The organism is Jiangella aurantiaca, assembly GCF_004349105.1.
GTDB lineage: Bacteria > Actinomycetota > Actinomycetes > Jiangellales > Jiangellaceae > Jiangella > Jiangella aurantiaca.
This window is the reverse complement of record NZ_SMLB01000048.1, coordinates 1-48,795: the sequence shown is the minus strand read 5'-3', so window position 1 is coordinate 48,795 and position 48,795 is coordinate 1. Positions and strand designations below refer to the sequence as shown.

Annotated in this window: 43 protein-coding genes; 19 read left to right on the top strand and 24 right to left on the bottom strand. The window is 72.1% G+C overall.

Annotated features, from left to right (window positions below):
* Positions 1–244 precede the first annotated feature (244 nt).
* The 4 genes from E1262_RS24520 to E1262_RS24505 all read right to left on the bottom strand — a co-directional run bounded on the left by E1262_RS24520 (position 245) and on the right by E1262_RS24505 (position 4,312).
* On the bottom strand, positions 245–1,912 hold the full coding sequence (locus tag E1262_RS24520) for a substrate-binding domain-containing protein (protein ID WP_162606059.1): 1,668 nt from the start codon (positions 1,910–1,912) through the stop codon (positions 245–247).
* Between the two features lie 182 nt (positions 1,913–2,094).
* Complete coding sequence (locus E1262_RS24515; RefSeq protein WP_132106569.1) at positions 2,095–2,292, bottom strand: DUF1918 domain-containing protein; 198 nt, start codon at positions 2,290–2,292, stop codon at positions 2,095–2,097.
* A 74-nt stretch (positions 2,293–2,366) separates the two neighbouring features.
* Positions 2,367–3,122 (bottom strand): ABC transporter permease, encoded by a 756-nt coding sequence (locus E1262_RS24510; protein WP_132106581.1) that lies wholly within the window; start codon positions 3,120–3,122, stop codon positions 2,367–2,369.
* Between the two features lie 116 nt (positions 3,123–3,238).
* Positions 3,239–4,312 carry an ATP-binding cassette domain-containing protein gene (locus E1262_RS24505; protein ID WP_132106567.1) on the bottom strand — a complete coding sequence of 358 codons (1,074 nt, stop codon included), beginning with the start codon at positions 4,310–4,312 and terminating at the stop codon, positions 3,239–3,241.
* Between the two features lie 221 nt (positions 4,313–4,533).
* On the opposite strand from E1262_RS24505, the gene E1262_RS24500 reads away from it, so the two are divergent.
* From E1262_RS24500 to gndA, 4 genes are all read left to right on the top strand, one after another.
* The gene (locus tag E1262_RS24500; protein WP_132106565.1) at positions 4,534–5,316 is read left to right on the top strand and encodes a TetR/AcrR family transcriptional regulator; all 783 of its coding nucleotides are present in this window, start codon (positions 4,534–4,536) and stop codon (positions 5,314–5,316) included.
* Positions 5,317–5,423: 107 nt separating this feature from the next.
* A complete protein-coding gene (locus tag E1262_RS24495) occupies positions 5,424–6,851 on the top strand; it encodes a basic amino acid/polyamine antiporter (RefSeq protein WP_132106563.1) in 1,428 nt (475 codons plus the stop codon).
* A 28-nt stretch (positions 6,852–6,879) separates the two neighbouring features.
* Positions 6,880–8,133: an arginine deiminase gene (locus E1262_RS24490; RefSeq protein WP_132106561.1), complete on the top strand. Its 1,254-nt coding sequence runs from the start codon at positions 6,880–6,882 to the stop codon at positions 8,131–8,133.
* A gap of 79 nt (positions 8,134–8,212) precedes the next feature.
* The gene (gene gndA / locus E1262_RS24485; protein ID WP_132106559.1) at positions 8,213–9,655 is read left to right on the top strand and encodes an NADP-dependent phosphogluconate dehydrogenase; all 1,443 of its coding nucleotides are present in this window, start codon (positions 8,213–8,215) and stop codon (positions 9,653–9,655) included.
* Here the strand turns inward: gndA and E1262_RS24480 are convergent.
* A complete protein-coding gene (locus tag E1262_RS24480) occupies positions 9,652–10,530 on the bottom strand; it encodes an NAD(P)-dependent oxidoreductase (protein ID WP_132106558.1) in 879 nt (292 codons plus the stop codon). The genes gndA and E1262_RS24480 overlap by 4 nt on opposite strands.
* 87 nt (positions 10,531–10,617) lie before the next feature.
* Here E1262_RS24480 and E1262_RS24475 point away from each other — a divergent pair, with 87 nt between their 5' ends.
* Positions 10,618–10,959 (top strand): winged helix-turn-helix transcriptional regulator, encoded by a 342-nt coding sequence (locus tag E1262_RS24475; RefSeq protein ID WP_132106556.1) that lies wholly within the window; start codon positions 10,618–10,620, stop codon positions 10,957–10,959.
* A gap of 55 nt (positions 10,960–11,014) precedes the next feature.
* On the top strand, positions 11,015–12,391 hold the full coding sequence (locus E1262_RS24470) for an amidase (protein WP_132106554.1): 1,377 nt from the start codon (positions 11,015–11,017) through the stop codon (positions 12,389–12,391).
* Positions 12,392–12,672: 281 nt separating this feature from the next.
* Here the strand turns inward: E1262_RS24470 and E1262_RS24465 are convergent, their stop codons facing one another.
* From E1262_RS24465 to deoC, 6 genes are all read right to left on the bottom strand, one after another.
* Positions 12,673–13,065: a PIN domain-containing protein gene (locus E1262_RS24465; protein ID WP_132106552.1), complete on the bottom strand. Its 393-nt coding sequence runs from the start codon at positions 13,063–13,065 to the stop codon at positions 12,673–12,675.
* Positions 13,062–13,307, bottom strand: coding sequence for an AbrB/MazE/SpoVT family DNA-binding domain-containing protein (locus tag E1262_RS24460; protein WP_132106550.1), 246 nt, complete (start codon positions 13,305–13,307; stop codon positions 13,062–13,064). The genes E1262_RS24465 and E1262_RS24460 overlap by 4 nt, the downstream gene beginning before the upstream one ends.
* Positions 13,308–13,363: 56 nt before the next feature.
* Positions 13,364–13,750 (bottom strand): VOC family protein, encoded by a 387-nt coding sequence (locus E1262_RS24455; protein WP_132106548.1) that lies wholly within the window; start codon positions 13,748–13,750, stop codon positions 13,364–13,366.
* Positions 13,751–13,876: 126 nt separating this feature from the next.
* Positions 13,877–16,261, bottom strand: a complete 2,385-nt coding sequence (locus tag E1262_RS24450) for an ATP-binding cassette domain-containing protein (RefSeq protein ID WP_132106546.1) — start codon at positions 16,259–16,261, stop codon at positions 13,877–13,879.
* 28 nt (positions 16,262–16,289) lie between these two features.
* Positions 16,290–16,700, bottom strand: coding sequence for a VOC family protein (locus tag E1262_RS24445; RefSeq protein WP_132106544.1), 411 nt, complete (start codon positions 16,698–16,700; stop codon positions 16,290–16,292).
* Positions 16,701–16,758: 58 nt separating this feature from the next.
* Positions 16,759–17,484, bottom strand: a complete 726-nt coding sequence (gene deoC, locus E1262_RS24440) for a deoxyribose-phosphate aldolase (protein WP_203454353.1) — start codon at positions 17,482–17,484, stop codon at positions 16,759–16,761.
* Positions 17,485–17,532: 48 nt separating this feature from the next.
* On the opposite strand from deoC, the gene E1262_RS24435 reads away from it, so the two are divergent.
* The 5 genes from E1262_RS24435 (at position 17,533) to E1262_RS24415 (ending at position 23,209) form a co-directional block, all read left to right on the top strand.
* Complete coding sequence (locus E1262_RS24435) at positions 17,533–18,249, top strand: GntR family transcriptional regulator (protein ID WP_132106542.1); 717 nt, start codon at positions 17,533–17,535, stop codon at positions 18,247–18,249.
* A gap of 109 nt (positions 18,250–18,358) precedes the next feature.
* On the top strand, positions 18,359–20,908 hold the full coding sequence (locus tag E1262_RS24430) for an amidase (RefSeq protein ID WP_132106540.1): 2,550 nt from the start codon (positions 18,359–18,361) through the stop codon (positions 20,906–20,908).
* Between the two features lie 125 nt (positions 20,909–21,033).
* The gene (locus E1262_RS24425) at positions 21,034–21,549 is read left to right on the top strand and encodes a TetR/AcrR family transcriptional regulator (protein WP_132106577.1); all 516 of its coding nucleotides are present in this window, start codon (positions 21,034–21,036) and stop codon (positions 21,547–21,549) included.
* Between the two features lie 167 nt (positions 21,550–21,716).
* Entirely contained in the window at positions 21,717–22,388 is a 672-nt protein-coding gene (locus tag E1262_RS24420; protein ID WP_132106538.1) for a class I SAM-dependent methyltransferase, read from the top strand.
* On the top strand, positions 22,385–23,209 hold the full coding sequence (locus E1262_RS24415; RefSeq protein WP_132106536.1) for an oxygenase MpaB family protein: 825 nt from the start codon (positions 22,385–22,387) through the stop codon (positions 23,207–23,209). Before E1262_RS24420 ends, E1262_RS24415 begins: the two co-directional genes overlap by 4 nt.
* 3 nt (positions 23,210–23,212) lie before the next feature.
* Here E1262_RS24415 and E1262_RS24410 read toward each other — a convergent pair whose 3' ends face one another.
* The 4 genes from E1262_RS24410 to E1262_RS24395 form a co-directional block, all read right to left on the bottom strand.
* Positions 23,213–23,947: a cytochrome b/b6 domain-containing protein gene (locus E1262_RS24410; protein ID WP_162606058.1), complete on the bottom strand. Its 735-nt coding sequence runs from the start codon at positions 23,945–23,947 to the stop codon at positions 23,213–23,215.
* Positions 23,937–24,401: a DcrB/PsbP domain-containing protein gene (locus E1262_RS24405; RefSeq protein ID WP_132106534.1), complete on the bottom strand. Its 465-nt coding sequence runs from the start codon at positions 24,399–24,401 to the stop codon at positions 23,937–23,939. Before E1262_RS24405 ends, E1262_RS24410 begins: the two co-directional genes overlap by 11 nt.
* 166 nt (positions 24,402–24,567) lie before the next feature.
* Positions 24,568–26,139, bottom strand: a complete 1,572-nt coding sequence (locus E1262_RS24400; protein WP_132106532.1) for a phytoene desaturase family protein — start codon at positions 26,137–26,139, stop codon at positions 24,568–24,570.
* Positions 26,140–26,201: 62 nt separating this feature from the next.
* Complete coding sequence (locus E1262_RS24395; RefSeq protein WP_203454349.1) at positions 26,202–28,349, bottom strand: MMPL family transporter; 2,148 nt, start codon at positions 28,347–28,349, stop codon at positions 26,202–26,204.
* Positions 28,350–28,619: 270 nt separating this feature from the next.
* On the opposite strand from E1262_RS24395, the gene E1262_RS24390 reads away from it, so the two are divergent.
* On the top strand, positions 28,620–29,141 hold the full coding sequence (locus E1262_RS24390; RefSeq protein ID WP_132106528.1) for a SigE family RNA polymerase sigma factor: 522 nt from the start codon (positions 28,620–28,622) through the stop codon (positions 29,139–29,141).
* Positions 29,138–30,139, top strand: coding sequence for a hypothetical protein (locus tag E1262_RS24385; RefSeq protein WP_132106526.1), 1,002 nt, complete (start codon positions 29,138–29,140; stop codon positions 30,137–30,139). Before E1262_RS24390 ends, E1262_RS24385 begins: the two co-directional genes overlap by 4 nt.
* 127 nt (positions 30,140–30,266) lie before the next feature.
* On the opposite strand, the gene E1262_RS30520 is transcribed toward E1262_RS24385, so the two are convergent.
* A complete protein-coding gene (locus tag E1262_RS30520; protein ID WP_162606057.1) occupies positions 30,267–30,437 on the bottom strand; it encodes a hypothetical protein in 171 nt (56 codons plus the stop codon).
* Between the two features lie 361 nt (positions 30,438–30,798).
* Here E1262_RS30520 and E1262_RS24380 point away from each other — a divergent pair, with 361 nt between their 5' ends.
* Genes E1262_RS24380 through E1262_RS24365 form a run of 4 tightly spaced genes read left to right on the top strand, consistent with a single transcriptional unit; the run spans position 30,799 to position 32,918 of the window.
* Positions 30,799–31,272 carry a CHRD domain-containing protein gene (locus E1262_RS24380; protein WP_162606056.1) on the top strand — a complete coding sequence of 158 codons (474 nt, stop codon included), beginning with the start codon at positions 30,799–30,801 and terminating at the stop codon, positions 31,270–31,272.
* Between the two features lie 52 nt (positions 31,273–31,324).
* Entirely contained in the window at positions 31,325–31,636 is a 312-nt protein-coding gene (locus E1262_RS24375) for an ArsR/SmtB family transcription factor (RefSeq protein WP_132106522.1), read from the top strand.
* Entirely contained in the window at positions 31,633–32,136 is a 504-nt protein-coding gene (locus E1262_RS24370) for an SRPBCC family protein (RefSeq protein ID WP_132106520.1), read from the top strand. The genes E1262_RS24375 and E1262_RS24370 overlap by 4 nt, the downstream gene beginning before the upstream one ends.
* Positions 32,133–32,918, top strand: a complete 786-nt coding sequence (locus tag E1262_RS24365) for an SRPBCC family protein (protein ID WP_132106518.1) — start codon at positions 32,133–32,135, stop codon at positions 32,916–32,918. Before E1262_RS24370 ends, E1262_RS24365 begins: the two co-directional genes overlap by 4 nt.
* Before the next feature lie 159 nt (positions 32,919–33,077).
* On the opposite strand, the gene E1262_RS24360 is transcribed toward E1262_RS24365, so the two are convergent.
* The 7 genes from E1262_RS24360 to E1262_RS24330 form a co-directional block, all read right to left on the bottom strand.
* The gene (locus E1262_RS24360) at positions 33,078–35,009 is read right to left on the bottom strand and encodes an ABC transporter ATP-binding protein (RefSeq protein ID WP_132106516.1); all 1,932 of its coding nucleotides are present in this window, start codon (positions 35,007–35,009) and stop codon (positions 33,078–33,080) included.
* Entirely contained in the window at positions 35,006–36,589 is a 1,584-nt protein-coding gene (locus E1262_RS24355; RefSeq protein WP_132106514.1) for an MFS transporter, read from the bottom strand. The genes E1262_RS24360 and E1262_RS24355 overlap by 4 nt, the downstream gene beginning before the upstream one ends.
* 105 nt (positions 36,590–36,694) lie before the next feature.
* Positions 36,695–37,639 carry a carbohydrate ABC transporter permease gene (locus E1262_RS24350; protein WP_132106512.1) on the bottom strand — a complete coding sequence of 315 codons (945 nt, stop codon included), beginning with the start codon at positions 37,637–37,639 and terminating at the stop codon, positions 36,695–36,697.
* On the bottom strand, positions 37,636–38,559 hold the full coding sequence (locus tag E1262_RS24345) for a carbohydrate ABC transporter permease (protein ID WP_132106575.1): 924 nt from the start codon (positions 38,557–38,559) through the stop codon (positions 37,636–37,638). The genes E1262_RS24350 and E1262_RS24345 overlap by 4 nt, the downstream gene beginning before the upstream one ends.
* Positions 38,560–38,573: 14 nt before the next feature.
* The gene (ngcE, locus tag E1262_RS24340; protein ID WP_132106510.1) at positions 38,574–40,052 is read right to left on the bottom strand and encodes an N-acetylglucosamine/diacetylchitobiose ABC transporter substrate-binding protein; all 1,479 of its coding nucleotides are present in this window, start codon (positions 40,050–40,052) and stop codon (positions 38,574–38,576) included.
* 47 nt (positions 40,053–40,099) lie between these two features.
* Positions 40,100–40,855, bottom strand: coding sequence for a sugar isomerase domain-containing protein (locus E1262_RS24335; RefSeq protein WP_132106508.1), 756 nt, complete (start codon positions 40,853–40,855; stop codon positions 40,100–40,102).
* A complete protein-coding gene (locus tag E1262_RS24330; RefSeq protein ID WP_132106573.1) occupies positions 40,852–41,739 on the bottom strand; it encodes a MurR/RpiR family transcriptional regulator in 888 nt (295 codons plus the stop codon). Before E1262_RS24330 ends, E1262_RS24335 begins: the two co-directional genes overlap by 4 nt.
* Before the next feature lie 286 nt (positions 41,740–42,025).
* Between E1262_RS24330 and E1262_RS24325 the strand changes: the two genes are divergently transcribed.
* Positions 42,026–43,018, top strand: coding sequence for an N-acetylglucosamine kinase (locus E1262_RS24325; protein ID WP_132106506.1), 993 nt, complete (start codon positions 42,026–42,028; stop codon positions 43,016–43,018).
* A 177-nt stretch (positions 43,019–43,195) separates the two neighbouring features.
* On the opposite strand, the gene E1262_RS24320 is transcribed toward E1262_RS24325, so the two are convergent.
* Positions 43,196–47,605, bottom strand: a complete 4,410-nt coding sequence (locus tag E1262_RS24320) for a S8 family serine peptidase (RefSeq protein WP_132106505.1) — start codon at positions 47,603–47,605, stop codon at positions 43,196–43,198.
* Positions 47,606–47,802: 197 nt separating this feature from the next.
* On the opposite strand from E1262_RS24320, the gene E1262_RS24315 reads away from it, so the two are divergent.
* On the top strand, positions 47,803–48,636 hold the full coding sequence (locus E1262_RS24315; protein ID WP_162606055.1) for a TrmB family transcriptional regulator: 834 nt from the start codon (positions 47,803–47,805) through the stop codon (positions 48,634–48,636).
* Positions 48,637–48,795: the final 159 nt, after the last annotated feature.

Below are 48,795 nucleotides of genomic sequence, written 5' to 3'. Positions count from 1 at the left end.
GACCCGCCCCCGGACCCGTCCGAGCCGGGGGAGGCGGTCGGCGATTCGGACGGGCCGGCCGTCGGCTCGTCCTGCTCAGGGCCGCGGTTCTCAGCCGCGACGGCGACGAGGCCGAGCAGGATGCCGAGGAGGATGGTCGCCGGCCAGGACAGGTTGTTCACCGGTGCCACCTCCCTCTGGCGCTCGTCGACCCATGATCATAGAGTTCGGCGGGGCCGAAGAGGGACAGGCGCGCCAGGCGGCGTCAGCAGTTGGGACGGCACTGCCGTTCGATCATGGCCTGGATGAACACACTCTGGATGTCGCTGGGGTCCTCGGCGTGGTAGGCCGTCGTGCCGGTGGCGGCGGAGATCTGCTGCAGCGCCTCCATGTCCGCCTCGGGGCCCATGCCGATGGTGATGACCGGCACCGGCGCCGCGGGGTCGAACTGCGCGGTCAGCTGGGTCAGCAGCGTCTCGAGGTCGATGCCGTCGGGGTCGTCCTCGTTGCGGCCGTCGGTGAGCAGCACGACGGAGTTGACCATGCCGGCCTGGTAACTGCTGCGCATCTCCTGGAACGCGGCCAGCACGGTGTCGTAGAGGCCGGTACCGCCGTCGGCGATCGACGGCAGCGACTCGACGGCGGCGACCAGCGCCTCCTGCCGCGGCGTGCCGTCCTCGAGCGCCTCGTTCATCGGCCCGACATCGACGAGCTGGACGTAGTCGTTGGGCGGGTCCTGCAGGATCGAGAACGCCCAGAGCCCGACGGAGGCGTCCGGCGGGAACAGCTGCAGCGCCTCGAGCGCGGCGTCGCGGGTCAGCTCCATGCGGGTGGCGCCGCCGTCGACCTGCTCGTTCATCGACCCGGACACGTCGATGACGGCGAGCATGCGCATGTCCAGCGCGAGCGCCGCCCACTGCCGCGACAGCTCGGTGACCAGCGCCGGATCGGGCACGGGCAGCAGGTCCGGCACGGCCGGGCGGATACCGTCGACGACCCCCGCGTCGGCGTCGGCGGTGCCGTCGGGGCTGCGGAAGCCGGCCCGGCGGATCGTCTCCTGCGCGTCGGCCGACCCGAGGTAGGTGACGAACACGGTCGCCGCCGACCGCGCGGCCTCGTCCTCCTCGGCGCCGGACACCGCGAGCGCCGGGTAGTCGAACCCGAACGTGCCCTCGGCCGGGTAGAGAGCAGCCACCTGCGCGCCGGAGCTGTCCCGGTTGAACGCGACAACCGACTGCTCGGTGGCGGTGAACGCGGCCGGCGACTCGGCCGCGGCCGCGAACGCCTCCTCGACGGTGGGAACGGCGGCCTGTGACACCCGCGTCATCACCTGGACCAGTTCGTCGCGCTCGATTTCGTCGCCCAGCGCCGTGCGGACGGCGACCAGGCTGGCGATGCCCTCGTCGTTGGCGGACGGGTCGGCGATGACCGCGGCCGCCTCGCCCTGCACCAGCGCGGCCCACGAGATCTGCGCGTCCTCGCCGCCCGCGGCCGCCGCTGCCTCCGCCGGCATCACCACGACCAGCGGTGACAGCGCGACGTTGGCCAGCTGCTCGGTGAGCCCGTCGTCGACCGGCGGGCCGAACGCGCGGCTCTTGGGGATCCACAGGTCCGGCGCCTCGGCGTTGCCGAACGTGGGCACGGCCGACGCCGCGGTGCTGGCGACGACATCGACCTCGACGCACAGATCGCCCTGGCGGGGGTCGGTCTCGGCGTAGGTGCGGGCGAGGTCGGTGAGGACCGGCGCGATGGTCGGGTCGGCGGCGACGGTGACCGGGAGCGGCCCATCGCATTCGCCGTCACCGGCGTCCAGGACGGAGGCGACCCCGAGTCCCGCCGCCCCGATGAGCGCGACGGCCATGACGGACAGGCCGAGCCGGCGCAGCCAGGGCGACGGCGCGGCCGGCCGGTGCGAGGAGTGGCGTCCTGGCATGAATGGCGGCTCCGGGCGAGTCGTGGGATAGCAGACTAACCGGGAGCAATGCGACTCTGGTAATGACGCGTCGCTTGCGCCACGCATGACACCGTGGTCACAGACCGGGCGGCGCCGCGTTCGCCGCACGGTTGCACCACGCCGGCCGGCTGGCCGGCGGGCCTACGCGCCCGCCGGCTCTGTCAGTCCGCCGTCGACGCGGCGGGGACGACGTGGGCGTCGCTGCCCGGATAGACCAGGCCCTCGGCGCCGTCGGACCAGCGGACCAGGAACGGCGGGCCGCCGTCCGGTCCGTGCGTTTCGAGCACCTCGCCTTCGCGGCGCGCCGAGCCGACCTTCGTCCCCTCGATCACCAGACGGTCACCGTCGTGTGCGTGCACGGTTCTCGACCTCCTCGAGCGAACCCGAACGGTACCTTCCAGCCTGCTCCGCACAGGTCGCCGATGGCAACCGGTCAGCGGCTGAGCTTCTGGTATCGGCGGATCGAGAGCGGCATGAAGATCGCCAGGAGGAGCAGCGGCCAGCCGACCGCCAGCAGCAGGCTGTGCTGCGCGGCCCATGAGTCGCCGCCGAAGCCGGGGTTGCCGAACAGCTCGCGCGTCGCGGCCACCGTCGACGACAGCGGGTTCCACTCCGACACCGCGCCCAGCCAGTCCGGCATCGCCTCGGGCGCGACGAACACGTTGGACAGCGCGGTCAGCGGGAACGCAGCCGGGAAGACGATGACGCCGACGGTGTCCGGATTCGGCACGACCAGCCCGAGATAGATGCCGATCCAGGTGATGGCGAACCGCAGCAGCAGGATCAGCCCGACCGCGGCGAGCGCGTCGCCGATGCCGTTGCGCCACTGCCAGCCGACCAGCAGGCCACAGACCACCAGCGTCGTCATCTCCAGGACGGCGCGGATGAGGTCGGCCCCGCTGCGTCCTACGACCAGCGCCGACCGGGCCATCGGCATGGACCGGAACCTGTCGACCACACCGCGGTCGACGTCGAACGCGACGCCCGTGGCGGTGGCGCCCAGGCCGTACAGCATGGTCATCGCGAACACGCCGGGGAGCAGGAACTCGCGGTAGTTGCCGCCACCGGGCAGCGCCATGCCGCTGCCGAACACGTAGCCGAAGACCAGCACGAACATGATCGGCAGGGTGAAGTAGATGACGACCTCTTCGGGCGCCCGGACGACGTGCGCCATGTTGCGCTTCGTCATCACCCAGCCGTCGGCGGCGGCCCAGCGCAGCCGGGCCAGTGGCGTGCGGGCCGGCGGGGGAGCGATCAGGCTCGGGGGTTGCTGCAGCGCGATGTTCATGACATCAGTCGGTCGGCTCATCCGGCGACACCTTCCTCGCTCCATTCGACGAGCGGTCTGGACCGACGACTCGGCGGGACCTCCGGCCCCGCGTCACCGTCGGTGCCGGATGAGCCTCCCTGGGCCGCGGTCTCCTCTTCTGCAGCGGCCCGGCGGCCGGTGAGGTGCAGGAATGCTTCGTCGAGCGTGGGACGGCGCAGGCCGATGTCCTCGGCGGCGATGCCGGCCAGCTGGAGCTCGCGCACGGCGTCGGTGAGCGCGGCCATGCGGTCGGCGACGGGCGCGCTGACCCGGCGGGTGTCGGCGTCGACCTCGGGCTCGGTGGTGCCGATGCGGGCGACGACGGCGGCCGCGGCGCCCAGCTGGGCGGCGTCGTGGACGACGACCTCGATGCGGTCGCCGCCGATGCGCGCCTTGAGCTCGTCGGCGGTGCCCTCGGCGACGACGCGGCCGGTGTCGATGACGGAGATGCGGCTGGCCAACTGGTCGGCCTCCTCGAGGTACTGGGTGGTGAGCAGCACCGTCGTGCCGCCGGCCACCAGCGAGCGGACCGCGTCCCACACGTCGTTGCGGCTGCGCGGGTCCAGGCCGGTCGTCGGCTCGTCGAGGAACAGCACCTCCGGCGCCAGGATCAGGCTGGCCGCGAGGTCGAGCCGGCGCCGCATGCCGCCGGAGTACGTCCGCCCGGACCGGTCGGCGGCGTGGGTGAGGTCGAACTGCTCCAGCAGTTGGTCGGCCCGCTGCTTCGCCTGCCGCGCGCCCAGGTGGTAGAGCCGGCCGAACATCACCAGGTTCTGCCGGCCGGACAGCGTCTCGTCCACCGCGGCGTACTGGCCGGTGAGGCCGATCCGGCGGCGCACCTGGTCGGCCTCGCCGACGACGTCGTATCCCGCGACCCGCGCGCTGCCGCCGTCGAAGCGCAGCAGCGTGGACAGGATGCGGACGGCGGTGGTCTTGCCGGCCCCGTTCGGGCCCAGCAGCCCGTGCACGACCCCGCGCTCGACCGTCAGGTCCAGCCCGTTCAGTGCGTAGCTGCGGCCGTATCGCTTGCGCAGCCCTTCAGCGGCGATCGCCGCGTCGCTCGTGGTCACAGCCACCCTCCCGATAAACTGTTTATGGCGTATAGCGCTTGGTTTATGTTGTACACAGTTCTAGGATGGGCGTCAAGCGCCGAGTCGAGTCGCGCGAACACCGAGGGCGACAGGGGCCGGAGGTCCCTCGAGCCCTCGGTCCAGCGTCGCGTTCGGCCCGGGAGATCCATGACGTTCGCGCGACGAGCGAACAGATGAATTGACCTTCTCCGAGGGGGAGCATGGCCACCGACCAGCGTCAGGCCGATCCGAACCGCACGCTCGACCTGCTGTGGGACGTGCAGGCGCCGCCGACCCGCGGGCCGAGGCCTGCGCTGTCGGTGCGGCAGATCGTCGACACCGCCATCGCCATCGCCGACGCGGACGGGGTGGCGGCGGTCTCGATGCGCCGGGTGGCCGACGCGCTCGGCTTCACCACGATGTCGCTGTATCGGTACGTGCCGAGCAAGACCGACCTGCTCGAGCTGATGGTCGAGCATGCCTCCGAGGTGCCCGACGTGCCGCCGGAGCTGACCGGCTGGCGCGACAAGCTGCGCTGGTGGGCCAACGACACCGTCGACATCTACCGGCGCCGGCGCTGGCCCCTGGACGTCCCGCTGAACAGCCCACCGATGGGCCCGAACCAGATCAAGCGCATGGAGCAGGCGCTGGCCGCGCTCGACGAGACCGGCCTCAGCGGGGGAGAGATGCTCGGGATCCTCGTCGCGCTCAGCGGGTACGTGCGCGGGCACGCGCAGCTGGCCACCACGCTGGCCGACGTCGAGTCGCGCACCGGCACGCCGCAGGCGGTCTGGGACCAGGCGTACGGGCGCATGCTGACCACGTTCGTGAACGCCGACGACCATCCGACGCTGGCCCGCATCGTCGCCGACGAGGCCTTCGACAGCTACGCGGAACCCGACGACGACTGGCTCGGCGACGACTTCGCCTTCGGTCTCGAGCTGGTGCTCGACGGCATCGCCCGCTACGTCGAGCGCCGCCAGGCGGCAATGTCACCCGAGTGACACCATGCATCGTCACCCGGGGGCCAACTCCGTAAAGCGCTGACCTGGTCGAAGGGGTTGCGTTAGGCTCGCCGAGACGCTAAACGCGATCTTCGGCGGGGGCCGGGATGGCCGAAACGGTGGCACAGACCGCACAGAAGGTGACGCTGGCGACGCTGACGGCCATGGTGGTCGGCTCGATGGTGGGCGCCGGCGTCTTCTCCCTGCCCCAGCGGTTCGGCAGCGAGACCGGGGTGGCCGGCGCGCTGGTCGCCTGGGCCATCGCGGGCAGCGGCATGCTCATGCTGGCCTTCGTCTTCCAGACGCTCGCCGTCCGGCGACCCGACCTCGACGCCGGCGTGTACGCGTACGCCAAGGCGGGCTTCGGCGAGTACCTCGGGTTCTTCTCCGCCTTCGGCTACTGGGCCAGCGCCTGCGTCGGCAACGTGACCTACTGGGTGCTGATCATGTCGACGGTGGGCGCCATCGCTCCCGCGCTCGGGGAGGGCGACACCGCGCTGGCCGTCGTGCTCAGCAGCGTCGGGCTGTGGACGTTCTACCTGCTGATCCGCCGTGGCGTGCAGGAGGCCACCGCGATCAACCGCATCGTCACCATCGCGAAGGTCATCCCGATCGTCGTCTTCGTCATCCTCGCGGTGTTCTACCTCGACCCGCAGGTGTTCGCGGACAACTGGAGTGGCGGCGACGACCTCGGCTCACTGTATGAGCAGGTCAGAGGGACGATGCTGGTGACGGTGTTCGTCTTCCTGGGAGTAGAGGGCGCGAGCGTTTACTCCCGGCACGCCCGCCGGCGCAAGGACGTCGGCCGTGCCACCCTGCTCGGGTTCCTCATGGTCCTGAGCATCTTCTCGTCGGTGACCATCGTGTCGTACGGCATCCTGCCCAGCGACGAGCTGGCCGAGTTGCGCCAGCCGTCGATGGCCAGTGTGCTCGAGGCCGCGGTGGGGCAGTGGGGCGAGGTCTTCGTCAGCGTCGGCCTGATCGTCTCCGTCCTCGGCGCGTACCTCGCCTGGACGCTGATGGCGGCGGAGGTGCTGTTCGTCGCTGCCGCCGACGACGACATGCCGCGGTTCCTGGGCCGCAAGACCGGCGCCGACGTGCCCGGGCCGGCGTTGCTGATGACCACGGTGCTCGTCCAGATCGTGCTCGTCGTCACGGCGTTCTCCGAGGACGCGTTCAACTTCGCGCTGAACCTCACCAGCGCCCTGACGCTGATCCCGTTCCTGCTCGCCGCCGGGTACGCCGCGAAGCTGGCACTCGGCATGGACGCCGCCTGGCCCCGCGGACCGGCGCGGGAGGTCGTCGTCGGCGTCATCGCCACGCTCTACACGGCGTTTCTCCTCTACGCCGCCGGGCCGAAGTACATCCTCGTCTCGTTCATCGTCTACGCCCCGGCGACCGTGCTGTTCGTGCTGGCGCGCCGCGAGCGGGGCCGTGCGCCGTTCACCGCCGGCGAGCTGGTCATCCTCGCCGTCTCCCTCGCCGGCGCGTTGATCGGCGTCATCGCGCTGGTTCAGGGCTGGATCAGCCTCTGACCCCGTCCGCGAGCGAAAGGATCCCGCCATGACCGACGGCACCGACCCGGGGCACGGCGTTCACTCAGAGGTGGGCAGGCTGCGCAAGGTGCTGGTCTGCCGCCCCGGCCTCGCCCACCGCCGACTGACCCCGACCAACTCCGACGACCTGCTGTTCGACGACGTCATGTGGGTGGAGGCGGCCCAGCGCGACCACCAGGACTTCGTCGACCAGCTGCGCGGCCGCGGCGTGGAGGTCGTCAAGCTGCACGACCTGCTGGCCGAGACGGTGGCGAAGCCCGAGGCGCGGTCGTGGCTGCTGGACCGCAAGGTGACGGCCGACGAGGTCGGGCTGGGCTTCGTCGACAGCACCCGCGCCTTCCTGGAGTCGCTGGACCCGTACGCGCTGGCCGAGTTCCTGATCGGCGGGCTGGCGACGACCGACCTGCCGGACGACCACCGCTCCGGCTACGGCGCGCTGGCGCGGGAGTCCGTCGGCGCCCGCGACTACCTGATGCCGCCGCTGCCGAACACGCTCTACACCCGCGACACGACCTGCTGGCTGTACGCCGGGCTGACCATGAACCCGCTGTTCTGGCCGGCTCGGCACGACGAGACGCTGCTGTACAAGGCGATCTACACGTTCCACCCCGGCTACGCCGGCTCCACGGTGTGGTGGGGCGACCCGGAGCGCCGCTGGGGCCGGGCGACGTTCGAGGGCGGCGACATCATGCCGATCGGCAACGGCACCGTCCTCATGGGCATGAGCGAGCGCACCTCCCGCCATGCGATCACCCAGGTGGCGGCCGCCCTCTTCGCGCAGGGCGCCGCCGAGCGCGTCATCGTCGCCGGCATGCCGAAGCTGCGCGCCGCGATGCACCTGGACACCGTGTTCACCTTCGCCGACCGCGACGTCGTGACGGTCTTCCCGCGCATCATCGACTCGCTGCACGTGTTCACGCTGCGGCCGAGCGACCGGCCGCCGGGTGTCGACGTCACCGACGAGGGCGACGCGCGGCTGGTCGACGTCGTCGCCCGGGCGCTCGGCCTGGACGGGCTGCGGGTCGTCGAGACCGGCGGCGACGTGTACGCCTCCGAGCGGCAGCAGTGGGACAGCGGCAACAACGCCGTCGCCGTCGAACCGGGCGTCGTGTTCACCTACGACCGCAACACCCAGACCAACGAGCTGCTGCACGAGGCGGGCATCGAGGTACTCACGATCGTCGGCGCCGAGCTCGGCCGCGGCCGGGGCGGCGGCCACTGCATGACCTGCCCGCTGATCCGCGATCCGGTCGGCTTCTGACCGGCCAGAGGGCGCTCGGCATACTGGGTCCCGGCGGCGGCCGCCGCGTGAGGGCACCTCGGGACAGGAGCATGCACTGATGGCTGGAACGGCACAGATCGGCGTCACCGGGCTCGCGGTCATGGGCCGCAACCTCGCCCGCAACTTCGCCCGTCACGGGTACACCGTCGCGCTGCACAACCGCACCGCGAGCCGCACGCACGACCTCGTCGAGCAGTTCGGGCACGAGGGCACGTTCGTCCCTGCCGAGACCGCCGAGGAGTTCGTCGCCGCGCTGGAGCGGCCGCGCCGGCTGGTCATCATGGTCAAGGCCGGCACGCCGACGGACGCCGTCATCGACGAGTTCGCGCCGCTGCTCGAGCCCGGCGACATGATCATCGACGGCGGCAACGCGCACTACGCCGACACCCGCCGGCGCGAGGCGGCGCTGCGTGAGCGCGGGCTGCACTTCGTCGGCACCGGCATCTCCGGCGGCGAGGAGGGCGCCCTGAACGGCCCGAGCATCATGCCCGGCGGCTCGAAGGAGTCCTACGAGTCGCTCGGCCCGATGCTGGAGACGATCTCGGCCAAGGCCGCCGACGGCTCGCCGTGCTGCACGTACATCGGCACCGACGGTGCCGGGCACTTCGTCAAGATGGTGCACAACGGCATCGAGTACGCCGACATGCAGCTCATCGCCGAGGCGTACGACCTGCTCCGGCACGGCGCCGGCTACGAGCCCGCGCGCATCGCGGAGGTGTTCCGCGGCTGGAACGCCGGCCGGCTCGACTCCTACCTGATCGAGATCACCGCCGAGGTCCTGGCCCACGTCGACGCCGCGACCGGCCGGCCGTTCGTCGACGTCGTCCTCGACCAGGCCGAGCAGAAGGGCACCGGCCGGTGGACGGTGCAGATCGCGCTCGACCTCGGCGTGCCGGTCAGCGGCATCGCCGAGGCGGTGTTCGCGCGGTCGCTGTCCGGCCACGCCGACCTTCGGGCCGTCGGGCGCGGGCTGGCCGGCCCGACGCCTGTCCCGCTGCCGGAGGGGGAGGCCGAGCGGTTCTCCGAGCAGGTCGAGCAGGCGCTGTACGCGTCGAAGGTCGTGTCGTACACCCAGGGCTTCCACCAGCTGCAGGCGGCCGGCGCGGAGTACGACTGGACGCTGGACCTCGGCGCCATCGCCGGCATCTGGCGCGGCGGCTGCATCATCCGGGCGGCGTTCCTCGACCGCATCACCGCGGCGTACGCGAAGGACGCCGCGCTGCCCAGCCTGCTGGCCGACGAGCAGTTCGCGGCCGAGCTGGGCGCCGCGCAGGACGCGTGGCGGACGGTGGTGGCGACGGCGGCCCGGCTCGGCATCCCGGTGCCCGGCTTCGCGACGGCGCTGTCCTACTACGATGCGCTGCGCGCGCCCCGGCTGCCGGCCGCCCTGACGCAGGGCCAGCGCGACTTCTTCGGCGCGCACACCTACCACCGCGTCGACCGCGACGGCGTCTTCCACACGAAGTGGTCGGAGGGCCGTGCTGAGGAGCAGCAGAGCTAGCCGGCACCGAGAACCTCGGTGACGGCGGCGATGCTGCCCTCACCGTGGCCGGCGGCGGCCGCCTTCCGCACGAGGTCGTGCAGCGGCCGCAGCCAGGAATCGTCGATCCCGGCCTCGCGGGCGAACTCGAGGTCCCAGTCCGCACCGGCGAGGAAGAGGTTCACCGACGACGCGCCAGAGCTGTAGTCGCGGGCGTCGATCTCGGCCGCAAGCATCGGCAGCACCTCGCCGATCATCTGCAGCCAGCGGGCGGCGTAGGGGACCAGGTCGCCGGCGGCGATGCCGCGGCCGCGGGCGGCGGCCGCGCCCGCGAAGAACCCGACCAACGCGGGCAGCAGGGTGGCGCCGACGGCGGACTCGTAGAACTTCGCGAGGTCTGGCTCGGCGCCCAGCAAGACGGTGTCCCCGCCGAGCGCCCGCAGCGTCGGTGCGTGTTCAGCGAAGACGTCCGCGTCGCCGGCGTAGTAGAGCAGCGTCCCCGGCCGGCCGACAGCGTCCGGCACGTCCTTGACCGCGCCGTCGAGGAACCGGATCTCGTGCTCGGCGGCCCAGGCGGCGAGGTCGCGCGCGCCGGCGGGCGTCCCGCTGTTGAGCGCGACCAGCGTGCGGCCGGCCAGCGTCGCCGTCACCGGCTCGAGGACCCGCCGGGTGTCGTCGTAGCCGGTCAGGCACGCGACGACGAGCGGGCTCGCCGTGACCGCCTGGGCCACGGTGCCGGCGTGCAGGGCGCCGGCGGTCACGAGCGGCGCGGCCTTCGACTCGGTGCGGTTCCAGACCGTGGTCGGGTGCCCGGCGGCGAGGAACGCACGGGCCAGGGCGCCGCCCATCGAGCCGAGGCCGAGCACGGTGACCGCGGAGGGTTCGGGGTGCGTCATGCGCACGATCGTGCGTTCTACACCGACGAATCCGCAAGTACCTACAATTCTGTTTGGTACCCACAGCCTTGTATGTGAGGAGATCAGATGGCCGGCCGGACGTTCACCTGCGGCCTCGACGCCGCCATCGCCGTCATGGGCGGCAAATGGAAGGGTCTCATCCTGTTCGCACTGCAGGACGGTCCGCTGCGCTTCGGTGAGCTGAGGCGGGCTGTCGGCACCATCAGCGAGCGCATGCTGATCCTGCAGTTGCGCGAGATGCAGACCGCCGGGTTGCTGCACCGCCGGGTGTACCAGCAGGTCCCGCCGAAGGTGGAGTACTCGCTGACGGACTTCGGCCGGTCGTTGAACACCGCCCTCGCGCCGCTGGGGGAGTGGGGCGAGGAGCACATGGACCGCATCGAGGCGATTCCGTGGGAGAAGGTCTGACAGCGATGAGCCGGGCGCCGGCGCGCCGTTCTACCGGTGACGAAGGGAGAACTCCATGGCCGACACCGACCTCACCCGGCTCACCCTGACGCGGCTGACGCAGCTGCTGGCGACGGGGGAGACGAGCCCTGCCGAGGTGCTCGAGGCGCACCTGGCCCGCATCGACGTTCTGAACCCGGCCCTGACGGCGGTGGTGTCGCTCGACGCCGACGGCGCTCGCGCGCGGGCCGCCACAGTGGCTGGCGCAGGGGAGCGGTGGCCGGCGCCGCTGTTCGGCGCGCCGCTGACGCTCAAGGACGCGATCGACGTCGCCGGGCTGCGCACGACCGTCGGCACGGCCGAGCTGGACCACGTCGCCGATGCCGACAGCACCGTCGCCGCCCGGCTCCGCGCGGCCGGCGCGAACCTCGTCGGGCACTCGAACGTCGCCGCCTGGCTGGCTGATCACCAGAGCGCCAACCCGGTGTTCGGCCGGACGGCGAATCCGTGGGATCCGGCGCTGACCGCGGGCGGGTCCAGCGGCGGTGCCGCGGCCGCCGTCGCCGCCGGGCTGACTCCGGGAGAGATCGGCTCCGACCTCGTCGGTTCGCTGCGCCTGCCGGCGGCGTTCTGCGGCGTGTACGCGCTGAAGCCCACGGAGCACCGGGTACCGCTGACGGGGTTCTTCTCCGTGCCGGGTGGCGGGCCCCGGCCGGTGCGGATCATGGGCTGTCTCGGCCCGATCGCGCGCGACCTCGACGATGTCGAGCTGCTGTTGTCGCTGGTGGCGGGACCGGACGCCCACGACGGCGACGTGCCTCCGGTGCCGCTGCCGGCCTCGCGGGGTGTCGTGGCGTCGGCCGGCCTGCGGCTGGCGGTCGCGCCGGCGGTTCCGGGCGCGCCGGTGGCGTCGGCGCTGAGCGACCGGGTGCGGCAGGTAGCGGACGCCGTCGCCGACGCCGGGGGACGGGTCGAGGAGGCGCTGCCGGACGTCTCGTGGGAGGAGCAGCTGGCCCTCTTCGGCGAGCTGGTCATGACGCTGACCTCGGTGTTCACACCGGGCGACGGGACCGCGCCGACGCTGGCCTGGTACCTGGAGGCGCTGTCGCGGCGCGACCGGCTGATCGCGGCGTGGTCGCGGTTCTTCGAGCGGTACGACGCGCTGCTGATGCCGGCCGCGGCGACGCTCCCGTACCCGCACTGCCCGCCGGGCTCGCCGCTGTCCGTCGACGGCGTCGAGGTGCCGTACCACGAGCAGGGCTTCGTGTTCGCGCCGACAAACCTCACCGGGCTGCCGGGGCTGGCGATGCCCGCTGGCCAGTCGCCGGATGGGCTGCCGATCGGGGTGCAGCTGGTGGGGCCGCGGTGGTCCGAGCCGGCGCTGCTGGCGATCGGCCGGGGGCTGGAACAGGCAGGTGTGCTGCCCGGATTCCGGTGGCCTCCGCTCGGGTAGTTCCCCGCAATGCAGGTGCTCCGCTACGCTGGCGCCAACCTCGCGGGCGAAGGACCGGCATGCCAGCTGCGTGGAGCGCCGGTGCCGGCAGCTGATCGACGCGATACGAGATGGACGTGTTGACGCCAGCGTCTAGCAGTTGACGCTCGTGTCAACGCGCTCGATCACACGGCCGGTCTGTTGTCGGCCTGCCCGCCGGCCCGGGCCCGGTGAAGGGGAGGATCCGGCGCTGTCTCACCAGCGTCCGAGCCGACTACTTGACATAATGTGCATTATCGGCGTTACGCTCGAAGGTGCATACCAGCGACCTTCGCCGCCCGGCGGTCGAATGTCACCGTCTGCTCGCAGCCTGCTTGACGGGCCGTCTCGGCGATCACGGCGTCGGCGAACTCGGCACCTGCCGTGGCGGCTTCCAGCGCTCGCTGAACGACGGCAGGGTTCTCGACGATGAACTCGTCGGCAGTCACCACGTCGGACAAGACCCGTGTGACTTCGTTCCCGTCGAAGCCGTAGGTGCGCCGCAAGACCCAGAAGGTCTCCACCAGAGTCACGACACCCAGGTATCCAGGCTCCTCGACGGTCAGCTGATCGATCGTCCGGTTCGCGATCTCCGCCTGGGCATCGTCGTCCTGCGTCAGGTAGCGAACCAGGACGTTGGTGTCCAGCCCGATCATCCGAGTGACTCGGCAGCGCCGTGGGCGATTCCGCCGTCCATCTCGTCCAAGGTCTTCGGCTCGCCGGTGAAGCGCAGCCGTCCCTTGAGATCCTTGACGCTCCGAGGCTTCCGGCTCAGCACGTATTCACCGTCCTCGTTCCGGGTGAACGTCACTCGGGTCCCCGGCGTCAGCCCGAGCTCGGCTCGAATCTGCTTCGGGATGGTGATCTGACCCTTGCTGGTCATCGTCGCAGACGACACGCGTCAACACCTCCTTACTCCATGGTAAGGAGGTGTTGATTTCCCCGCAAGCGGGATCAGGCGTCGGTGGCGACCTTCCACAAGTAGCCGTCCGGGTCGCTGAACGTCCCGGAGTAGCCACCCCACGCGGCGGCCTCCGCGGGCTTGAGCACGGTGGCCCCGGACGCCTCGGCGGCCTGGATGACGGCGTCGACCTCCTCGCGGGTGTCGGTGATGCAGTGCAGCGAGAAGCCGCGGAAGCCGGAGCCGTCGGCGGGCACGCCGGCGTCGTTGGCGACGGCGGCCCAGTGGTACAGCGCCAGCGCCGAGCCGTCCCCGAGGCTCAGCCGGGCGAAACCCGGGTGGTCCTGCTCGAGCTCCCCGCCCATGCCTTCGACGTAGAACTTCTTGGCGCGGTCGACGTCCTGGACGCCCAGCATGACGACGCTCACCTGCAACGACATGATGTTCTCCTTGCGTATCGGTGGGTACGCCATCACGCTACGGCGGCCGCGGCGCGCCTGCTTCTCGATTCCTGACCAGTGATCCCGGGGCGCCTACCCCTACTCAACGTGGTCATTTCCAGCGCGTCAGCCCGCGACGGGCGCGGCCGCGTCCACGTACTCCGCGAGATGCTGGCCGGTCAGCGTCGACCGCGCCGCGACGAGGTCGGCGGGCGTGCCCTCGAAGACGATCCGGCCGCCGTCGTGGCCGGCGCCGGGCCCGAGGTCGATGATCCAGTCGGCGTGCGCCATGACCGCCTGGTGGTGCTCGATGACGATCACCGACTTGCCGGAGTCGACCAGCCGGTCCAGCAGGCCGAGCAACTGCTCGACGTCCGCCAGGTGCAGGCCGCTGGTGGGCTCGTCGAGGACGTACACGTCGCCGTTCTTCTCGGCCATCTGGGCGGCCAGCTTGAGCCGCTGCCGCTCCCCGCCGGACAGCGTGGTCAACGGCTGGCCCAGCTTGACATAACCAAGGCCGACGTCGTCCAGGCGCGCGAGGATCGTGGCCGCCGCGGGCGTCTTCGCCTCACCGTCCGCGAAGAAGGCGCGGGCCTCGGCGACCGGCAGGTCGAGCACTTCGGCGATGTTCAGGCCGCCCAGCCGGTACTCCAGCACCGCGGCCTGGAAGCGCTTTCCGCCGCAGTCCTCGCACGGCGTGGACACGGTGTCCATGAACCCGAGCTCGGTGTAGACGACGCCGGCGCCGTTGCAGGCCGGGCAGGCGCCCTCGGAGTTCGCGCTGAACAGCGCCGGCTTCACGCCGTTGGCCTTCGCGAACGCCTTGCGGATCGGCTCCAGCAGCCCGGTGTACGTGGCCGGGTTGCTGCGCCGCGACCCCTTGATCGCGCTCTGGTCCACGGCGACGACGTCGTCGCGCACCGAGACCGAGCCGTGGATCAGCGAGCTCTTGCCCGAGCCCGCGACGCCGGTGACGACCACCAGCACGCCGAGCGGGATGTCGACGTCGACGTCCTGCAGGTTGTGCGCCGACGCGCCCCGGACCTCCAGGGCGCCCGACGGCGTGCGCACGGACGGCTTCAACGCGGCGCGGTCGTCCAGGTGCCGCCCGGTGACGGTGTCGCTGCCGCGCAGGCCGTCGACCGTGCCCTCGAACACCACGTCCCCACCGCCGGAACCCGCGCCGGGCCCGAGGTCGACGACGTGGTCGGCGATCGCGATCGTCTCCGGCTTGTGCTCGACGACGAGCACCGTGTTGCCCTTGTCGCGCAGCCGCAGCAGCAGGTCGTTCATCCGCTGGATGTCGTGCGGGTGCAGCCCCACGGTCGGCTCGTCGAACACGTACGTGACGTCGGTCAGCGACGACCCGAGGTGCCGCAGCATCTTGATCCGCTGCGCCTCGCCGCCGGACAGCGTGCCGGACGGACGCTCGAGGCTCAGGTAGCCCAGCCCCAGCTCCACAAACGAGTCGAGGTTCGCACCCAGCGCCGTCAGCAGCGGCGCCACCGACGGCACGTCGAGGCCACGGATCCACTCCGCGAGGTCGGTGATCTGCATCGCGCACGCCTCGGCGATGTTGATGCCCTTGACCCGTGACGACAGCGCCGCCGCGTTCAAGCGGGTGCCGCCGCAGTCCGGACAGGCGGTGAACGTGGCGACGCGCTCGACGAACGCGCGGATGTGCGGCTGCAGGGAGTCGACGTCCTTGGACAGGAACGACTTCTGGATCCGCGGGATGAGCCCCTCGTAGGTGAGGTTCATGTTCTCGAACTTGATCTTCGTCGGCTTCTTGTGGAGAAGGTCATCGAGCTCCTTCTCGGTGTACTTCCTGATCGGCTTGTCCGGGTCGAAGAACCCGGACGCCGCGAAGATGCGCACGTTCCAGCCGTCGGCGTTGTACCCGGGAATCGTGAACGGGCCCTCGCTCAGCGACTTGCTGTCGTCGTAGAGCTGCGTCAGGTCGATGTCGGACACGCTGCCGCGGCCCTCGCATCGCGCGCACATGCCGCCGTGGTAGATCGCGTCGCGCACGATGGTCTTCTCCCCCGTGGCCGACGTCATCACGCCGCTGGCCTTGCGCGCGGGCACGTTGAACGAGAACGCCGGCGGCGGCCCGATCTGCGGCTCTCCCAGCCGGCTGAACAGGATCCGCAGCATCGCGTTGGCGTCGGTGACGGTGCCGACGGTCGAGCGCGGGTTCGCGCCCAGCCGCTCCTGGTCGACGATGATCGCCGTGGTCAGGCCCTCCAGGAGGTCGACGTCCGGCCGCGACAGCGACGGCATGAACCCCTGCACGAAGGCGCTGTACGTCTCGTTGATCATCCGCTGCGACTCGGCCGCGATCGTCTCGAACACCAGCGAGCTCTTGCCCGAGCCGGACACGCCGGTGAACACCGTCAGGCGGCGCTTCGGGATCTCGATGCTGACGTCGCGCAGGTTGTTCTCGCGCGCGCCCTGCACGCGGATGAGGTCATGGCTGTCGGCAACGTGCGGCGCGGACGCCTTGGTCATCGGTGTCTCCATCTGTCGTACGTGGCGCTCAGCGCAGTTCGCTGATGCGGATGAGGTTCCCTGCCGGGTCGCGGACCGCGCAGTCGCGGACGCCCCACTGCTGCTGCACGGGTTCCTGGACGATCTCCGCGCCACGCGCCTGCAGGCGGTCGAAGACGTCGTCGAGGTCGTGGGTCGTCAGCAGGATCCCCGCGTAGCTGCCCTTCGCCATCATCTCGGCGATGGTACGGCGCTCGGCCTCGGTCACGCCCGGGTCGGCGGTCGGCGGCTCCAGGACGATCGACGTGCCCGGCTGGCCGACGGGGCCGACGGTGATCCAGCGCATGCCGTCATAGCCGACATCGTTGCGGACCTCGAAGCCGAGGACGTCGCGGTAGAAGACCAGCGCCGCGTCCGGGTCGTCGTGCGGCAGGAAGCTCGCCTGGATCGAGAGGTCCATGCCGGTCACGCTAGCCACGGCCCGCTGAGCGGCGCTTCTCGATTCCTGACCGGTCCGCTCAGCCGTCGCGGGAGGCCAGCCGCCGTGCGAGGTCGTCGAGCATGGCCGCCGTCGTCGTCGCGCCGAACCGGGTGGCGCCCAGGTCGCGCAGGGTCAGCAGCGCGTCCAGCGTGCGCACGCCGCCGGCCGCCTTCACCCCCATCGACGGCGACACGCTGCGCCGCATGAGCGCGATGTCCGCGGCCGTGGCGCCGCCGCCGGCGAATCCGGTGCTCGTCTTGACGTACGCCGCGCCGGCCCGTTCGCTCGCGGCGCAGCCGGCCACCTTCTGCTCGTCGGAGAGGTACCAGTTCTCCAGGATCACCTTGACCGGCCGGCCGTCCGCCGCCACCACGACGGCCGCGACCTGTTCCTCGACGTACGCGACGTCGCCGTCCCGCAGCCGTCCGACGTCGATCACCATGTCGATCTCGGCTGCCCCGAGCGCCACCAGCTCGGCCGTCTCGCGCTCCTTCGTCGCCGTGGTGGCGCCGCCGTGCGGGAAGCCGACGACGGTGCCGACGGCGACGCCGCTCCCCCGCAGCCCCGCCACGGCCAGCGCGACGTCGGCCGGGCGCACGCACACCGACGCCGTCGCGTACTCGCGCGCCGTCGCCAGGCCGGCCAGTACCTCGGGCCGGGTCAGCTCCGGGCGCAGCAGCGAGTGGTCGATCATCGCCGCCACCGAGCGGACGGACGGCAGCGGGCCGGCATAGGGTAGGACGTCGATCGAGGTGACGGACACGGCGGCTCCTTCTCGGAAGTATCGGTCTAGACAGCCTAGACTGACGATATGGCAGCTCCGCAACCGCTGTACGAGCGCATCGAGAAGCGCCTGCGCGCCCGGGCCGACGCCGCCGCCGACGGCGACCCGTTCCCGTCCGAGCAGCGGCTCGCCCGCGAGTTCGGCGTGGCGCGCATGACGGTGCGCCAGGCGCTCGCCCGGCTGGAACGCGACGGCCGGCTCGAACGGATCCCCGGCCGCGGCACGTTCGTCCGCGCGCCAGCCGCCGTACGCCCGGTGGGCACGCTGCTGAGCTTCCACGACCAGATGGTCGCGGCGGGACGCACGCCGCGGTCCCGGCTCGTCGACGCCGGCCTGCGCCCTGGCGCCGCCGACGAGGCGGCGGCGCTCTCCCCCGGCGCCCCGGCCGGCGGCGTCACCGTCGTCGGCATCACCCGCGTGCGGCTGGCCGACGACGTCCCCGTCGCCGTCGAGCGGGCCGCGTTCCCCGCGACGCTCGGCGGCCTGCTCGACGCCGACCTCGAGTCCGGCTCGCTGCACAGCGCGCTGCGCCGCCTGGGGCTGCGGCCCACGCTCGGCTCCTCGATCCTGAGCGCCCGGACCGCCGGCGGCGATGCCGCCGCCCTGGGCGTCGACCCGGCCACGCCGATGCTCGTCGAGACGCGGACGATCCTCGACCAGCACGGCGCTCCCCTGGAGTACACCGTGAGCTCCTACGTCGCCGACCGCTACGCCCTGAAGGTCGACTTCACGGTCGCAAGCTGACCGCCCGGCCCTTACACCGGCGCCGTCGCGCCGAAACGCGTCCGCAATGTCCCACTGGTGAGGTTTCACCGTCTACCGAGGTGATCTTCTATCCACCGAGAGGGACCACATGCCCACCAGCGTCTCGCGGGTCCGGGCGACGGCGGGTGGGCTCGCCGCCGTTACGCTGACCACGGCCATCCTGCTTCCGGCGACGCCCACGGGAGCCGTCACCGGCGTTCCGGCCGGCAACGGCGCGACGTGGCAGATCCACGACGCCGCGCCGCCCGGGCTGGACACCGGCAGCATCCGCGCGGTCAGCAACGCGCCAGCCGAGGGGTTCGGCAACATCTTCGTCCGAGTCACCGGGCCGGTCGGCGCCGAGCCGCGGCTCAACGGCGAGATGATGCGCGGCTTCGGCCTCACCTTCGACGGCGTCGACACGTTCGAGCCGACCAGATCGGTGCAGCTGGGCGACGTCCGCGTCACCCGCGAGGTCACGGTGGACGGCTCCGAGTCCTGGGCGCGGTTCTTCGACACGTTCACCAACACCGGCCGTGAGCCGGTCACCGTCGAAATCTCGTTCGGCGGCTCGCTGGGCTACGGGACCGCGCAGAACCAGGGGCAGATCCGCTCGACGTCCAGCGGGGACGCCGCCGTCGACCGGCGGGACGCCTGGACGCTGGCCGCCACGCCGAACCCGGCGCAGCGCCCGGTCGGCGTCGTGCTCGGCACGCCCGGGGCGCCCGGCACGCTGGACCGCACCGGCAACCAGCAGCGCGACCCGTTCGACACCCCGATGGCGACCACCGGGCACGAGGCGAACTTCCAGGGGTACGTCAGCACGTTCACCGTGCGGCCGCGCGAGACCCGGTCGCTAGCGCGGTTCGTGACGGTGGGTGCGACCGGCGCCGGATCTCAGACGGCCATCGCGGAGCAGCTGGCGCGGCTCGCCGCGACCCCGGACCTCAGCGGCCTGACGACGCTGGAACGCTGCACGCTGCAGAACTGGGACCGGTCCGGGCTCGGCGTCTCGCGCTGCCCGTCGGTGCCGGTCCTCGCGACGCCATCGGCCGGGCCGCAGGTCCCCGCCTACACGACGTCGTCGTATGACGTCGTCAACACGACCATCGACGAGCTGCTCGCCGACCTCGAGGCGGGCGTGACGACGTCGGCGGAGATCACCCGCGCCTACCTGGACCGGATCGCGGTCTACGACGGCGGCCCGCTCGGCTACCACGCCTTCATACACGTCGCCGAGGACGCCATGCAGCAGGCCCGTGCCGCCGACCGCGCCCGGGCGCGCGGCGCCACCGGCGAGCTGCTGGGCATCCCGATCGCCGTCAAGGACCTCTACGACACCAAGGACATGCCGACCACCGGCGGTACGCTCGCGCTGGAGGGTTGGCAGCCCGAGACCGACGCCTACCAGGTCGAACGGCTGCGGGAGGCCGGCGCCGTCATCATCGGCAAGGCGAACCTGAGCGAGTTCGCCAACTCCGGCGGCTACAGCGAGAGCGGCTGGGGCCAGGTCTGGAACGCGCTCTACCCGTCGAAGACCTCGTTCGGCTCCAGCGGCGGATCCGCGGTCGCTGTCGCGGCCGGCATGGCGGCCGGAGCCCTGGGCAGCCAGACCGGCGTCTCGCTGTACGCGCCCTCGACCGGCAGCAGCCTGACCACCTTCCGCGGCACGGACGGCATGGCGAGCCTGCGTGGCATCATGCCGCTGACCTGGGCGCAGGACTACGGCGGCCCGATCGCCCGCACCGTCACCGACCTCGCCCACCTGCTCAACGCCACGACCGGGACCGATCCGCTGGACCCGCTGACGGCGCAGGCGGACGCGCACCGGCCGGCCGATTGGACGACGCACCTGGACGCCGGCGCGCTGGAGGGCGTGCGAATCGGCTACCTGCCGTCGTCGTTCGTCTCCTCCTACGCCGACGACGGCACCGGCGCGGCCGTCATGGCGCACTTCGCCGACCTCGAGGCCGCCGGCGCCACGATGGTCGAGCTGACGGCGCCGCCGAGCGGCGGGCCGTCGCCGGCGGGTAGCCGCAGCGAGGAGGGCTGGGCTCGCTACATCGAGCTGCACGACGACTTCCCGTATCCCGACGGCGACGCCCTGCTGGCCTCGCCGCTGGTCCTGCCCTACAACCAGCGGGCGCTGCGCGACACGCCACGGATGACACCGCAGCAGGTCGATGCGTGGCTGGCCTACCGGGCGAACTACAAGCAGCTCATCGCCGGCTGGATGGATCAGTTCGACGTCGACGCCGTCGTGTACCCGGGCTTCCTCAGCGACATGTACAACAACGACGCGTCCGGCAACCAACTGACCGCCGACCGCGGCACCGGCGTGCTGACGTCGAACGTCGGCTTGCCGACCGTGGTGGTCCCGGTGGGCACCAACCCGCACGGCTACTCGATCTCGATGCAGCTGGTCGGCCGGGCGTGGGACGACGCGGCGATCCTGGGCATGGGCTACGCGCTGGAGCAGCAGGCGCAGGGCCAGCAGCTGCCCGACGACGCGCCGCCGCTGGAGTACCGGCCGAACGCCCGGCCGCACGCGGTTCCGGAGATCTCCTCGCTTGTTCCGGGGAGGTCCCCGGTGGCCGCCGGCCCGCGCGGTTTCGGTCCGCTCGGCGCAGGTGCGGAGAATCGGGAGAACGACGGGTGATGTCATCGATGACATCGGCCGCGTGTCATCAATGACACGCGGTAGCGTCATCCGGGTCTGAGAGCATATGTGGGGAGTTCTCCGGAACAGCTGGGGAACTCCCCACATCGACGAGACGGGTGGCGATGCGGGCGGACGGACGGCGCAACCGGGAGGCGCTGGTGACGGCGGCGGCGAAGGTGTTCGCCGAGGCCGGCCCGGACGCTCCGCTCGACGACGTCGCCCGCCGGGCCGGCGTCGGCAACGCCACGCTCTACCGCCACTTCCCCACCCGCCGCGCGCTGCTGGCGGCCGTCTACGCCGATGAGCTGGCGGCGCTGCGGGACTATGCGGAGCTGCTGCGGGAGCAGGAGGCGCCGGCTGACGCGCTGCACGCCTGGCTGCGGGCGCTGGCCACCCAGCTGGCGCACACCCGCGACCTCGCCCTCACCGCCGACGGCGACTGGTACGAGTCTGTGGACGCGACGGTGTCCGGGCTGCTCACGGCGGCCCAGCGGGCCGGCGCGGTCCGTCCGGACGTCGCCGCGGCCGACCTGCTCGCGCTGGTCCGCGGTGTCGCGCTCACGGCCGGCTCGCCGGGCCGGCAGGCCCGGCTGCTCGAGCTACTGCGGCACGCGGTCGGCACCGGTCCGTGCTCCTGAGGCCGCGCCGGCGAACGCTGTTCGACCAGGCGTCCTCCCGCTACACCAGGCATGCCTGCCCGGTGAGGCGTGAACACCCATGCTCAACCTGATCATCTCGAGCTCCCGGACCGATCCGATGAGCCGCACGTGGTTCGGTGCGCGCGGCAGCCCTACGCTGGAACGTGATGACCACCGAGGATCCCGACGCGGCCGCCCGGCGGCTGGCGGCGGTGTCGCTCGCGGCCGACGACCCGACCGGCTGGTTCGAGCGCCTCTACGCCGCCGCGGCCGACGGTGCCGCCGTCGTGCCGTGGGACCGTGGCGCGCCGCATCCGCTCCTCGTCGAGTGGGCCGGCCCGCGCGACCTCGGCGGCAGCGCCCTGGTGGTCGGCTTCGGTCCCGGGTTCGACGCCGAGTTCCTGGCGGCTCACGGCGCAGCGACCACCGCGTTCGACGTCTCTCCCAGCGCCGTCGCTGCCGCCCGCGAGCGGTTCCCCGGCTCGTCCGTCGACTACCGCACCGCCGACCTGCTGGCCCCACCACCGGAGTGGCGGCACGCGTTCGATCTGGTCGTTGAGATCATGACGGTGCAGTCGATGCCGCCGGCCTTCCATCCACCGGCGACGGCGTCCGTGGCCGGGTTCGTCGCGCCCGGCGGAACGCTGCTGGTCATCGCAACCGCGTCGCCCGACGCCGGCGGCGGCGGCTTCGAGGGACCGCCGTGGCCGCTCACCCGCGCCGAGGTCGACGCGTTCGCCCAGGACGGCCTCGACGCCGTCTCCGTCGAGAAGCTGGCGTCCGTGCCGCCGTGGCACCGCTGGCGCGCGGAGTTCCGCCGTGGGGGCGTCGCGCCATGAGCACCGACCTCGGCCTGTTCGGCCCTGACAGCGTGAGCTGGCGGGTGCACCGCGAGCCGGTGCTGTGGCTGGCCGGGCTCCGGGCGCTCTACCTGCAGGCGCTGCATCCGCGCGCCGTCGCCGGCGTGGTGCAGAACTCCGACTTCCGGCGCGACTGCTGGCCGCGGCTCATGCGCACCGCCGAGTACGTCGGCACCGTCGTCTACGGCACCACCGAGCAGGCCGAGAAGGCCGGCCGGCGGGTGCGCCGCATCCACGACCGCCTGCGCGCGCACGACCCCGTCACCGGAGAGGAGTTCCGCATCGACGACCCGCACCTGCTGCGCTGGGTGCACGTCACCGAAGTGGAGTCGTTCGTGTCGACGGCTCGGCGGGCGCGCATCGGGCTCACCGACGCCGACGTCGACCGCTACTACGCCGAGCAGACCCGCGCCGCCGCGCTCGTCGGCCTCGACCCCGCCACCGTCCCGGCCAGCGCCGCTGAGGTCGACGAGTTCTACCGGTCGATCCGCCCCGAGCTGGCACTCACCGCCGAGGCCCGCGACGTCGCCCGGTTCCTCACGGTGCCGCCGATGCCCGGCCGGGTGGTCGCGCTCGGCCGGCCCGCCTGGCTGGGGGTCGCGACGGCGGCGTTCGCGCTGCTCCCCCGCTGGGCGCGGCGGCTGTACCGGCTGCCCGGCCTGCCGACGACGGACGTCGCCGCGTCGCTCACCGTGCTCGGGCTGCGCGGCGTGATCAACGCGCTGCCGGTGCGCGACGGCCCGATCTACCGCGAGGCGATGCGCCGGGCCGAGCAGGCGCACGGTGAGGTCGCCGCCTGATCGTCAGTGGAACCGCGCCTGGCGCGGCTCGTCGCCGTCGCCCGTGCCGTCCCCGCCTTCAGCCTTGACGGCGCTCGCAGCGGCGTCGGTGCGCTCCAGCCAGCCCGGCCAGACCCGCTGGGCGTCGCGGCGGCGCAGCCGGCCGCCCAGGTGCATCGCCCGCCACACCCCGCGGTAGCCGGGCAGGATGCCGGACGCGATCAGGACGTGCCCCACGATCACCGGCGTGAACACGTACGTCGCCCAGCGGTGCAGGCGGTTGAACCAGACGAACGCCGGCCCGCCCGACACCGACCACAGCCCGACGCCGGTGACGATCAGCACCAGCAACAGGACGATCAGCGCGAGATTCGCTAGCCGCTGGCCCGGGTCGAAGTGCCCCTCGTGGCGGGCGAACCGCCCGGTGACGACGGCCCCCGGCCAGCGCGCGAACCAGCGCAGGTCGGTACGCCGGAACCGCACCGAGTCCGTCAGCAGTGTCCGCGCCGCCCGCCAGCCGGCCACCGCGCCGAGCACCGCGACCCCGGTGAGAACCCACCCGATCGCCGTGTGCAACTCCGCGTCCGACTGCCCGGTCAGCTCAGACAGCGGACTCGGCCGGCCCTCCTGGCCGAGCGTCAGCCACCAGCCGGTGAGCAGCAACACCAGCACCGTCGTATAGACGGCAGCATGCAGCCAGCGGGTGCGAGCGTTGTTGCGCTCGACGGTCGGCCGCGGCGTGCCGGGCTCAGTAGTCATAGTCCGGTGGTTCCTCGGACTCGTCGTCCTCGTCGTCGGACGGGGAGCCGCCCGAGCCCTCCTCCCCGACGGTGACCGTGACCTCGGCCTCGGCGCCCGCCGCGGAGTGGTCGGCGTTGCGCAGCGAGACGTTCAGCGTGTGCTCGCCCGGTTCCACTCCCTCCATAGCCGGCGAGTCGACGGTGATCTCGTGTTCCTCGCCGTTACCGGATTCGATCACCTCATAGGAACTGTCGTCGCCGTCGAAATAGACGTGGACGTGATGATTCCCGGTGTCGGTCGGGCCGAGTTCCTCACTGGAATCGACGACGAGCGTGAACGGTACGCTGATCTCGGCGCCGCCGGTCGGCTCGACGATCTCCACGGACGGTCCGCCACCCCCTTCGGACGCGGTACTCGTGTCATCGTCCCCGCCACACGCTGCGAGAACGAGTACAAGCGCGAGGCTGGACACCACCAAGGGCCTCGACATGATCCTCCCCTTCCGTCGTTCGGCGTTCTTTCTGGAATACGCCGCCGCGGACCGGAGAGATTGACGTGGAATCAGATCAATCCTTTTGCGGGCACCAGCCGTATGACACAGTGGGACGACCCGCTCCAGCTCTATGCATCGTCGCTATTCACACCGAAGAAGGTGACTCCAACACCGCCATGGCGGCCGCCCGGCCGGGGATGCCGCTGACGCCGCCGCCGCGGCGCGCACCGGCGCCGCACAGCAGCACCCGCGGATGGGCGGTCTCGACGCCCCAGCGGCCCACCTCGTCGCGCGACTCGGCGAACGGCCAAGACAAGTCGCGGTGGAAGATGTGCCCGCCGGGCAAGCCGACCGTCGCCTCCAGGTCGATGGGGGTGCGCGCGTCCAGGCAGGGCTCGCCGTCGGCGTCGAGGGCGAAGCACTCCTCGATCGGCTCGGCCAGAACGGAGTTCAGCGAGGCCAGCGTCGCCTTCACAGCCGCTGACCGAGTCGCCTCGTTGTCCGGTCGGAACAGCCGCGCAGGCAGGTGCAGCCCGAACAGCGTGATCGTGTGCGCGCCCGCCTCCCGCGGCGACGGCCCGAGGATGGACGGGTCGGTGAGCGAGTGGCAGTAGATCTCGCACGGCGGCACGTCCGGCACCGACCCGGCCGCGGCCTGCGCGTACGCCGTCTCCAGCTGGGTGAGCGACTCGTTGACGTGGAACGTCCCGCTCAACGCGGCCGCCGGGTCGACGTCCGAGCGCAGCCGCGGCAGCCGGGTCAGCAACAGGTTGATCTTCAGCTGCGCGCCCTCGGGCTCCTCCCCCGGCGACGAGCCGTCCCCGAGCAGACCGGCCAGCGTCGACGGCGCGCAGCCGGCCAGCACGTGCCCCGCGCCCACCGCCCGCGGCACGCCGTCGCCGTCGGTGAACGCCACCTCTCCGCTGGCCGGGTCGATCGCGGTCACCGTCGCCCGCGTGACGATGACGGCGCCGGCCGCCACCGCCGCGTCGCGTAGTGCGCCGCTGACCGCGCCCATGCCGCCGACCGGGACGTCCCAGTCACCGGTCCCGTTGCCGATGACGTGGTACAGGAAGCACCGGTTCTGCCGCAGCGAAGGCTCGTCGACGGCGGCGAACGTGCCGATCAGCGCGTCGGTGAGCACGACGCCGCGGACGGTGTCGTCGGCGAACGACTCCCGCACCACAGACCCGATCGGCCGTTCGAACAGCGCCGCCCACGCCTCGTCCGACCCCACGACCTCGCGCATGGCCGCCCGCGACAGCAGCGGCGACGTCAGCGTCGGTGCCACCCGCCGGGCCAGCTCGCCGGTCATCGCGTAGAACCGCTCCCACGCGTCGTGGTCGGCGGCCGCGCCCAGCGACGCGAACGACGCGCGGGTGGCGTCGCGCGACCCGGTGTCGACCAGCAGCCCGCCGTCGCCCACCGGCGTGTACGACGAGTACCGGCGCCGCAGCAGCGTGATGGGCAGCCGTAGCTCGTGGACGATCTGCCGCGGGAGCAGCGACACCAGGTACGAGTACCGCGACAGCCGGGCGTCGACGCCCGGGAACGGCCGCTCCGAGACGGCCGCTCCCCCGACGTGGTCGAGGCGTTCCAGCACCAGCACGCTGCGTCCGGCGCGGGCGAGGTAGGCGGCGGCGGTGAGGCCGTTGTGCCCGCCGCCGACCACGACGGCGTCGTACCGGGCCCGCAGCGTCGAGAGATCGTCAGCCATGCCGGCCATCCTCACGCGAACCCCGCCGCCGGTGCCACCCGGGACCGCTGTCAGCCACAGCATCAGCCGACCGGCGTCAGCTCGCGGTCCGCGGCGGGCACCGGCCGTGACCGGCGCAGCCACCACGGCGCCCACCAGTTCGCGTTGCCGAGCAGCGCCATCAGCGACGGCAGCACGACCGCGCGGATGACGACCGCGTCGATCAGCACCGCGACGGCGAGCCCGACGCCCATCTGCTTCATCTCCAGCACCCGCATCGCCGCGAACAGCCCGAAAACGGCGACCATGACCAGCGCCGCGCTGGTCACCACGCCGGCCGAGCCGGTGATGCCGGACCGGACGGCGTCGCGGATGGGGAGCCCGCGGTCGGCCGCCTCGCGGATCCGGCTGACGACGAAGACGTGGTAGTCCATCGACAGCCCGAACAGGATCACGAACAGGAACAGCGGGATCCAGACCACGACCGCGCCGGTCGAGGTGAAGTCCAGCAGCCCCTCGGCCCACGAGTACTGGAACACCAGCGCCAGCACGCCGAACGCGGCCACCGTCGACAGCAGGTTCACGAACACGGTGGTGAGACCGACGACGACGGAGCGGAACGTCACGGTCATCATGACGAACGCCAGGACCAGGACGAACGCGATGATCCACGGCAGCTTCGAGGCCAGGTTGTCGTTGTAGTCGACGCCGCCGGCGATGTCGCCCGTCACCGCCGCCGAGGCGCCCGGCAGCGCGCCTGCCGTCGCCGGGATCAGGTCGTCGCGCAGCACGTCCAGCGAGTGCTTCGCCTCGTCGGTGTCGGGCCCGGCGGGCACGCCGACCGTCAGCGAGCTGAACCGGCCGTCCGCGGACTGCTCGATGACCGGCTCCTGGTCGTGCGCGAAGTTCTCGTCGGCGTCGGTGCGGGCGGCCAGGTCCTCCAGCGCGGTCCGGACGTCGCCCGCCTCCGACGCCGGAGCCTCGACCACGACGACGTGCGATGTGCCGGTGCTCGGGAACGCCTCGACCAGCCGGTCGTAGCTCTGCATCACCGGCAGGCTGCGCGGGAACGACTCCTCGCCGGAGTCGGTCAGCCGCAGGTTCAGCGCCGGCGCGGCCAGCGCGAGCAGCGCCAGCACGGAGACGACCAGCGTGACGGCGGGCCGGCGCAGCGCCGGGCGCAGGACGGCCGGCCAGAACCGCGGCGGCCGCTGCTGGTTCGTCAGCCGCCAGAGCAGCGGGACGCGCGGCCGGTCGATCCGGTGCCCGAGCTTCGCCAATAGCGCCGGCAGCACCGTCAGCGACCCGACGACGGCGATCGCGACGACGAGGATCGCGCCGGTGGCCATCGAGGCGAAGTTGACGTCCGCGGCGAGGTACAGCCCGGCCATCGACACCGCCACGGCCAGCCCGGACACCACGACGGAGTGCCCGGACGTCGCGGCGGCGATCTCCACGGCTTCGAGCGTGCCCCGTCCGCAGGCCCGCTCCTCCCGCTCGCGGCGCAGGTAGAACAGCGAGTAGTCGACGCCGACCGCCATCCCGATGAGCAGCACCAGGTGGGTGACGGTGCCGCCGTCGGGCACCGAGTACGAGGCCAGCGCGTACAGCCCGATCGCCGAGCCGACCGACGAGATCGCCAGCAGCACCGGCACGCCGGCGGCCAGGATCGCGCCGAACGCGACCAGCAGCACCAGCAGGGTGATCGGCAGGCTGAGCACGGCGATGGTGCCGAGGTCGTCCTCGAGCAGGCCGAAGAAGCCCTTCATCACCGACGCCTCGCCGGCCTGCTCGACCCGCAGGTCCGGGTACCGCTCCTGCACGCCGGCGGTGACGTCGAGCAGCGCCTGGACGTCCTCCTCGGCCTGCTCCTCGTCGCCGGTCATGGTGACCGGGACGGTGACGGCGCTGCCGTCCGGCGAGGTGACCGGGTCGCCGACGGCGTCGACCTCGGGTAGCTCGGCCATCCGGTCGGCGACGTCGGCCGCTGCGGCATCGGCGTCGCCGCCGGCCGGGGTGATGAGGACGTTCTCGGTGATCGGCGCCTCGAGGCCGCCCTCGTCGAGCATGCGGTCGGCCCGGCCAGACTCGCCGATGCCGAGGTCGAGCTGGCTGGCCTGCTGGATGCCGGCGACGCTCATCGCGGCCAGGCACAGCACCACGAACGCGAACCAGCCGCCGATGGCACGGCCGGGGTGGGTCGCGCTCCAGCGCGCGATCCGGACGGTCACGGGTGGGCGGGAGTAGCGGGAGCTGGTGTGAGACACCGGGCGGCCCTCCGGGGCAGTGATCAACAGGTCGCTGACCATGCTTCTCGCGGGCGGGCCGCAGCACATTGGTGCCAGGTACCGGCCAGGGGTGGGGCTATCCCCCGGCTTTGTGCGCCGACGGCGACAACCTCCCGGCCGCGAGCTCCGTCTATGAGGTGACAGGGTGAGGGCGGCGATGGAGAGGCAAGTGGGCCCGCGCTTTGCTTGGCAGCGCGACGGAAAGGCAGGGATGTGAGCAGAGGGCAAGCACGAGCTGACGAGTTCGTGGCCTACGTCGATGCCCGGCGCGCGTACCTGCGCCGCGTCGCCTACCTCGTGTGCGGTGACTGGCACGCCGCCGAGGACCTGGTGCAGACCGCGTTGATCAAGCTGTACGCGGCCTGGCCCCGGATCCACACCGACGGAGCCGAGGACGCCTACGTCCGCCGGATCATCGTGCGGGCGCATCTGGACGAGAAGCGGCGGCCGTGGCGGCGCGAGCGAATCGGGCTCGACGGCGTCGACGTCGCCGTCCCCGAGGCGCTCTCGCTGGAGGACACCGACGCTCTCGTCACCGCGCTCGAGGGTCTGCCCCAGCGGCAACGCGCCACCGTGGTGCTGCGCTACTGGTGCGGGCTGTCCGTGGAGGAGACCGCCGACGACCTCGGCTGCACCACAGGCACCGTGAAGAGTCAGACCGCGCGGGCGATAGCGGGCCTGCGCGCCGCCCTGTCGACCGACGACGTGACGACGACCGAGAGGCGACCGAGATGAACGAGGACGAGCAGCTGCGCGAGCGGTTCAGGGGGGTGGGGTTCGCCGGCGAGCCGCCGATGGCCTCCACGGCCGCCGACGACCTGGCCCGCGGGCGCCGTCACCTGCGCCGACGCCGCGCGGCTGCCCTGAGCGGCGGGGTCGTGGGGATGGTCGCCGTGGCCGCGGGCGTGGCGCTGGCGCTGCCCGGCGGCGGCCCGGCAGGTGACGAAGACCTGCCGGTGGCCGGCGGGTCCGCGGCGGAGACCTCGGCACCACCCGCCACCACGCCGACCGAGCCCACGGCGACTCCGTCGGAAATGCCCGGGGGGTTCTCGCTCACCCGGCAACTGCTCCGCGAGACCGCGGCCGAGCACTTCGACCCGGCCGGCGACCACCTGAACAACGACGCCAACAGCCTGCACGGCGGCGGGTTCGAGAATGCGGTCAACGTGGGTACCAAGCTGGGCTGGACCGTTCCCGGCGAGGACGGCGAGGGTCTGGTGCAGGTCGGGGTCACGGCGCCCGGATACGTCGACGCCGGCGAGTACGCCGTCGAGAACTTCATCGTCGACTTCGGCTGCGACCTGCCGGAGCACTGCACCGAGCAGACCGTCCCCGGCACCGGCGAGACCGTGCTGGTGGCGCCGCCGAACCCCGACATGCACCTGCAGTTCGCGGTCAGCTACGAACGCGCCGACGGCTCGATGGTGGGCGTCGCGGTGTACGACCTGTTCGGCAACAACAGCCTCGCGCCGGTGTCCGAGGTGGAGATCACGCTGGAGCAGGCGTTCGCGTTCGTCACCGACGCGGACCTGCGGGTCGACCCTGACGAGGCCGCCGGGGGCTATGACGCCTTCCTCGGGCCGGAGGCGACCGCCGAGTGCGCCGTCTCGGGCGAGACCACCGCGACGGCCGATGCCGACGCCAAGCTCAGGGAGGCCTGCGAGCAGGCAGAGGACTCGACCGACGACGGCGCGTCCGAAGAGCCGAGCGACAAGCCCACGACCGGCGAGTAGCTCGGCGGACGTCGCGGAAAGCCACGGTGCCGGCTGCCCCACGCTCATGGCGGAGGGCAGCCGGCACCGCGTCGTGTACTGCCGGGCCGTGGTGACCGGACGACGGAGCGCGAGGGGTCGCTCGCTCCTAGTCGTCCCAGCCGGCGCCGAACGAGCTCATGGCCCAGGCGGGATCGCCCATCTGGGTGCCGCCGCCGATCTGCACGATCTGGTTGCCGTCGCGTTCGATCGGGCGCACCAGCCAGCTGTGGTTCTGTGCGTTCCAGGTCAACACGTACTCCGTGTCCCGGCGCAACATCGTGATCCTCCTGCTCCTCGCTGCCCGTCCCTGGCAACGATCCGTCGGTACCTGAGCTCGCCCAAGACTCCCCGGCCGGAACCGGCCGGAAGAGGAAAACCCTGCCTACTCGATGATCTCCCGACTATGCCGGGGCCGCAACGCGAACGAGCCGCGCCACGCCGCGTTTCCCCTGGTCGAACGCCCGGTGGCGGCTCTGGAACGCAAATTTCGTCCGTTCGGCGTGTCGTGGGCTGACCGAACGGACGATGCCCGCCCAGGAATTTCGCGTCCGGCGGAATCCCTCCGGCGGCCGCCACCGTATAACCACGGGTGGTCCGCCCGGGCCGCCCCACCACGCCTGGTCCCGAAGGAGAGCATCATGCGCACCTGGCTCGTCCGTTCCGCGGCCCTGGTGACCGCCGCCGGAGCCGCACTCGTCGCGGGCGCCGTACCCGCCTCGTCCAGCGGCGCCGACGTCACCACTCTGCACACCGTGCTGACCGGCGCCGCTGAGCGGCCCGGACCCGGCGACCCTGACGGCCGCGGCGCGTTCGCCGCCGTCGTCAGGGGCGACACACTCTGCTACACCCTCGTCGCGGTCGGCATCGAGCCGGCCACGGCGGCGCACATCCACATCGCCCCGCCCACCGACCCCGGCCCGATCGTCGTCGGCCTCGAGACGCCCGACCCCGTCAGCCATGGCTGCATCACCGCAGTCCCCGACGACCAGAACACGACCGCGACGCTGACCGAGAGCGAGCTGGCAGCTCTCGTGGCGAACCCCGGCAACTACTACGTCAACGTGCACAACACGCCGTTCCCGGCCGGCGCCATCCGCGGCCAGCTCCGCTGAGGCGCTGTACATGCTGTTGCAGTTATATAGCTAAGCGGGTATTGTCGGGCGCATGCCCGAACCGTTCGCTGTGCTCGCCGACCCGGCCCGGCGGCGCATCCTGGACCTGCTCCGTGAGCGCCCCCGGCTGGTCGGTGAGCTCACCGAGGCCGTCGGCCTCTCCCAGCCCGGCACGTCGAAGCACCTGCGGGTGCTGCGCGAGGCCGGGCTGGTCACCGTCCGCCCGGAGGCCCAGCGCCGCTGGTACGAGCTGCGGCCCGAGCCGCTCGCCGAGATCGACGCGTGGCTGACGCCGTACCGCTGGATGTGGGCCGATCGCTTCGACGCGCTCGAGCGCCACCTCGACTCCATGGAGGACGAGTGACGGCGCCGGGCACCGTGCGCCGCACCGTCGACGGGCGGGTCGAGATCCGGTTCGAGCGCCGGTTCGCCCACTCGCCGGCCAAGCTGTGGCAGGCGCTCACCGACCCCGCCGAGCTGCGCGCCTGGCGCTTCCCCGCCGTCGTGGAACTCGATCTCGCACCGGGCGCGACGCTCTACTTCCACCCGACGGACGAGCAGCGCGAGCGCTTCGGCGTGACGCCGGAGCCCGTCGCCGGCCGCATGATCGTGGCCGACCCGCCCCGCCTGCTCGAGTACACCTGGGGCACCGAGACGCTGCGCTGGGAGCTGACGCCCGACGGCGACGGCTGCCGCCTGGTCTTCCGCAACACCATCGGCGACGACGGCGCCGGGCCGGCCGTGGCGGGCGGCTGGCACGCCGGGCTGGAGCTGCTCGAGGCGGCGCTCTCCGGCCGGGCGGTCGACTGGGACATCTGGCAACGCGCCGCTGACCTGCAGAAACAGTACGAGGAGCAGTCATGACCGAGAGCCTGCACACCGACGGCGACCGCACGGTACTGCGCATGGAGCGCCGGTTTCGGCACCCGCGTGCCCGCGTCTGGGCGGCCATCACCGAGCCGGAGCACCTGAGCCAGTGGTTCCCCTCCCGCGCCGAGTTCGACCCGGTCGTCGGCAGCGACGTCCGCTTCGACATGGACGGCGAGCGGTTCGACGGCCGCGTCACCGAGGCCGAGCCGGGCCGCGTCCTGGCCTTCACCTGGGGCGACGACCACCTGCGCTTCGAGCTCCACGACGACGGCGACGGCTGCCGGCTGGAGTTCGCGCACACCTTCACCGACCGCTACGGCGCCGCCAGCTTCGCCTCTGGCTGGGCGCAGTGCTTCGTGGGCCTCGAGCAGGTCCTCGACGGGGCACCCGTCACGGCCGCCTCCCCGTCCGCTGAGCAGCACGACGCCTACGTCGAGCAGTTCGGCCTCGACGCCGGCGTCGTCTCGGCCGGCCCGGACGGGTGGCGGGTGCGGTTCGAGCGGCAGCTCACCGCCCCGGCCGAGGTCGCGTGGCCAGTCATCGAGCGGCTCGCCGACCCGCCCGCGGACCATCTGCTGGAGCGCGATGAGCCGAAACTGCTCGCCTACTCCACGCCCGGTGGCGGGCTGGTGCGCTGGGAGGTGGGCGAGGGCACCGGCCACGGCGCGCGCCTGGTGCTCACCGAGTCGGCTCCGGCGGCCGCCGGTTCTGCCGATGCGGTCGCGGCCGCCTGGCGCGCCACAGTGGCCGAGCTCGCCCGCGACCTGCGCGGCTGAGCACGTACCCTTCCCGCTGACCATCGGCGATCGCTGGTGTCGCCCAGCACACTGAATCCTTGTTGATCACGGAGAACTCCCCCTTTCGAGGCGCTCGAAAAGGGCGCTTCTCCATGATCAACGTCGCGGTGTCATCGCTGGTCGCCATCGAGGCGCGGCTCAGCCCGGCACCACCTCGCCGGCCGGAGCCGCATCGGCGGCGGGTCGGCTGGCCGGCTGCCCGTCGGCGGCGGGCTGGTCGAACTGGGTGCGGTAGAGCTGCGCATAGCGGCCGCCGGCGGCCAGCAGTTCCGGATGGGTGCCCCGCTCGACGACACGGCCGGACTCGATGACGAGGATCTGGTCGGCAGACCGGATGGTCGACAGCCGGTGCGCGATGACCACCGCCGTCCGGCCTTCCAACGCCTCGCCGAGCGCCTCCTGCACCGCCGCCTCCGAGGTGGAGTCGAGATGCGCCGTCGCCTCGTCGAGGATCACCACGCGCGGCCGGGCCAGCAGAAGACGCGCGATGGTCAGCCGCTGCCGTTCGCCGCCGGACAGCCGGTACCCGCGCTCCCCCACGACCGTGTCGAGACCGTCGGGCAGCGCTGCCACCAGGGCATCCAGCCGGGCCCGCCGCAGCACGTCCCACAGCTCGTCGTCGGTGGCCTCGGGCCGGGCGATCCGCAGGTTCTCGCGGATCGACTCGTGGAACAGGTGGCCGTCCTGCGTCACCATGCCCAGCGTCGCGCGCATCGACGCCGTCGTGAGGTCGCGGACGTCGACATCGCCCAGGCGGACCGCGCCGGAGTCGACGTCGTAGAGGCGGGGCAGCAGCTGGGCGATGGTCGACTTGCCGGCGCCGGACGACCCGACCAGCGCGACCATCTCACCCGGCGCGGCGGTGAACGAGACGCCGTGCAGCACCTCGTCGCCGCCGCGGGTGTCGAGCATGGCGACCTCCTCCAGCGACGCCAGCGACACCTTGTCGGCCGCCGGGTAGCTGAAGTGCACGTCGTCGAACTCGACGGACACCGGGCCGTCGGGGACCGCACGCGCGCCCGGCTTCTCCTGGACGAGCGGCGTCAGGTCGAGCACCTCGAACACCCGGGCGAAGCTGACCAGCGCGCTCATCACCTCGACTCGGGCGCTGGCCAGCGCGGTCAGCGGTGCGTACAGCCGGGTCAGCAGCAGTGCCATCGACACGACGGCGCCGGCGTCGAGCTGGTCGCGCAGCGCGTAGAACCCGCCCAGCCCGTACACCAGGGCCAGCGCCAGCGCGCCGACCAGCGTCAGCGCCGTGACGAACAGCCACTGCACCATGGCGGTGCGCAACCCGATGTCGCGGACCCGGCGGGCACGGACGGCGAACTCGGCGGACTCGCGCTCGGGCCGGCTGAACAGCTTCACCAGCGTGGCGCCGGGCGCGGAGAACCGCTCCGTCATCTGCGTGCCCATGACGGCGTTGTGGTTGGCCGCCTCGCGCTCGAGCCGCGCCAGTTTGCCGCCCATGCGCCGCGCCGGCAGCACGAACACCGGCAGCAGCACCAACGAGAGGAGTGTGATCTGCCAGGAGATGCCGAGCATGACCACGAGCGCGAGCACCAGCATGACGACGTTGCTGACGACGCCGGACAGCAGGTCGCTGAACGCCCGCTGCGCGCCGATGACGTCGTTGTTGAGCCGGCTGACCAGCGCGCCCGTGCGCGTACGGGTGAAGAACGCGACCGGCATCTTCTGCACGTGGTCGAAGACGGCCTGGCGCAGGTCGAGGATGAGGCCCTCGCCGATGCTGGCCGACAGCCAGCGCTGCACCAGGCCGACGCCGGCCTCGGCGACGGCGATGACGGCGATGACCACGGCCAGCCCGACGACGTACCGCTGCGACGAGCCGTCCATGATGGCGTCGACGACCCGTCCGGCCAGCACCGGCGTGGCCACCGCGAGGACCGCCGTCACGACGCTCAGCAGCACGAACGCGACCAGGTACCGGCGGTGCGGCCGGGCGAAGCCGAAGATGCGCCGCAGCGTCGCACGCGAGAACGGCCGGGTGTCCTGCTGCGCGTGCATCGCGTTGTAGAGGGCGTTCCACGCGGTGACTTCCATGCTCATGGCGCGGCGACCTCCACGGCGGACTCCACGGTGGGTGTGCTCGGCGCTAGGCCCACCCGCCGCAGCAGCACCGCCGCCAGGACGGCACCGACGAGCACGATGACCCCGGCGACCACGGCGGTGACCTGGAATCCGTCGGTGAACGCGTCGCGCGCCATCGCCAGCAGCGGCGCGCCGGCGCCGTCGGGAACCGCCGCGGCCACCGCCGCCGCACCGGCGAGGGTGTCACCGGCCACCTCGGCCGCCTCGCCCTCGACACCAGCGGGTAGGAGATCGCTCATGCCCGAACGGTAGACGGCGGTACCGACACTTCCGAGGATCGCCAGGCCGAGGGCGCCGCCGAACTCGTTGCCCGTCTCCGAGGCCGCCGACGCCGCGCCGGCCTTCTCCGGCGGCGCGGCGCTGATGACGAGGTCGGTGCCCAGCGCGAACGGCGGCGTGAACCCGGCCGCCATGACGCACGTCCCGGCGATCAGCACGCCGAACCCGGACGACCCGCCGACCTGCGCCATCAGCGCGATGCCGGCGGCGCTGACCAGCATGCCGCCGGCGATGACGTAACCGGGCCGGAAGCGCGCCGCCAGCAGCGGGGCGAACATCATCCCGATCATCATCGCGCCGGTCATCGGCAGCACCCACAGACCCGCCCGGAACGGCGACAGGCCGTGCACGAGCTGCAGGTACTGCATGAGGAACAGGTTCAGGCCCATCATCGCGAACGTCGACATCGTCATGACGCCGAGCGTCGTGCCGAAGGCCCGGTTCCGGAACAGCGCGACGTCGATGAGCGGGTCGTCCAGCGACCGCTGCCGCCGCACGAACAGCGCGGCGAACACCAGCCCGGCGGCGATCGCGGCGACCAGCAGCCAGCCGAACCCGTCCTCGGCGAGCTTCTTGATGCCGTAGATCACCGGCAGGACGGCGGCCAGCAGCAGCACGGCGCTGAGCAGGTCGAGCCGGCCGGCACCCGGGTCGCGGTACTCGGGCAGCAACACCGGCCCGGTGACCACCAGCAACAGCATCACCGGCACCCCGACCAGGAAGACCGAGCCCCACCAGAAGGCCTCCAGCAATGCCCCGCCGACCAGCGGCCCGATGGAGCCGCCGACCATGAAGCTCATCATCCACAGCGAGATCGCCTTGGTCCGCTGCCGGTCGTCATGGAACATGTTGCGGATCAGCGACAACGTCGACGGCATCAGCGTCGCGCCGGCGATCCCCATCAGCGCCCGTGCCGCGATCAGCATCTCCGCGCTGGTCGCGTAGGCGGACAGGACGGACGCCAGCCCGAACGCGGCCGCGCCGAGGAGCAGCAGCTTCCGCCGTCCGATCCGGTCGCCCAACGATCCCATCGTGATGAGGAAGCCGGCGATGAGGAACCCATAGATGTCGGTGATCCAGAGCAGTTGCGAGGCCGACGGCTCCAGTTCGGCGCTCAGCTCCGGCACGGCCAGGTGCAGCACCGTCAGGTCCATGATCACCAGCATCGCCGGTAGGCTCAGCACCGCCAGCGCGGTCCATTCCTTGGCGCCGGCCAGTGGCGGCGGATGATCGGTCTCTGTACGTGGTTCGTTCGTCATACCGACGAGTCAAATACCTCAACAAAGGTTGAGGTCAAGGTCGGCTGCTCCCCCACGGTTCCGCCGACGGCGAACGGTCACCGCCCGGCTCCGGCCGGCCGCGGGCTACTTCAGGACGCCTGCCGTCAACCCGGCCTGCACCTGCTTCTGGAAGAGGATGTAGACGATCAGCACCGGCAGCAGCGCGATCACGAGGCCGGCGAACAACGCCGTCCAGTCGGCGCGGAAGCCGGTGTTCGCGGCCAGCGTCCCGAGTCCCTGCGCCAGCACGCGTTTGTCGCCGTCCTGCATGATGACCAGCGGCAGGACGTACTGGTTCCAGTGTCCCAGGAAGTTGAACAGCGCCAAGCTGATCATGCCGGGCCGGGCCATCGGCAGCATGACCTTCCAGAACAGCGAGAAGTGCGAGCAGCCGTCCATGATGCCGGCCTCGGCGATGGAGTTGGGCAGCGTCCGGAAGAACGCGGTCAGGAAGAACACCGTGAACGGCATCGAGAACGCGACGTACACCAGCGCCAGGCTGACGTAGCTGTTCAGCCCGAGGAACTGCCCGATCACCGGCAGGTTCCCGGTGTTGCGGACGATGAAGAACATCGGGACCAGGGCCAGGAACAGCGGCAGGATGAGGCCGCCGACGAACAGGTAGTAGACGAACCGGTTGCCTGGGAAGTCGTACCGCGCCAGGACGTAGGCGCCCATCGCGCCGAACAGCATGGTCAGCGTCACGGACATCGACACGACGATGACGCTGTTGAGGAAGTACTGGCCGATGTTGGCCGCCGACCACGCCCTCGAGAAGTTGTCCCACTGGACGCCCGACGGCAGGCCGAGCGGGTCGACGCGGAACTCGCCGTTGGTCTTGAACGAGGACAGGATCGCCCACAGCAGCGGCAGCGCCGTGATGAGTCCCCACAGCACCAGGAACCCGCCGTTGATCAGGCCGATCGCCTTCTCGCCCGCCCCCACGCCGGGCAGCCGGTGCGGTCTGCCGCGGCGGCCCCGGCCGGGACCGTCGCCGGACACGCGAGGAGGCGCCTGCGTCGTCGTCATGCCAGCTCCACCCTTTCGCGCCGCAGCCCGCGCATGAACACCATCGCGACGGCCAGGGCCAGCACCAGCGTGAGGACGCCGATGGCGGCGGCGTAGCCGAAATCGGACTCGGCGAACGCCTCGCGGTACATCGCCACGCCGAGCACGTCGCCGGCGCCCTCGACGCCGCCGTTGATGCCCAGCATGATGTGCACGGTCGCGAACCCGTCCATGGCCTGGATCGCCATGTACACCCAGCCGACCTGCACGGTGTCCCAGACCAGCGGGACGGTGATCTTGCGGAACGTGGTCAGCCGGCTGGAGCCGTCGAGCAGCGCGGCCTCGTAGATGTCGCGCGGGATCGACTGCATCGCCGCGGAGAACAGCACCACGTAGAAGCCGACGAACGACCACGTCATGACCAGGACGATGATCCAGATCAGGTAGTTCGGCTCGGCCAGCCACAGCCGTTGCAGCCCGTCCAGGCCGATGGCGCCGAACACCCGGTTGAGGATTCCGCCCGCGTTCTCCGGCGCGAACACGTACTTGAAGACGATACCGATGATCGCGACGGACAGCACCTGGGGGAAGAAGTACACGATCTTGTAGATCGACGAGCCGCGCACGCCGGTGACCGCTCCCCCGCGGCTGCGGCCGCCGACGTTGAGCATCGACGCGAAGAACAGGCCGAGCAGCAGCGTCAGGACGGGGACGACCAGCACCAGGATGAGGTTGTTCCACAGCGCCTTGCGGAGCTGGTCGTCGTTCCACATCTCCACGTAGTTGTCGAACCCGATGAACGTCTGGGCGGCCGTGAGGCCGCTCCAGTCCGTCATCGAGATGTAGATGGCCTGGACATACGGCGACAGCATGTAGATCGCGTAGATCCCGACCGGCGGCAGCAGGAAGGCCAGGATGAAGGGATACTTGCCGTGCCGCATGTTCATGAAGGCCCCTAGCCCTCGCGGGTCTGCTTGACGATCGAGTCGTCCTCGCGGATCTGCGTCGCCGCCGCCTCGCACTGTTCCACCCACTGGTCGACGGTGAGCTCGGCGCGCAGCAGGGCGCCCGTGGCCTGGTCGATGCCGGGGTTCTCCATGGTCTTGTACCAGTTCGGGTAGAACCAGTTGATGACGTTGTCGCCGGCGGCCTCCAGGGCGGCCTGCGCCGAGGCCAGGCCGGGCGCCTCGATCTGCACACCCTCCGACGACCCCGCGACCGACGTCAGGCTGGTGACCCGCTCGGTGAAGCCGCGGGCGCCCTCCATCGACAGCATGGCCCGCATGTACTCCATGCCGCCGAGCGGGTTCTTCGCGTCGGCCGGGACGACGTACGGCTCGCCGGCGGTGGCGCGCACCGTCTCCAGCGGCATGACGGAGTCCTCCGACAGCAGCGGGTCGGGCATCATGGCCAGCTGGAACGTCGGGTTCTCGGCGATCGCGTCGGCCTCCTCGTTCTCCAGCCACGAGCCGGATGGGCAGAACACGGCCTCGCCGCGGGCCCACAGGCCCTGCGCGTCGCGGAACTCCATGCCCTCCACGCCGGGGAGGAAGTAGTTGTTCTCGCGCAGGCTGCGGATCGCCGCCGCCGACTCCTTGATCGCCTCGTGTCCCCAGGCGCCCGGCTCGAGGTTGTCGATCGGGACCAGGATCTCCGGGCCGGCCAGCTTGGTCGCCATGGACAGCAGCGGCCAGTTCATGTAGCGCGGCGCGGTGACGCCCTGGTAGACCCACGGGGCGATGCCGGTGGCGGCGATGTCGGCGCAGACGTCCATCATCTCCTGCCACGTCGTCGGCACCGGCCAGCCGTTCTCGTCCATCAGCGTCTGGTTGAACCAGAGGCCGAAGACGGTGAACGCGTAGTTGAGGACGTACGGCTTCCCGTTCTGGGTGCCGGACTCGATGGTGCCGGGCAGCAGCGTGTCGCGCACCTTCACCTCCGGGTCGTCCCAGCTGGGCGCGTCGAACAGCGGGGTCAGGTCGGCGAGCAGGCCGTCGCTGATGAGCTGGCCGGGGTCCATCTGGCCGTCGCCGGAGTTGTTGATGAAGTCCGGCGGGTCCCCCGCGACGAACCGGGCCTGCAGCTCGCCGGCGATGTCGACGGCGGCGTGGTGGTCGATCTGGATGTCGGGCCACCGCTCGTGGAAGATCGGCTGGTGCAGCTCGGTGGCGTACTCGTCGCCGAAGCCGCCGTCGAAGATGTAGACCTCGATCGGCTGGTCGGTGGGGATGCCGAGCGGGTTCTCCTCGGAGACGTCGCCCGTCGGCGCCTCGGTGGCCTCGTCGTCGGTATCGTCACCGTTGCCGCCCGTCGCGCAGGACGCGAGGAAGGCGCCGCCGGGCCCGAGGGCCACGCCGGTGAGCGCGACGCGTTGCAGGAAGGTCCGGCGGTCCGTGCCGGCCGCCGCAGGGGTGCGTTCGATGCTGCTGGACATCGTGAAACCTCTCCTGGACTGGTTGTGATCTGGGTCCGGCGATTCCCTCAGCCACCACGCCGGATCCGGCCCGCGTACCGCTGCAGCAGGCCGTCGTTGTGGATGTCTCCTCCGGGGACGTTGGCGGAGAGATAGACGGGCGGGGTGTCGCCGGCCGCGAGGAGCCGGCGGACCACCTCCGCCGTGAGCAACTGCGCGAGCAGTGCCGCGGTGATGGACGAGACGGCGCAGACGGCGCCGCCTCCGGGCAGCGGCAGGACGGCGTCGCCGAACGGCCCGCCGTTGTCGAGGACGACGTCGGCGAGGTCGGTGAGCTTCCGCCCCGACGGGTGCCGTGACTCGACCTGCTCGCTGTGCTGCAGGGACGTGATCGCGATGACGGGGTGCCCGTTCTTGCGGGCGACCTCGGCCATCCCGACGATGCTGCCGTTGATGCCGGAGTTCGACGCGATGACGAACACGTCGTGCGCCTCGATCGGCGCGATGTCGTAGAGGCGCTGGGCCAGGGACGGGTCGCGTTCGGTGCGCGGGTCGAGGATCGTCTCGGGCTCCTCGCCGCCGTACATGACGAGGTCGGACAGCGCGATCCGGTTGGTGGGGATGAGCCCGCCGGCCCGCCCGGCGATCTCCATCGCCGTCGCCTGCGAGTGCCCGGTGCCGAACGCCTGGACGACGCCGCCGTCGCGCACCGACCGGGCGACGATGTCCGCCGCGCGCTGCACGCCGTCGAGCTGTGTCGTGCTGACGCGCTCGACGATCTCGGTGAGCCGGGCCAGGTAACCGGCCGCGCTGACGTCGTTCACCGCTGCTCCTTCTTCAGTGCTCGCGCCGTCTCGGGGCTGACGGCGCGATGCGCGCTGACCGCCTGCGCGGTCAGGTTGAGGGCGACCCCGGTCGTCTCGTACCGCCGCTGCGCGACCGCCACGTAGATCAGGTCGAGCACGATCAGCTGCGGGTGCCGGGCCGCCAGGGCGTCGGGCCGGAACGTCGTCTCGTGGATGGCGGTCGTGAGGACGATGTCGGCGACCTCGGCGAGCGCGGAGTTGCGGTAACTGGTGAGCGCGACTGTGGTGGCGCCGCGGCTGCCGGCCGCGGACAGCATCTCCACCGTCTCGTAGGTGGCGCCGGAGTGGGAGACGGCGATCGCGACATCGCTCGGCCCGAGGAGTGCGGCGCTGGTGAGGCCGACGTGCACGTCGCTCCACGACCACGTCGGGATGCCGATGCGGTGCAGGCACAGCTGCATCTCACCGGCGACCAGGGCGCTGCCGCCGATGCCGTAGACCTCGACCCGTCCGGCGGTCGCGATGGCGTCGGCGGCCTTCTCGACCTCGCCGAGGTCCAGCTGGGCCGCCGTCTCCTGGATGGCCCGCAGGTCGGCCGTCGTGATGAGGTCGAGCATCTCGCGCAGCGAGTCCGTCGGCAGGATCTCGCGGCCGATGTCGATCTCCCAGCCGGCGACGGCGGACGAGCGGCCGGTCTCCTCGGCCATCGCCAGCCGCAGGTCGGCGTAGCCGGGCAGGCCCAGCGCGCGGCAGAACCGGGTCACCGTCGCCGCCGACGTCCCGCTCCGCTCGGCCGTCTCCAGGATCGTCGCCCGTGCGACGACGGCGGGCGCGGACAGCACCTGCTCCCCCACCCGCTGCAACGCGGCGGGCAGGTCCGGCAGTGCGGCGCGGATCCGCATGAGCACGGAGTCGGCGGGCGACCCGGCCTCGGGCACTTCCGCGGTGGGTAGTGTCCCTTCCGCCACACGACCTCCCGGCGTGGTAGTCAGTTTCGCCTGCGGCCCTTAGAGCCGTAGTGGTGAGAATTCTTTCTACCTGCGCCCGGATGTCAAGAGTTTGACGAGAGTTTTCGGAAGCGTGACCCACCTGCAGCCGGGGCGAGACCGGGTTGACCGGCCGGGCCGGGTAGAAAGGGCGGCGGCCGGGCCGAGACCGGGCGGAACCGGCAGGAAGGGAGCACAGTCAGTGGGGACCTCTGAGGCGCCGCTCGCGATCGGCCTCGACATCGGCGGCACGTCCACCCGGGCGGTCGTCATCGACGGTGCCGGGTGTCGGCTCGGCACGGGCCGGAGCGAGGGCGCCAACGTCACGTCGCACGCGTTGTCGAAGGCGTTGGACGCGGTGTCGGCGGCGCTCGACGCGGCCCTGGAGACGGTGGATCCCGCCGACGTGCGGGCGGCGGTGATCGCGTCGGCCGGCGACAACCACTTCGTCCAGCCGGAGATCGCGTCGATGCTGGCGGCTCGGTGGGAGGCGGCAGGCCTGACCTGCGGTTACCGCGTCGTCGCGGATGCGGTGGGGGCGTTCGTGGCCGGGACTCCTGAGCCGGACGGGACGCTCGTGCTGTCAGGCACCGGTGCGATCACCGCCCGGTTCGCCGACCGGTCTCCCGCCCAGATCGTCGACGGGCACGGGTGGCTGCTGGGCGACCTCGGGTCGGGGTTCTGGATCGGGCGGGAGGCGGTCCGGGTGACGCTGGCCTCGCTGGACCTGGGCGCGGTGCCGGGGCCGCTGGGGCAGGCGGTGGTACAGACGTTGGCCGGCCTCGCCGAGTTCACGCCGTCGCGGGCCGTGGCCAACGACATCGTGCTGGCCGTGCACGCCCGGCCGCCGGTGGCGCTGTCGGCGCTGGCGCCGCTGGTGACGGCGAACGCGGGGATCGACCCGGCGGCGGACCGGATTCTCGCGGACGCCGCGGACCATCTGCTCGCCGCCGTGGGGGTCGTCCGTGCCGCCGGCGAGGCGACGCCGATCGTGCTGGCCGGATCGCTGCTGACCGGCGACACGCCGCTGGCCGCGCTGGTCCGGGACGGGCTCTCGGAGCGGTGGCCCGACGCCGTCATCGGCGTGGCGCTGGACGGTGCCGCCGGTGCCGCGTGGCTGGCCGCCCGCTCGCTCGACCCCGACGGCGCGGCGCGACTGCACGAGGCCCTGTTCGGCGCTCCCACTACCCCGTGACAGGGCCGGGACCGGGCGGCGCCGTCTTCGACGCTCCGCGTTTCCGCCCGGCGACCAGCTGGAGGCACGGGCGGCGCGCCGGTCAGCGGGCCGCCTGCAGGCGGGCGGACGTCCGGGGTTGTCGGCCACTGCGCCGGTGAGGCGCACGCGGCCGCTACGACGCCGCCGTCCCGCGTTCTATCCGGTGCAAGCCAGCTCAACCTCCACGATCGACGGGCCGGAAGTAGGCGGCCGGATCCGGCGGCTGTCGGTCTCGTAGCCGTCCGCCGTGGTGGTGAGGGTCAGTGGCATGTCGGCGCGATCGACCCAGCGCAGGAACCGGCCGCCGCGGTCGGTGCGGACGGTGGCGTCGGCGCCGCGGCCGTCGATCAGCACGTTCGCCCCGGCGACCGCCACCCCGGCCGTACCGTCCTCGCCGCAGGCCGCGCCCGTCACGGTGCCGACCAGTGCGCCCCAGCGACGCGGCACTTCGACCGTCATCGACACGTCCACCGGGGCGACGGCGTACGGAGTGTCTTCGCGGATCCAGACCCCGCCCTCGTACGTTCCCGGCTGCGCGACGTCGGCGGCGAGATGGAGCGTGACCTGCGTCGACTCCCCCGGCTCGAGTACCGCGGCGCCGCCGTCCACCGAGAGCCACGGCACGTCGGCCGGGCGGCAGTCGCCGTAGGTGGGCAGCTGGTCGACCGTGGTGACCGGGAAGAAGCCGGTGCGGTCGCTGCCGCCGACGCGGTTCAGCCCGCACGTGCTGCCGCTGCGGTACAGCACGTTAGCCGGCGCCGGCAGGTCGAGCCAGGCGTCGGCGCCGGGGTCGTAGGCCCAGCTCTCGTTGGTGATGGCGCTGCCGTCGTAGCCGCCGGCGACGATCAGCTCGTCGGACGCGCCGGTATAGGCCATGCCCCAGCGCGCGGCCGGCAGGTCGGCGACCCGGGTCCAGGTGTTCGTGGCGGGGTCGTAGGCGTAGGTGTGATCGCTGATCCGGCCGTCGCGCTGAATGCCGCCGGCGCAGTACACCCGGCCGTCGATGCCGGCGCAGGCCTGCCGCGACGTGCTGATCGGGTACGGCGCCAGTGTCGACCATGTGTTCGTCGGCGGGTCGTAACGGTAGACGGTGTCGCGGCCGCAGTTGTTGTCGCAGCCGCCGACGACGTACAGCTGGCCGTCGAGCACGGCCCGGCCGGCCCCGTAGACCGGCATCGGCGCTTTGGCGCGGGCGGTCCACCGGTCGGTGAAGGGGTCGTACGCCCACGTGTCGCTCTTCGGCCGCTGGTCGCTCCACCGTCCGCCGGTGACGTAGAACAGGTCGCCGATGACCGCGCCCATCGCCGCCTCGCGGGCCTGCGGCAGGTCGGCGATCGGCTCCCAGCGCAGCATCGCCGGGTCGTACGACCAGCCGGCGCTGACCCAGTCGAGGACGCCGGTGCCGCCGATGCCGCCGACGGAGAAGAGGCGGCCGTTGAGCTCGCCGACGGCGTTGTCGAGGACGGGCATCGGGTAGGCGGCGAGATCGGTCCAGGGCCCGTCGCCGGGCGACGCGGCCGCTGCGGCTGCCGCCGGAGCCGCTCCCGCCGCGGCCGCCGGATCGTAGCCGAGCGGCGACGCGTCGCCCTCGACCCGCACGATCGGCGCGCCGGGTGACGCGGCGATCTCGGCCCGGCTGACGGTGCTGCCGTCGGGCCGGAGGATCGTGGTGTCGCCCTGCCGCTCGGTGAGCTGGACCGCGACCGGCGCGGTGCCGGTGTTGGTCACCGTGACCGTGTGCTCCGCGGCGCCGCCGAGCTCGAGCGCCGCGTCGACCCCGTCCGACACCTCCAGCCGCCCGGCGGCCAGGGCGATGTCGTGCCGGGTCACTCCCCCGGCGTCGATGTGGACCGCCGCCTCACCGCGGGCGTACCGGTCGGCGTCGGCGCTGAGCCGCGGCGAGGTGCCGGCCGCGAACAGCGCGTAGAAGCCGTCGGGCAGCGCCGGGTCGTCGGCCGTCGCGACCGACAGGACCGGGTCGAGCGGCGCCGCTGTGTCGGCCACCCGGGCGCCGGTGAGCGGCGCGCCGGTGTTGGCGTCGCTCACGGTGCCGATCACCAGGCCGCCCGCGACCGGCACGCACTCGCGGCTGCCGACATACACGTCGTCCAGCTGCCAGGAGTACGAGCTGAACCGGGCGTTGTGGTAACGGAAGCGCACCTGGACGGCGGGCTGCCCGGCGGCCTGCGGGATCGGGATGGTCTTCTCGGCGCCGGCACGTTCGTCGACCCGGGTCTGCCGCAGCACCGTCGACCAGGTGGCGCCGCCGTCGACGCTGAGGTCGACATCGGCGATGTCGCTGAGCTGGATCAGCGCCTGCCGGAACCCGATGACCGGCGCGGCGTCGTCGCTGAGGTCGTACACCGGCGTGGTCAGTGTGGAGTCGATGTAGACGCCGAGGCCGGGGCTCTGCACGCTGGCCGACGCCTCGCTGCCGCCCGTGAGGTTGCCCTTGTCGTACGGGTCGTCGAAGGCCCAGACCTCGCCGCTGCCGTTGCCGTCGGTGACGGTCCAGCCGTCGGGCAGGCCGTGGTCGAAGTCGGCGCCGCCGCCGGTGTAGGCGTACGCGTAGCCGGCCGTCGTGCACCGGCCGGCCTCGCGGGCCAGCGTGACGTCGGCCGTCACGTCCTCGTCGCCGGCGACGAGGACGGTGCTGGCCGGCTGGTAGCCCGCGTACTCGGACACGATGCTCAGCGCGTACGACGCACCGACCGGGACGTCGATGGCGTAGCGGCCGTCGTCGGGCGACGTATGCACCGTCCCGCCAGGCATGCCGTGGACCGTGACCTGCGCGTACAGCGGCCAGCCCTGCCCCGAGCCGTCGATGACCCGCCCGCTGACGGTGACGGTGTCCTGGCGCTGCAGCGCGAGCTCGACGGCGACCGTCTCGTTCTCGGTGACGTGCACGGATGCGGTGCGCGGCAGGTAGCCGAACGCCGTCGCGGTCACCTCGTAGTCGCCGACCCGCAGCGGGACGGTGAAGGTGCCGTCGTCGCCGGTGGTCCGCTCGCGCTCGACCGGCCCGGTGATGGTGACCAGCGCGCCCGGGATCGGGTCGCCGGTGCCGGCGTCGGTGGCGGTCGTGACCAGCGTGCCGGTCTCGCCGACCGGCGCGGAGTCGAGCAGCGCGAGCGCGTCGAGCCGGCCCTCGCCGAACACGTTGTTGTCGGCGCCGGCGCCGCCGCACTCGCCGTTCGCGGTGTCGCGGGCGGTGCCGTCGAGCAGTTCGACGGTGCTCTCGACCTCGCCGACCAGGGCCGGCGCCGCCGACCATGCCAGCGCGATGGCCCCGGCCACGTGCGGCGCCGCCATGGAGGTGCCGTCGGCCTCGACGTAGCCGCCGCCCGGCCACGCAGACCGGACGTCGACGCCGGGCGCGGACAGGTTCGGCTTGATCTCGCCGTCCTGGCCGGCGCCGCGACCGGAGAACCCGGCGATCGCGTCGTTCACGTCGTAGGCGCCGACGGAGTAGTTGACCGTCCGGCTGCCCGGCGAGCTGGACGTCAGGCAGCGCGGCCCCAGGTTGCCGTTGGCCCAGACCCCGAAGATGCCCGACGCCGCCCAGGCGCGGCTGACATCCTCCATGAACGGGTCGGTCGACGGGAGCTCGCTGCCCCACGAGTTGTTGACGACGTGCGGCCGCCGGCCGGCATCGGGGTGCTCGCCGTGCGGGTCCGTGGGCTCGAGCAGCCACTGGCCGGACGCTATGAGCGCCTCGTCGGTGCAGCAGCCGTTGGTGGCGATCCAGCGCGCCCCCGGCGCCACCCCGATGGCGCTGCCGCCGGCGTCGTCGCCGGCCATGGTGCCCATGGTGTGGGTGCCGTGGCCGTGGTCGTCGCACGGCGCGCCGTCGCACACCCCGCGGGCGTCGAACCAGTTGTAGGCGTGGTCGAACGTGCCGTCAGGGTTGGCGCCGCGATACTGCCCGACCAGCGCCGGATGGTCGTACTGCACGCCGGAGTCGATGCTCGCGACGGTGATGCCCTGTCCGGTGGCGCCGTACTGGTCCCAGACGTCGTCGGCGTTGATGTTCGCGATGCCCCACTCGACGGCGGCCGCGGCGGCACGCGCCTGGTCGGCCGGGGTGGTGGCGGGGTCGGGCAACTCGTAGGCCCGGGCGGGGTGCAGCGAGTCGACCTCGGGCTGCGCGGCCAGCTCGGCGGCCAGCTCCTCCGTGCCGTCGGGGATGCGGATGGCGTTGGTGGCCCAGAACGCCTCGTACTCGACGCCCTCGGCGTCGAGCTGGGCGCGGACGGCGGCCTGGCTGCTCTCGGCGGTCTGCCGCAGCGCCTGCGCGACCGCCGTGCCGCGTTCGGTCCAGTCGGCGACGGCGGATGCTTCCGTCAGGTCGGCCTGGTCGTCGAAGCGCACCCACAGCTCGGCGGTGTCGGCGGCGGCCAGCTGGCGGCGCAGCTGCGGTTCGATGGTCGCCGGAGCGTCGTCGGCCGTCGCCGGATCGGGTGCGGCCGCTGCGCCGTCCGCCGTCGCCGCCGGGACGGGGAGGAACGCGGCCGCGAGCACCATCGCACCCGCGACGCCCAGCCCGAGCCGCACCTGCTTGCTCATGGACCTGACCTCCTGTGACGCCCGACAGTGAGAGCGACCTTACGGGCGGAAAGGGGCGGTTTCGGGGTCACGATCGGGGCAGTTCGCGGGCAATCGGAGAATGTCGTCCACAACTTGTACGACGTGTTTGACGCGGTGGGTCGGGCGGGGTCACCATTGGCGCAATCCCGGCACGCCCGACACCCCCGGAGGCGCGTGTGCAGACCGAATCGCTCCTCGAGGAGCTGGGCCTCACCAAGACAGAGGCCCGCATCTATCTGTGCCTGCTCGAACAGTCACCGCTGGCCGCAGGCACCATCGCCGACCTCACCGGCACGTCGCGCAGCAGCGTGTACCTCATCTTGCGCTCGCTCGTCGACAAGGGGCTCGTCGATGCCGGCGCCGGGTACAGCAGCCGGTTCCAGCCGGCCGCACCCGACATCGCGCTCGCCGGCCTGCTCGAGCGCGGCCGGGAGGAACTGCGCGAACGCGAGCAACACGTGCAGTCGGCGCTGCCCGACCTCATGCGCCGGTTCGAGTCCAGCGCCGCCGGCGACGGCGAACTGGTCGAGATCCTGCGCACACCCAAGCTCGTCGGCGACCGCTTCGACCGGCTCCACGCCGCATCGCAGCAGACCATCGACATCGTGGTGCGGCGGCCAGTCCAGCTCGGCGGCACCAACCAGCCCGAACTCGACGCGCTCGCCCGCGGCGTCCGGGCGCGCGCCGTCTACGACCACGGGCTCATGCGGCATCCGTCCATCGCCGACAACATCGGCGCCTGGATCGACGCCGGCGAGGACGCCCGGGTCTTCCACGGCGACCTGCCGATGAAGTTCGCGGTGTTCGACGGCCACACGGTGCTGATGCCGCTGTTCGCCCCAGGGGTCGGTGGCGTGGTCGCGCTGATCGTGCGCAGCCGCGAGCTGGCCGGCGCACTCGGGCTGCTGTTCGACACCCTGTGGACGGCATCGATGCCGATCGATCCGGACGCCTTCCGCCACCAGCACGACCACGAACCGGTGACCGTGGACGGTGGCCATGCCCAGTGATCCCGCACCGGTCGTCGTGTGCATCACCAGCTCCCCCACCGAGCGGGCCCGCATCGCCGGCCAGTTCGACGGCGCCGGCATCCTTGTGCTCGCGCCCGACGCCGGCGCGGCGGGCAGCTTCCTGCGCCGCCTTGCCGGAGCGGGGGGTGGGGCTGCGGG

What these genes read in the sequence shown, in the direction of transcription:
- E1262_RS24465 (WP_132106552.1), bottom strand. Translation starts at nt 13,065, where the DNA reads ATGATCGGGCTGGACACCAACGTCCTGGTTCGCTACCTGACGCAGGAC.
- E1262_RS24480 (WP_132106558.1), bottom strand. Translation starts at nt 10,530, where the DNA reads ATGACGCACCCCGAACCCTCCGCGGTCACCGTGCTCGGCCTCGGCTCG.
- E1262_RS24350 (WP_132106512.1), bottom strand. Translation starts at nt 37,639, where the DNA reads ATGACGACGACGCAGGCGCCTCCTCGCGTGTCCGGCGACGGTCCCGGC.
- E1262_RS24355 (WP_132106514.1), bottom strand. Translation starts at nt 36,589, where the DNA reads ATGACGAACGAACCACGTACAGAGACCGATCATCCGCCGCCACTGGCC.
- E1262_RS24365 (WP_132106518.1), top strand. Translation starts at nt 32,133, where the DNA reads ATGACCGAGAGCCTGCACACCGACGGCGACCGCACGGTACTGCGCATG.
- gndA (WP_132106559.1), top strand. Translation starts at nt 8,213, where the DNA reads ATGGCTGGAACGGCACAGATCGGCGTCACCGGGCTCGCGGTCATGGGC.
- ngcE (WP_132106510.1), bottom strand. Translation starts at nt 40,052, where the DNA reads ATGTCCAGCAGCATCGAACGCACCCCTGCGGCGGCCGGCACGGACCGC.
- E1262_RS24455 (WP_132106548.1), bottom strand. Translation starts at nt 13,750, where the DNA reads ATGTCGTTGCAGGTGAGCGTCGTCATGCTGGGCGTCCAGGACGTCGAC.
- E1262_RS24320 (WP_132106505.1), bottom strand. Translation starts at nt 47,605, where the DNA reads ATGAGCAAGCAGGTGCGGCTCGGGCTGGGCGTCGCGGGTGCGATGGTG.
- E1262_RS24475 (WP_132106556.1), top strand. Translation starts at nt 10,618, where the DNA reads ATGGCCGGCCGGACGTTCACCTGCGGCCTCGACGCCGCCATCGCCGTC.
- E1262_RS24415 (WP_132106536.1), top strand. Translation starts at nt 22,385, where the DNA reads ATGAGCACCGACCTCGGCCTGTTCGGCCCTGACAGCGTGAGCTGGCGG.
- E1262_RS24510 (WP_132106581.1), bottom strand. Translation starts at nt 3,122, where the DNA reads ATGACGAAGCGCAACATGGCGCACGTCGTCCGGGCGCCCGAAGAGGTC.
- E1262_RS24345 (WP_132106575.1), bottom strand. Translation starts at nt 38,559, where the DNA reads ATGCGGCACGGCAAGTATCCCTTCATCCTGGCCTTCCTGCTGCCGCCG.
- E1262_RS24380 (WP_162606056.1), top strand. Translation starts at nt 30,799, where the DNA reads ATGCGCACCTGGCTCGTCCGTTCCGCGGCCCTGGTGACCGCCGCCGGA.
- E1262_RS24385 (WP_132106526.1), top strand. Translation starts at nt 29,138, where the DNA reads ATGAACGAGGACGAGCAGCTGCGCGAGCGGTTCAGGGGGGTGGGGTTC.
- E1262_RS24435 (WP_132106542.1), top strand. Translation starts at nt 17,533, where the DNA reads ATGGCAGCTCCGCAACCGCTGTACGAGCGCATCGAGAAGCGCCTGCGC.
- E1262_RS24330 (WP_132106573.1), bottom strand. Translation starts at nt 41,739, where the DNA reads ATGCGGATCCGCGCCGCACTGCCGGACCTGCCCGCCGCGTTGCAGCGG.
- E1262_RS24445 (WP_132106544.1), bottom strand. Translation starts at nt 16,700, where the DNA reads ATGGACCTCTCGATCCAGGCGAGCTTCCTGCCGCACGACGACCCGGAC.
- E1262_RS30520 (WP_162606057.1), bottom strand. Translation starts at nt 30,437, where the DNA reads ATGTTGCGCCGGGACACGGAGTACGTGTTGACCTGGAACGCACAGAAC.
- E1262_RS24375 (WP_132106522.1), top strand. Translation starts at nt 31,325, where the DNA reads ATGCCCGAACCGTTCGCTGTGCTCGCCGACCCGGCCCGGCGGCGCATC.
- E1262_RS24520 (WP_162606059.1), bottom strand. Translation starts at nt 1,912, where the DNA reads ATGCCAGGACGCCACTCCTCGCACCGGCCGGCCGCGCCGTCGCCCTGG.
- E1262_RS24420 (WP_132106538.1), top strand. Translation starts at nt 21,717, where the DNA reads ATGACCACCGAGGATCCCGACGCGGCCGCCCGGCGGCTGGCGGCGGTG.
- E1262_RS24490 (WP_132106561.1), top strand. Translation starts at nt 6,880, where the DNA reads ATGACCGACGGCACCGACCCGGGGCACGGCGTTCACTCAGAGGTGGGC.
- E1262_RS24495 (WP_132106563.1), top strand. Translation starts at nt 5,424, where the DNA reads ATGGCCGAAACGGTGGCACAGACCGCACAGAAGGTGACGCTGGCGACG.
- E1262_RS24470 (WP_132106554.1), top strand. Translation starts at nt 11,015, where the DNA reads ATGGCCGACACCGACCTCACCCGGCTCACCCTGACGCGGCTGACGCAG.
- E1262_RS24400 (WP_132106532.1), bottom strand. Translation starts at nt 26,139, where the DNA reads ATGGCTGACGATCTCTCGACGCTGCGGGCCCGGTACGACGCCGTCGTG.
- E1262_RS24360 (WP_132106516.1), bottom strand. Translation starts at nt 35,009, where the DNA reads ATGAGCATGGAAGTCACCGCGTGGAACGCCCTCTACAACGCGATGCAC.
- E1262_RS24500 (WP_132106565.1), top strand. Translation starts at nt 4,534, where the DNA reads ATGGCCACCGACCAGCGTCAGGCCGATCCGAACCGCACGCTCGACCTG.
- E1262_RS24410 (WP_162606058.1), bottom strand. Translation starts at nt 23,947, where the DNA reads ATGACTACTGAGCCCGGCACGCCGCGGCCGACCGTCGAGCGCAACAAC.
- E1262_RS24450 (WP_132106546.1), bottom strand. Translation starts at nt 16,261, where the DNA reads ATGACCAAGGCGTCCGCGCCGCACGTTGCCGACAGCCATGACCTCATC.
- E1262_RS24425 (WP_132106577.1), top strand. Translation starts at nt 21,034, where the DNA reads ATGCGGGCGGACGGACGGCGCAACCGGGAGGCGCTGGTGACGGCGGCG.
- E1262_RS24430 (WP_132106540.1), top strand. Translation starts at nt 18,359, where the DNA reads ATGCCCACCAGCGTCTCGCGGGTCCGGGCGACGGCGGGTGGGCTCGCC.